The following is a 55789-nucleotide window of genomic DNA, read 5'->3' on the forward strand; positions in this document are numbered from 1 at the left end:
GGGCTCTCCCTTGGGGGCGGCCCGGTATCTCCCGGGGGGGCCGACACCCGCGCCCCCCCCCCCGCCGCCGCCCTCCGTGCTCCGGTCGGCGACGTCGGTCGGACGTCTCGGCATCACGCCGACTGCTGCAGTTGGTGCAGCGACGCGACCAGCTTGTCCACCTCCTCGGGCGTGTTGTAGAGCGCGAGCGAGGCACGGGCCGCGCTCTGCAGCCCGTAGTGGGCAAGTGCCGGTTGTGCGCAGTGGTGTCCGGCGCGGATGGCGATGCCGTCCCGGTCCAGCCAGTCAGCGATCTGTGACGGATCGTGACCGGCGAGAGTGAAGGTCAGCACGCCGATCCTGTCGGGCGCGGAGCCCAGCAGCTCAAGCCCCGGGACCGTGGCCAGCGCCTGCTGCGCATGCGCCATGAGCGAGGTCTCGTAGGCGGCGATGGCGTTCCGGTCGAAGGACATCAGCCAGTTCAGCGCGGCCAGCAGACCGACCACGCCGGAGATGTGCCCGGTACCGGCCTCCAGGAGGTGCGGCACCGGTGCGTAGGAGGTGCGGTTGAAGTCGACCGACTCGATCATGTTCCCGCCGCCCTGCCACGGCGCCATGTCCCGCAGGACCTCCGGCTTCGCGTACAGGGCGCCGATGCCGGTCGGGGCGAACAGCTTGTGCCCGGAGAACACATAGAAGTCCGCGTCCAGATCCTGTACGTCGACGGGGAAGTGCGCCACCGCCTGCGCCCCGTCCACCAGCACCTTCGCCCCGTAGCGGTGCGCCAGTGCGGTCATCTCGCGGACCGGAGGGACGGTCCCGAGCACATTCGACGCATGGCTGATCGCGACGAGCTGGGTGCGCATGGACAGCAGGTCGGCGTACGCGTCGAGGTCGATCTGCCCGTCGGGCAGCAGCGGTACGGGCACCACGCGGGCCCGGGTCTCCTTGGCGACCATCTGCCAGGGAACGATGTTGGAGTGGTGCTCGAGCACCGGCACGAGGATGTCGTCCCCGGGCCCGAGGTTGGCCCGTCCCCAGCTCTGGGCGACGAGGTTGACGGCCTCGGTGGTACCGCGTACGAAGACGATCTCTTCCGGTGACGGTGCGCCCAGGAACTGGGCGACCGCCGCCCGGCCCGCCTCGTATGCCTCGGTGGCCTCCCGGGCCATGGTGTGGGCACCGCGGTGGATGTTGGAGTTGGCGGATCCGTAGAAGCCGGCCAGCGCCTCGATCACCTGGCGTGGCTTCTGCGTGGTGGCTCCGTTGTCCAGCCAGACCAGCGGGTGCCCGTTCACCGTCCGGTGCAGGATCGGGAAGTCCCGTCGCGCCAACTCGGCCGAGAAGGCGACCGGTTGGCCCGGCAGGCCGGATGGCTGCAGGGGTTGCGGGGACAGGGGGAGCGGGGGGACGGACTGCGGCTGAGCGGGCTGGACCGCCTGCGCGGCCTGGGTGGCGGGATCGGTGACCGGCGCTGCGGCGGAGGCCGCGACGGGAGCCGTGACCAGACCTGTCATCGGGTCCGTGACCGCAGGCGCGGCCATGGTCGTACCCGTGACCGGCGTCCCGGCCGCAGCCGTCGCCGGCGGCGCAGCCGCGACCGGAGCCGTCACCGGAACCCCGGCGGCAGGCAGCGCCGTAGCCGGATCCCTCGTCGTTTCCGGGGCCGCGCTCGACCACAGGCCCCGGGTAACGTCAGGAGTAGTCATGGTAGTTGGTGACCTCGACGTTCTGGAGCACGGCCAGCGCGTCCTCCACCAGCACCGCGGCGTTGAAGTACGCCGTCATCAGGTACGACGTGATGCCCTTCTGGTCGACGCCCATGTTCCGCATCGACAGGCCGGGCTCCACCTCGTCCTCGACCTTCGCCGGACGCAGACCCACCACGCCCTGCTCGGCCTCGCCCATGCGCATCAGCAGGATCTCGGTGGTGCCGATGCCCGCCTTGCCGGAGAACCGCACCTTGTCGGAGGGGAGCAGCGGTACCCCACGCCAGGTCAGCAGCGGGCTGCCGAAGCGGTTGTCGATGATCGGGGGCACTCCCCGGCGCGTACACTCCCGGCCGAACGCGGCGATGGCCCTGGGGTGCGCGAGGAAGTAGCCGGGCTGCTTCCAGACCCGCGTCAGCAGCTCGTCCAGGTCGTCGGGGGTCGGCGCGCCGGTACGCGACTGCACCCGCTGGCCAGGGGCCACGTTGTTGAAGAGGCCGAATTCCGGGTGGTTGAGCAGCGAGGCCTCCTGCCGCTCGCGCAGCGCGTGGACCGTGAGGTTGGACTGGGCCCGGGTCTGGTCGATGGGGCCGTTGTAGAGGTCGGAGACCCTGGTGTGAACGCGCAGCACCGTCTGGGCGAGGGTCATGTGGTACTCGCGGGGCGTGTCCTCGTAGTCGACGAACGTCCCGGGGAGGTCGGGCTCGCCGACGTGCCCGGCGCTGAGATCGACCGGTACCTCGGCGCCCGGCAGCACGCCGTCCGCCGCGAGGTAGGCGTCCATCGCTCCGCGCACCGTCCCGTCGCGGTCGCACAGCTCGGCGAGCACGCTGCGCTCGACGCACAGCGCCACGCCCGGGGTGAGCGCCTTGACGCGGTACGGCATGGGCTCGGAGCGGGTCCAGGCCTCCAGGTCGAAGAACTGGCCGTCGCCGATCACTTCGAGCAGCGCGTCCTCGCCGTAGCGGCCGTTCACCCGCTTCTCGGCGCGGCCCTGGGCGATCACCCACAGCCGGTCGTGCGCGTCACCGTCCTGGGCCAGCATCTGCCCGGCCTCGAAGCTGACTTCCGTGAAGGCGCCCGCCAGTTCGGCGAGCAGCGCGTCGTCGGCCTCCCGGAGGTACGGCAGTTCCCGCAGGTCTCCGGGGATGATGCGGGGCGAACCGCCGTCGCTGTGGGTGCTGATGCGGTCGTCGCCGAGGACGTACGTACGGCGGCGGTTGACGCGGAAGACACCCGCTTCGACGTCCACCCAGGGCAGGGCGCGCAGCAGATACCGCGGGGTGATGCCGCGCATCTGCGGAGCGGTCTTGGTCGTGGTCGCGAGTTGCCGTGCCGCATCGGGGCTGAGACTCATCTGGTTGTTGTTCACGGGTCCTCCTCGCAGACAGGCATGCCGAACGGCCGGCACACGGCCGACGACACGTGGGAACGACCCGATCGTGTGGGCGGAGTCCGTTGCCCTGCAACCAACCGTTTGCCGGTGCGCGGCCTGAAACGCTCGCTGGACTGAATGAGCAATTCCGTATGTATGAGCGACTACTCGGCGTTGCGCCGCCGCTACCACGCGTCGGGCCGAGCGGAATCTCCCGTTCCAAGGCCGTCCCGGCACGTCAACCGACATCCCTCCACACCCCGTATACGACCAGATTTACTCTCATAACACGGCTTGGCGTTTCTTAAAGGACGGCTTATGGCACTGGCCTATGACGCTCTGTGAGGGGCGCATGGGATGGAAAGCGGCGACCGGGGTATTCGGCGCGCGAGGGAAGCGGGGGAGTGGCGCGAGGCGAGAAACGCGAGGGTGGTTGCTTCAGACGGGCGGGCGGAGGTGAGTGTCGGGTCCGGCCCGGGTACGTAGTTCCGCGTCGGGCGTGCCCGGCTGAGTTTGTTGGGCACTTGTGTGAAAGGGGTGTCATCGCGGAGGGAGGGTCCGTAGTGTCGGCTGGGGCCGGAGCCTGCTCTGGGGTTTCTTCATGGGAACTTCCCCTTGGCTCCTTGACGATGTGGTAGTGCTTGCGCCGAGGGAGCAGTGGTGACACCCCTGATCGTACCGGTCATGATCACATTCGGGATTTTCCTGCTGGCCATGGTGGCCGTGGGTATCTCGACGTATCAGGACACCTTGACGTTCTCCGACTTCGCTTTGGGCGGACGCCGGTTGAGCGCACCGCTCGCGGCCCTCTCCGCGGGCGCCAGCGATATGTCCGGCTGGCTTTTCCTGGGGTTGCCGGGCGCCGTGTATGCGGCCGGTATCGGAGCGACGTGGATTGCCGTCGGCCTGGCCATCGGTACGTATCTGAACTGGCGCCTGGTTGCGCCGCGTTTGCGCACGTACACCGAGGTGGCCGGAGACGCAAAGACGCTGTCGGCGTATTTGGAGGAGCGGTTCGAGGACGGAAGCAGGGCGCTGCGCCTGGTCTCGGCGACCGTCACCGTCGTGTTCTTCACCGTCTATGTGGCCAGTGGACTGCTCGCCGGGGGCGTGCTGTTCGAGGGGATCTTCGGCGGCGGTTTCGAGTTCGCGCTCACCGTTTTCGCCGTGGTGATCGTCGTCTACACCGTCCTGGGCGGTTTCCGGGCGGTGAGTGTGACGCACTCGGTGCAGGCCACGCTGATGTTCTGCGCGGCCGTGGCTCTCCCGGCGATCGGTATCGTGCTGCTGGGCGGCTTCGGCGCGCTGCATGGTGTGCTCACCCACAAGAGCTCGTCCCTCTTGGACATGGGGGCCAAGGCCGGTTTCGACGGCGTCCGGTGGGCCTCGGGTGAGTCACTCGGCGCGGTGGCGGTGATTTCCCTGCTTGCCTGGGGTCTGGGCTATTTCGGCCAGCCGCACATTCTCGCCCGCTTCATGAGTATCCGCAGTACCCGCGAGATTCCCCTGGCCCGCCGTATCGGCGTGGGCTGGGTGGTGGTGTGCCTGGCGGGCGCTTCGCTGGTGGGGCTGGTGGGGATCGCCGCGCTGGATCAGCCGCTGGAGAATCCGGAGACCGTCTTCATCGCGCTGTGCGCCCAGTTGGTCAATCCGTGGGTCGCGGGCGTATTGCTGGTGGCCGTTCTGGCCGCGATCAAGTCCACCGCGGACAGTCAGCTGTTGGTCTCGGCGATGGCGCTGACCGAGGACTTCTACCGGGCATTCGTGAAGCGGCGGGCTTCGGACGCGTCGATGGTGCTGGCGGCTCGTGTGACGGTGGTCGTGGTCGCGCTGGTGGCCTATCTCATCGCGCTGAGCGGAGGCGCGGTGCTGGATATCGTCGCGTATGCGTGGGCGGGTTTTGGCGCCGCCTTCGGACCGGTGATTCTCCTGTCGCTGTACTGGCCGCGGATGACGCGGGCCGGAGCGATGGCCGGCATGGTGACCGGTGCGGTGACGGTGGTGATGTGGAAACACATCGATCCGCTGCTCGGGCCACTGCAATCCGGTGTGTACGAGATGGTGCCGGGTGTGCTGGCGGCCACGGCGGCGGCGCTGCTGTTCGGCAAGTTCGTCGGCCGCCCTCCGCGACGCATCTGGTCGGGCTCCATGGAGAAGAGGCAGGCCTACTCGGCACCGGTCGGGTGAGGGCGGGGGCCGGCGACCCTGCCCACCCACGCGCGGCGGCGGTTCGCCCCTGCTCGGGGGTGGGGGGCGCTGGTCAGGCGTGCGAAGTCTCCGCCAGTCGGAAGGGGCCTGCGGCACCGGGCCCGTACATCACTGGCAGATTGCGTCCTTGCGGTACGACGACGACCGGTTCGTCGCGATATTCCCTGAGGAAGTTCTCCAGTGGTTTCCAGATGAGGTTGTGGTACCCGGATTCGGACCGTTGCGGTTCAAAGGAGAGGGTAAGCGCGGAATCGGATACGGTGACGCTGACGGCGTCCACGGTGAGCCACTCTCCGCCGATCCAGGCTTCGAGCCTTACGTATGACATGACGTAAGGGTGCCTTACAGCGTACGGGGCTGGCAATCGGCCGCGTTCGATTTACCGGAACACTACTGCCGGGAAACGGCCAACCGTGTGCATCGCTCACCCATCGCTCACCCATCGCGCTGATCGAACGTTGGGCTATTGAAGTCCCGTTTCCGTCTTGCTGAACAGCTCACCTTCGGAGTAGAAGAACACCGCACTGCCGACGCCGTCGGCGCCGTAGCAGGTCCAGGTGACGGGATAGCCGTCGGCGGGTTCGGTTTCGCTTTCCTGCTGGCACGTGCTCGCAAAGCGACTGAGGGTTTTGTCGCTGCTGCCGGCCTTTATTTGCTGGTACTCCGCGAGGGTCAGCGGGTCGTTGGTGGCGGCGCAGCCTTCGTAGGCGCCGACGGCCACAAGCAGGCCGAGGATGCTGACGCCGGCTATCGCGCTCTTCTTCACGGGCGGGTTGTCCTTCTGCGCAGGGGGTTGCTGGTACGGGTCGGGGGCGTGGGTGGGGGCGACAGGTCCCGCGGACCGCGGCAGCGCGGCCGGCTCCCGGCGCCGAAGGCTTGATCGTAACCGGCGTCCGGCACGCCATCGGCAGAAGCCCGGTCGCCCTGACCATGACCACGCGCTCGCTCGGAACCGCCGGCGTCCCCCATGACGAAGGTGCAGGCCTGGGGGAGCGGGCTGGCCTGCCCGTCGCATCACCTCATGACACACCTTGACCAGGCGGGGAGAGCTTGGAGAGCTGGATAACTCCGTTGCCCGACCGAGATCCCGTTCGGAACGATGGTGCGCATGCGACGCCACGAACACGCCGGGCCCAAGGCACTGCGCGCCATGCAGGACCTCGCCACCCGAACCTTTCCCGTCACCGGCTACCGGCACATCGGTGACATCGCCTGGAACTGGTGCCTGTCCCACGACCGTGCCGCCCAGAACCCGACGGCGGTCTGGGCGGAGCAGGAACGGACCCTGGCCTGGGGCCGGCTCGAACTGCCCGACAGCCTGATGCTCCAGGTCGACCCGGACCACGCGGAACTGGCCGACGACGTCCTTGAGTGGGCCGAGCAGACGGCGCGCGGCCCGCTCACCGTTGACGTCGCAGAGACCGAACCCCATCTGACAGCCGCACTTGTCCGGCGCGGCTACACGCGCGCGACCGACGGCCCCTTCATGGCGTGCCTCGACCGCCTGCTCGCCCAACTGCCGGACATTCCGCACCTTCCCGACGGCTACACCATCCGCCCGCAGCGGAGCCCGGCCGACGTGGCCGGCCGGGCCGCAGCGCACCGTGCCGCCTTCGGCTCGACCCGGATCACCACCGAACGCCATACCGGCATGAGGGAGGTGTGGCCCTACCGCCCCGAACTCGACCTCGTCGTGGCCTCTCCCGCAGGCGAGATCGTCGCCTACTGCCAAGGGTGGTACGACGAGGTCAACCGGGTCGGCGCGTTCGAACCGGTCGGCACCCACCCCGGGCACCGGCGCCTGGGCCTGGCCCGCGCGGTCTGCATCGCGGTCCTCCATGCGTTCGCCCGTGCCGGTGGTGAGCGCGCCCTCGTCTACGCGCGCGGTGACGCCGCCTATCCCGTGCCCAAACGGCTCTACGAGTCCATGGGCTTCGCCCCGTACACCCGCACCCACACCTACGTCGCACCGCCCACGGAGTGAGGTTGAGCAGGACAACGCTCAGTCGAGGGTGAGAACGGGCTTGATGACGTGGCCCGCCGCAGCGGCTTTGGCGGCCGCCTCGATGTCGGTGAAGGGGAACTCGGTGATGAGCTTCTCCAACGGGAGTTTTCCCTGGCGGTGGAGGCCGATCAGCTGGGGGAGGGTCTCGGCGGGTACGGCGTCGCCTTCGGTCACGCCCCGGATGGTGATCCCCTTGGTCATCACCGTCATGGTGTCGAACTCGGCCGCGCCGATGCCGATCAGGGCGAGTGTGCCCCGTCTGCGCAGGGCGCTGACGGCCTGGGAAATCACCGCGGACTGGCCGGTCGTGTCGATGGCGTGGTGCGGCCCCCCGCGCGTGAGGTCGCGCACGGCGGCCGCCACGTCGTCCTCGGCGGTGGGGTCGACGACTGCTGCGGCACCGAGCTCCAGGGCCAGCGCGCGGCGGGAGGCGACGGGGTCGACCGCGATGACGGTACAGCCGTCGGCGACCGCGGCCATGACCGAGCTCAGCCCTACGCTGCCGGCACCGAAGACGGCGAGGGCGGCACCCGGTTCGGGACGCAGGACGGTGCGGACCGTACCCACCCCGGTTTGGACGCTGCATCCCAAGGGCGCAACCACGGTGGGAGGCAGGTCTGCGGGAACCTTGACGGTGTTGCTCTCGAAGGTGAGGCAGTGGGTCGCGAAGGCGGACTGGCCGAAGAAGTTGCCGTAGACCGGGGAACCGTCCAGGCGTGAGAGCGGGGTGCTGCCGTCGGGGCGGGAGCCGCTTGCGTTGAGGCTGCCGGCGCGCTCGCAGTAGGCCGGGCCGCCCGTCGAGCACTGTCCACAGGCGCCGCAGCTCCGATAGGTGAGGCACACGGTGTCACCGGGGACGACGGTGGTCACCGCCTCTCCCACTGCCTCTACGACGCCGGCGCCCTCGTGACCGAAGACCATGGGCAGGAGCTCTTGGGGGCGTACCCGCCGCATGGTGAGGTCGGTGTGGCAGATGCCCGAGGCCGTGATCCGGACCAGGATCTCGTCAGCCCGCGGCGCATCGAGCTCAAGATCGTGGAGGGTGAAGGGACCGCCGGGGGACTCCACAAGAGCCGCTTGTATCCGCACGTGCATCTTCCTTGGCTGTCGGCCGCCGCTGGGTCTGCGCGGCGAAATGGTGGGAGGGACACTGCCTGCACCGGCGGCCCGAGGTTCCTCGGCCGCCGGGCAACCGCACCTCTTTTCAGGCGCGTTCGAGGAGGAAGTAGAAGTGGCGTCCCTCGTCGAGGACGTCCTTGCCGTTCATGACTCCCAGCAGCGTGTCACCGTCGATCCGCTTGAAGTGGTCGAGTATGGGCAGGCCGTCATAGACCATCGTGGCGGTCGTCTCCCCTCGGAACTCCACCATCCACAGGCTCGCCTCGCCCTTGGACAGCTCGGTATTCGAATAGCGCGCGCCGTGCTCGTCCTGGCAGATCAGCGGCTCGACCCGGCTCGGCGAATGGAAGGTCTTGCCGTACCAGTTGACCTGGGCCAACATGCTCTCCATCCGGTGACCGGTGGCAACGACGCGGCCCTTCCAGGTCCCGAGGATCGCCTCGGGACGTACGGAATCCAGCACCGCCCACAGCTGGTCCAGCTCGCCCGTATCGAACACGGTGTCATCGGCCGCCCGGATAGCGGCGATACAACTGCGGGCCTGCTCGTCATCCATCAAGTGCTCACTCATTCCCTCGGATTTCCCGTCCTCTTCGCTCTCTTCGATTTCCCGACACTAACGCGCCCGAAATCACCGGTTGTTGGGGGGCTGCCAACCCGCCATTGCCCCTGCCGGGTGTTGTCCGAAATTCACCCCGTGCTTCGACTGCCGACCGCAGGCTGACCCGACCAGCTGCGGGAGCAAGCTCCATTCTCGGCGGACGGACCTCGCCCACAGCACGCGGACACGGCCGCGAAACCCGTCTTCCTCTCCGCGGCCGTGGTGGAGGGCGCCCTAGGGGGCTGGCACGATGAACAGCCATGAACGATCAAGCAGCCCCGGCGGCCCAGGCTCTTCGCCTGATCACGAGCCGCTACCCGAACGCCCTGGGCGCGATACTCGGCGGCTCGGCCGCCCAAGGCCGCGAAACTCCGACCAGCGATCTGGACGTGGCGGTCCTGCTCCCGGACTCCGACATCAGCCGCCGCGAGGTGATACGCCACGACGGCCGCCTGGCAGAGCTGTTCCTGCACACCCTCGCGGACGTCCCGGCGGCCTTCGAATGGGACAGGGCCCGCCGCCGGGGCACCGTCCTGTTCATCTATGACCAGGGCTTGCCCCTGATGGACGCGCACGGAGACCTCTCCCGCGTCCGCGCACAGGCCCGGGAGGTACTCGCGGCTGGCCCGCCACCACTCACCTCGGCGGAGTGGGAACGCGGTCGCTACCTCCTCACCTGCTTCATGGACGACCTGATCGACACTCAGCCGGCGCACCGCCACGAACAGCTGTCCCTCGCCGACGCCACCCTGCGCGAGGCCGCGCACCTGCTCACCGCCCACCACAGCGCCTGGACAGGCATCGGCAAGTGGCTGCCGCGCAGGCTGCTCAGCGCGGACCCCGTACGGGGCAAGGCGCTGCTGGACGGCCACCAGACCGTGGCCGAACACGGCGACCCCGCCCCCTTGGCGGCCGCGGCCGAGAACGTGCTCGACCTGCTCGGCGGCCCGCTGCGCGAGGGGTACACACAACGATGGGGTGGGTGACCCGCGGCGTCCACTGAAGGTCCGCCCTGCCGTGCCTACTGCGTGTCCACCACCGAACGCCGGCCGGCCCGGCGGTCGGACGACCGGAACGAGACGGCCTGTTCGCGGTCGAAGAGATGGGGCAGGCCGGATCGGTACCTGATCTCGTCGAGCTTGTGGAGGAACGTCAGCTCGGGCGGACGGTAGAGCCGCCGGATCCGGCAGCGGGGGGCCGCCGAACCGTCCGCGTCCAGCAGCGCGTTGACCGCACGCCGCGCGGACTCGTTGGCGCCCTCCATCGTCGCCAGATCGATGTCGGTGGCAACGTAGTCCCCGGCCAGAAACAGGTTCGGCACCGCGGTGCGGCTCGACGGCCGGTCGTACCAGGTGCCCACGGGGTGGATGAGCAGCTGCTCCCGGTTGGCCGGCGAAGGGCCGCCGAGGCCGGTCACTGCCGGGTCCATGAACCACGAGTGCAGGTCCGCGTCGTCGAGCACTCGCCGCCCCGGCCCGTTCAGCCCCGCTTGGAGCTGCGCCCAGACCTCCCGCCGAACCTCGTCCGGGGTGCACTTGATCCCCGGCTTTCCGTACAGGATCCCCGGCTTGTCCCACGCCGAGATGTCAACGGAGAGACAGTCGGCCACCTCTCCGTCCCCGTAGGCCGAGGGGATGTCACGGCCCTTCCAGAACTGCGACTGGCTGACCGAGGTGAGTGCCCACGGCGAGTCCACATGGATCACATGCCCGTGCGCGAGGGGCGTGCGGGAACGCAGGTAGAACTGTATGCCGACCATCCAGGCCGTCCGGAGCCGGTCGCAGCGTGCGAGTTGCGGGTCGGCGGCCCGAAGGCCCGTGCCCCAGGTGGCGCGGGCGTCCTGGACGGGCATGGCGCTGATGTAGTGGTCGGCGACCACCGTACGGGTCGCTGCGCTGCTCGTGGCCCGCACCCTGGCGCCGGTGATCCGGCCACCCTCGTAGACGAGCTCCTCGACTTCGGTACCGAACTCGAACTCGACGCCGAGGCCACGGAGATGCTCCTCCCAGGGCGTGATCCATGCCTCGCTGGTGGGCGCGTTGAGCACCCGGTCGATCTCACCGTCGTTGCCCCGGCCGAGCAGGTTGTAGAGGAACGCCTGGATGAGGCGGCCGACGGTGCGTGTGCTCGCCACCTCGGCCTGGATGGCGACCAGGTCCCGGGTGATCCCGACGGCGAGCAGCTGCTGGTACTCCCGTGACATGGCGTCGGCGTTGATGAATTTCCACCACGGCACCCTCTCCCACTGCTCGGTCCGCCGGAGCTCGCAGCTGGTGATGTGGACGAGCAGACGGCCGAGGAAGTGGGCGACCTCGGAAGGCGGCAGGTTCAGCGCGGTGTCCAGAAGTCCGGCCAGACTCTCCACCAGGGCACCGGGCAGCAGCGACTGCGGACCGGGTAACGACAACAGCCTCCGGACCGGAAACCGCAGGTTCGGACGGCCGCCGTCACGGGCCACGAGACACTCGGTGGTGTCCACCAGATTTCCGTGGACGCTGCCCGACTCATTCGGATACGGGATCCGGCGCAGCGTGTCCGGAAGGTTGCGATAGAACCCCGGGAAGAAGCGGAAGCCGTGCTCACCGGGCAGCGGGCGACGCCCACCGGTGCCGGTGCCCGGTACGTCCATGCTGCGCGCCTTGCCGCCGGGTATGTCATTGCGCTCGTACACCGTGACGCGGTAACCGCGTTCGGCGAGCTCATGCGCCGCGGTCAGCCCCGCGACGCCGCCGCCCAGCACCGCCACCGACCCGGGATCAGGGCTCATGGACACAGCGATGCTCCTTGTCGTCATTGTCGCCGTCGCACCCATGGGCTCGGCCACCGGACCGAAACACCGCCGAACCACCCATGAGCCGAACCGACTTGAATCCAGAACGATCTGATCCTGGACCACCTCGGCATCCGCGAAACCGGCCCCGGACCGGATCAGGTCACCGGCTTGTCGCCGCAGGGCACGCGAGCGGAGCGTCGTATCCAACGGCCTCGTCCCGACTGTCAGAGGGGGGTGTTTGAATGCCCGCATGGACCCAGATGCCACCCGCTCCGCCCTTCGTGACTTCTGTGCCGAACGCCTCGGCGCCGATCTCGCCGCCCGCTTCGTCCGCCTCGCCCGACCCGGTTTCGCACTCACCGCAGCCGGTCCCGGCGACGCCGCCGGCCACAGCCGGTTCGGCGGACGGGCGATGCTCGAACCGGGCACGCCCTGGCCGACGTGCGAAGGCCTTCCGCTGAGCCTGATGGCCGTCCTCGACACCGACGCCTTGGCTCCCTGGCTCGATGACGTCCTCCCGGCCGGGACGGGCCTGCTCAACTTCTTCTGTCTCGACACCGACTCCGAGCAGTGCGATCCCGCCTCCTACGAGCTGGCGCTCAAGTACGACTGCTTCCACCCGCAGCTCGGCAAGGTGATCGCGGCCCGTTCCGCACACGCCGTCGAGACGGATCCACCCGCCCGGTCGAGCGTCTTCGAGCCGGTCGGCTGGGCAGCCACGCCCGGGTTCGACTTCCCCGACACCTGGGACCCGGCCTGGAAGGCCCTCGATCTGGGACCCGAGGCCGACGACATGGCCAGGGCCATGCCAGGGCAGTACGTGGAAGGGCTGCTCACGGACTGGTCGAGCCGGCCGGGTGCGCTGGTTTCCGAGGACGTGGCCTTCGGATGGCCGAAGTTCCCCACGGGGAGTTCGCCGATGGTGCCGTGGGGCGAAGACCCGACCACCTACCACCACCTGCTCCAGCTGTCCGGACAGGACGAGTGGTACCTCGGCGGCGACGGCGGCTGGATGCACTGGGCGATACCCACCGAGGCGCTGCGGGCCGTCGACTTCAGCCGGGCGGTCCCGACCCCGGACATCTGGTGACCACCCGGTGGCGATGTTCCTGCAAGGATGCGGGCTTGCAAGGATGCGGGCCTGCCGCTCTCTCCGCGGTGCGGGGGCGGAGCGGTGCGTGATCAGTGTGCGAGCGGTACCCGACCAGGATGGTGGTAGTCCATGGCAGATCATGACCTGACCGGCTTCGACCGGGGCACGTTCACCCATGACGGTGTCGCCCGCGAGGTCCTGCGGCGTGGTACGGGCCCCGCGGTGATCGTGATGGCGGAGATTCCGGGGATCACGCCGAAGGTGCTCGAGTTCGCGGAGCGGGTGGCCGACATCGGCTGCACCGCGGTACTTCCGGTGCTCTTCGGAACGCCGGGGCGCGGTGCCCACCCCGCAGCCGATGGCCGGCTGAGGTCCGGGCTCTATACGGCCTCGTCGGTGTGGCAGGTGTGCGTAAGCCGGGAGTTCACCGTGCTGGCCACCGGGAAGTCCTCACCGGTGGTGACCTGGCTGCGGGCCCTGGCCGCGGACGAGCACCAGCGCTGTGGCGGCCCGGGGGTCGGGGCGATCGGTATGTGTCTGACGGGTGGGTTCGCCCTGGCCATGGCCGCCGATGAGCGGCTGGTGGCCCCTGTCCTGTCCCAGCCGTCGCTGCCGTTGGCGCTCACCAAGCGCCAAGCCGCCGGCATCGACATCGGTGCCGAGGACCTCGCCGCCGTCCGGGCCCGCTGCGAACGCGACGGCCTGCGGGTCATGGGCCTGCGTTTCCGGGGGGACCGGTTGGTGCCGGGCGACCGGTTCGCCTTTCTGCGCCGTGAACTCGGTGAGGCGTTCGTGGCCGTAGAACTCGACGACAGCGCCGCGAACCCCGACGCGGCGATGCCGCCGCACGCCGTAGTGACCGAGCACCTCATCGACGAACCCGGGCAGCCGACCCGTGCGGCGCTGGACGAGGTGCTCGACCTGTTCCGTAGCCGTCTGCTCAAGGAGCACCGCGGCACGGCGGCGGAAGAAAGACCGTGAGCGGGACCGCGCCGGGGAGAGGGGACCCGGGGGCGGGGCCCGCGGCTCGGCCTCAGCGGTCCCGCCCTCAAGGAGCCTTCACCAGGTCTTCGAGTACCTGAATGGCCTTGGGCACCCCGTCCCGGGCGGCGGTGTGGACCCCGAGCTGTTGCGCGCGCTCAGCCATTCCAGGGTTGTTCACCGTGTCGTGGAGCAGTTCGGCCAGACGGCCTGTGGTGAGGTGGTACTGGGGCAGTGGTCGCGGCGCGATGCCGAGGCTGTGCATGCGGTGGGCCCAGAACGGCTGGTCGAAGGTGAAGGGACAGACGACTTGGGGGCGGCCCGAGCGCAGGGCCGCCGCGGTGGTGCCGGCGCCGCCGTGGTGAACGACGGCGGCCATGTGCGGGAAGAGCCTGTCGTGCGGCACTTGGTCCACGAAGAAGAGGTCTTCGGGCTCTCGGCCGTGTTCGTCGTGCGGGGGGACGAGGCCGCCCCAGCCGGTGGCGATCACAGCGCGGACCTTGGCCTGTCGTACGGCTGCCAGGATGGCTGCGCTCTTGGCGGCGGGGTTGCTTCCGGCCATGCTGCCGAACCCGATGTAGACGGGTCTGGGACCCGCGTCGAGGAACGCGCGCAGGCGCGCCGGCATGCGCCATCCGGGGCTGACCGGTGGGTGCCAGAAGCCTGTGGTGTGGGTGGTCGGGGGGTATCGCGGGGTGCCGGGAAGCAGGCAGGGGTCGAATGCCTGCAGCACGGTGGCGGGTGTGCCGTCGGGCCGGGACAAGATGCTGCGTTTGCTGCCGCGGCGCGGCAGGCCCAGGGGTTCGCGTCGCAGGCGGGCTACCGACGAGCCGTACAGGAGACGGACGGGCAGCTCGGCCAGGGCGTAGGAGGCGCGGCTCAGCGAGGCGGGCAGCCGCCCGGTCAGCAGGGGATTGACCAGGTCCGGGGTGGGTACCCAGCCGGGCTGAAAGCACGCGGGTACGGCAGGTACCCGCAGCCACTCGGCAAGGTGATGCGCCGGCACCCAGGGCGGGAAGACCACGACGTCGGGCCGGCACTGCTCGGTGACTTTGGCGGTCAGGTCTTCCAGGACTTTCACGCAGTGCGGCCGGTTGCGTGAGAACCACCTCGCCCCCAGCACGGCGCCGCGAAGTCCGCGGCGGTCCTCGTTGGCCTTGCGCACCACAGGGTCGGTGCGGAGCTCAAGCGGACCGTCCGCGATCGGAAGATAGGGCACTCCTGCCGGGCCGGCCAGATCCGAGAAGGAGCGTGGCCCCATCAGCGTGACGTCGTGTCCGGCTGCCATCAATCCGCAGGCCAGGGTCACAAATGGCTGGATGTCGCCACGTGATCCGTGGGTTGCCAGCAGAACCTTCACCTGAACGTCCTTCCCGTATAAAAACTGGCTGGTCAGTGGGCATTGCTATAGGTATCGGTACCGATACGGAGGAACCGCAGACGCAGCCGGGCGAACTTTTCCGCAGGAGGCGGCGGGCGCCGGTGCCGCGTCCGGTGCGGCGGTCGGGAAAGAGCGGGCTCAGGCGCCGCGTTGCGCGGGAAGGCCGTCACTACACTCAAGGCAGCGGTATGGAAGGCGAGTTGGCCGGAGTCGATCTCCGGAAGGCTGCCGCGGGAATCTCAACTCCTGTGCGGGAAATCGGATATGAGCGGGATATGAGTCGGATATGAGTACGTCGAGCGTGGGCGAGGTCCCGGCGAACCTGGCGTCGTCGTACGCCAGAAGCTTTGGCGAGGAAGGGATTGCCTGGATCGCCGCGCTGCCGGCTCTCGCCGCGGAATTCCTGGAACGCTGGGAACTGAAACGGGACGGTGCAGCAGGGGCAGGGGAAGCCTCGCTGGTGTTGCCGGTATTGCGCAAGGACGGCACGCGGGCGGCCCTCAAACTCCAGATGGCCAGGGAGGAGACCACCGCTGCCCTCATCGGGCTGCGCACATGGCGCGGCGAGGGGATGGTGCGGCTGCTCGACCACGATCCCGAGAGCAGCACCATGCTCCTGGAGCGGCTGGACGGGGCCCGTACGCTGGCCTCGATCGCGGACGACGACATGGCGATGGGGATCCTCGCCGGTCTTCAGTCACGGCTGGTCCGCGTCGCCGCGCCGCAGGGGCTACGGCGCCTGGGCGACATCGCCGGGGAGATGCTGGAGCGGGTTCCGCAGGCGGTCACGGCTCTGGCCGACCCGGCCGACCGGCGGCTCCTGAGCGGTTGGGCGTCGGCGGTGGCCGAGCTGGCCGGCGAACCCGGTGACCGGCTGCTGCATTGGGATCTGCACTACGACAACGTGCTCGCCGGCGAGCGCGAGCCGTGGCTCGCCATCGATCCCGAGCCGCTCGCCGGGGATCCCGGCTTCGACCTGTGGCCCGCCCTGGACAGCCGGTGGGACGACGTCGTGGCCAAGGGCGACCCGCTGCGTGTGGTGCGGCGCCGCTTCGACCTGCTCACGGAGGTCCTCGGCCTGGACCGGGCACGTGCGACCGGCTGGACGCTGGGGCGGCTGCTGCAGAACTCGCTGTGGGACATCGATGACGGCGCGACCGCGCTCTCCCCGCCGTCCGTCGTTGTCGCGGAGTCACTGCTGAACCGGTGACCCGACCCCGCGCCCTAAGGCCTGTCCCTAGCGCAGCGCGTTCCCCAGCAGGTCGGCGCCGAGGCGGCTGACCAGGTCGATGTCGAGTTCGTGGAGGACGTAACGGCCTTCGCGTCGGGTGCGGGTGAGGCCGGCCTTCTTCAGGATGGCGAGATGCCGGGACACCTCAGGCGCGGTGAGGCCGTTGGCGTCGGCCAGTTCCTTCGTCGAGTGGGGGCCGCGGGCGAGCGTCCGGCACAGGCGCAGCCGGAGGGGGTGGGCCACGGCTTCCAGGCGCTGCTGGACGGTGGTCAGTGACAGGGTCGGTGGCAGGTCGGGGGAGGCGACCGGGTACTGGAGGACCGGCCGGTCGCCGTGGGCGTCCCGGACGACGAGATGTGGCCATCCGAAGGCGGTGGGCAGGAAGAGAAATCCGGTGTCGGAGGCCCTCACCCAGCCGTCCTGCAGTTTGTCGACCACGAGGTGGCCGCGCGCGGCGTCGAGAGTGAGGGCAGGGGATACGGCGGTGGCAGCCCGCTCCAGCCCGTGGTGCCGGAGGATGTCGCTCTTGTGGCGGGCATCGGTCGCCAGTTGAGGCCGCACGCGCTGCCAGAGCTCTTCGAAGAAGGCGTCCGCGCAGTCCTCCAGCAGCCGGCGCAGCCAGCTTCGTACCTTCTGCGGCTCCGTCAGCAGCCGGTCGACGAACGCGGCCTGGCGCACTCCCCGCCCGGCGGCGAGCTCCCGGGCCCGCCGGCGGTCCTCCGCACGGTGCAGGGGAGACGGCTCGGGATGTGTGAACGAGGTGGCGCAGGAGACCTCCACCACGGCGACCACGAAGGCGTCGTCGTCCATCCGGTCCCATGCGTCCAGTTCCTCCGTGAGGTCCGTCGTGGCGATGGCGGGCAGGAACAGGTCCGACCGTGTGGAGCGCCAGAGGAGGTCCGCCTCGTACAGCCTGTCGGCCAGGTCCGGCGGGAGGCCGGCCCTGGTCTCCACGGCCCAGTCGAGGAGGCCGGGGTGGTGTGACGGCTCGGCCAGGACATGCAGGGCCGCTCCCAGTTCGGCAAGCGGAGAAACCCCGAAGGAGATGCGTTCCAGGGGAACGTTCGAGACATCGATCACCACGCTCATCTCTTCAGTGTCCAGCCTCCTGGGGGGGTCCGGTGCCGCACAACGGCCGGCCTCGCGGTCGCCAGGGACCCCGCGCCCGCCCCGTGGCAGACCCGGGGCGGGCGGGGGAGGCGGCTCAGCGTCGGCTTGCGGGTATCCGGGGCAGGGCGCGGGCCGTGCCGGTGAGGGTGGCCTGGTCGCCTCCTTCCGTGGCTGCTGCTGGTGAGGGTGGTCGGCGGCCGGCGGCGGCTTCATCGGTGAGCAGGAGGGCCAGGAGCAGCCCGGCGGAGCGTTCGCTCAGGGCGCGGGCGGCGGGCAGGAGCCGGTGGCGTTGTCCGGCGGGCAGGGACAGCGCCACACAGGTGGCCCGCCCGGGGATGCCGAGCGGAAAGGCCGCGCAGACTTCGAGGTGGGAGTACTCCAGCAGATCGAACTGGGCGGCGTGGGGGCCGTGTCCGTCGAGGGCTTCGAAGAGGGCGCGGGGGTTGGTGATGGTGCGGTCGGTGAGCTTGATCGGCCGGTAGCGGGCGAGGTGGTTCATACGGCCGTCGAAGTCGAGTTGGGCCAGCAGGCTCTTGCCGACGGCGCTGGCGTGCGCCGCATCGCGGAAGTCGACCCACTCCTTCACCGCAGGCGCCTGGGGGCCGTAGGCGGACTGCAGGACGTTGACGTCTCCGTGGGTGTAACCGCTGACGTAGACGGCGGCGCCGATGTGGTCGCGCAGGCCGGTGAGGGTCTGCTGGAGGAGCTGGTGACGCTGCTCGGGGTGGTGGGTCATCTTCATGAGCGGGCCGGGGAAGTGGGCGCCGGCGGTGGTCGAGATGAGGTGCTGGCCGCGTAGCCAGTGCAGCAGCCAGGCCACTGGGGCGAGCGGAAGTCCGCTTCTGCGGGTCAGCGCGCGGGTGGTGATCCCGTCCGCCGCGTCGACGAGATAGAGGATGTCCAAAGCCCGGGCGGCGGCCTTCCACTGCTGGGGTGTGTCGGTGTGGACGGGCGTGCTGCGGGCCATGTCGGTCAGCACCGCCGGCCGCAGCGCATTGGCGGACCACCAGGGCTCGTGCCCGCCGGCGTCGTCCACCGGGGCGCTGGGAGCGAACCCCGGGTGCTCGGGCGGGAGCGGCAGCAGCAGACCGTCCCCGGCCGCGGTACTGGCGGAACGGGCGGCGAGCTGGGGCCGGTTGCCCTCCGGGGAGCCGTCTTCCGGGCGGGGCGTCTCCTGCCGCAACCACCCAGGGCCGCGCACCCGGCCCAGCCTGGGGGCCGGTACCCGTACGAGCCGGGGAGGGGCCGCGGCCTCGGGGCCGGACGGATCCGGGGGCGGGGCCGGTTCGCAGGCCTCGGCCTGGTCCGAGCCGGCCGGCTGGTGCGGTACCGCGGGCAGGCCCAGCCCTTGGCGGACCTCGTGGATGAACTGCGGATCCTCGATCACCGGACATGCGGGGTGGCCGGTCGGTTCGCGGTCCGCCGTCGTCTGCAGCAGTGCGCGGGCGTCGCCGTGCCCGTGCCGGGCCGCCTCCGCGACGAGGAACCGTACGCTCTCCTGCCCCGCGCCCCCCGTACGCGCGGTGAGAGCGGCCATCCGGAACAGCGCCCCGGGATGGCCGGACTCGGCTGCCGCGCCCAGCCACTCGGCGGCCGGCAGCAGCTCGTCACGGCACAGGGCCTTCGAACCCAGCCGGTACAGCGAGTTGGCGTGTGCCCGCTGGTCGGAGGTGAGTGCGTAGCTGTCGGTCAGGGGGCCGAAGTCTCCGCTGGGCCGGTCCCAGAAGTCGGGCGGGCCGGCGAGCTGGGCCAGCAGTTCCGCGAGCCCGGCCGGGACCACGGGCTCCGGGCACCCCGCCCTGCCGCGGTGGTCGTCGTACCTGCTCACATCTGTCACCTGTCCTTCTTTCCGTGCTGTGTCTTCTTCCGGTGCCCGTCCCGAATATGCCCCGCGAGATTGCGTCTTAGATGTGCCACGGCCTTGTTCCGCAAATTGTGGAGGCGACGCGCGGGTATGCCGAGTTCCGCCGCGATCTCCCGATCGCTCAGCCCCCGGCTCTGGAGGTCCACCACCTGCCGCCGCCGGCTCTCCGGCATCTCCTCGATCGCCGGGATCACCAGCTCCTGCAGCACCGCCCGGTCCTCGTCCGCCAACGCCCTCGGCGGGTCCGGCACCGCGTCCAGCGCGTCACCGCCCATCAGCACCAGCCGCTTGCCCCGCTGCTGCTCGCGAAAGCGGTCCACGGCGAGATTGCGGGCCGCCCGACGCAGATACGCCATCACGTTCGTCGCAGGCGCCAGATCCCCGGCGGCCGCCTTCAACCCCACCCGCAGATAGGCCTCCTGCGCGCAGTCCTGGCACGAGGGCAGCGACAGCGCCGGAAACGCCCGCCGCAGCGCGTCCGGCTCCTCCGCCATGAAGGCCGGGTAGCAGTCCAGCAGCCGCTGCGCCACGTCCCCGCCCAACGCCACCGCCTCTCCGGACAGGCCGTCGCCTACCACGGGCCCGGCTCCCCACCTGCCGTCGTACTGCTCATGACGGGACCGACGGCGACGGCGATGCGCACCACAACCGGTGCCTCCGTGGCGACCTCCACCCGCACGACCGCAATGCCGGCGACGCACCGGCAACGGCCCTCGCAGTCCAGTGGGTCCTCGGCCGCGCGAGGCCGACGGGTCCGCCCGCCGGAGGTGCTGCGCTCCCGGTACGAGCGCACCAGGACGCCCAGCGCGTGTACCGCGCTCACGGCGGCCGGGAGGAATCCGGTCCACTCAAAGGACGACGTCATGTAAGTGGGTCTCCATTGATCGACGCGGACGCGGTGTGCGTCCTCGCCCCCCTGACGAATCCTGGGGCCCACTTCTCCCCCCGGGCGTCCCCGAGTTCACCCCAGGGGGTGACGCCCGGACTTTTGTGGACCGGGCGCGAGCGACGGCGGCCCGTTCCGGCTGGGCCTCGCGGCCATGGGCGCCGCGGTCGCGTGGACGTACGCCTCCGAGGGGCAGATCCATGGATCCGATGCGCCCGCGTGCGTTCGAGACAGCAGTGAGTGTTGGAAAATGATGACATGCGCAGGTTTGGTCGTCTTTCGGCGCTGGGTCGCCTGCCCTGGCGCGCACCGCGCCGCTCGGGGGCCGACACACGCCGAGACCACCGGCGAGAGCATGCGCACCCCGGCCATGGGCATCGCACCGCAGAAGCCGGTCCCACACCGCGTCGCGCCGGCCGGCGGTCGTGGAAGGCATATCTGACCTCCCTCTTCAGCCTGGGGAGCGTCGCGGGCCAGGCCTTCGTCTGGCAGCTGACGGTCCTCGTCCTGCTCGCCGCCATCGCCATGGTGACCCTGGTGCTCAAGACGACACAGGACGCGCAGACCGATGCCCGTCACCGGTCGCTCGCCGTTGCGGAGGGCTTCGCGCACTCCCCGGGCGTGGCGCAGGCGCTGCGATCGCCGGATCCCACGGCCGTACTCCAGCCGCTCGCAGAAGCGGCCCGGAAAGGCTCCGGCGTCGGTTTCGTCTCCGTACTCAGCAAGAGCGGGATCCGCTACACCGACCCCAGGCCCTCGCTGATCGGCCGGCGTGCCCAGGGCGACGTCGGCCGGGCGGCGGCGGGCCACTCGTTCACCGAGATCTTCGAGGGCGAGCCGCAGAGCGCGGTCCGGGCTCTGGTGCCCGTCACCGACGCACGCGGCGAGGTGATCGGAATCGTCACCGCGGGCGTGCAGACGGTGGACGTCGGAGCCACGGTCAGCCGCCAGTTGCCGGTCCTCCTCGGTGTCGCGGCGGGCTCGCTGGTCCTCGCCGCGGGCGGGGCCGCGCTGGTGAGCAGGCGGCTGCAGCGCCAGACGCACGGCCTGGGACCCGTCGAGATGACCCGGATGTACGAGCACCACGACGCCGTGCTGCACGCGGTCCGCGAAGGCGTGCTGATCCTGGACGCGGACCGGCGGCTGGTGCTCGCCAACGACGATGCCCGGCAGCTGCTCGGCATGCGTGCGAGCGCGGAGGGACTGCCCCTGGATGCCTTGGGCCTGGCTCCGGAAATGGCCGCGCTGCTGGGATCCGGGCGCACCGTCACCGACGAGGTGCATCCGTCGGGCAGCCGTCTGCTGGCCGTCAATCTCCGGCCCACGGCCGTCCACGGCGGGCCCGCCGGGTGGGTCGCGACGCTGCGGGACACCACCGAGCTGCGCGCGCTGGCCGGCCGGGCCGAGGAGGCCAGAGAACGCCTGAAGCTGCTGAGCGAGGGCAGCACACGCATCGGCAGCACCCTCGACCTGGCGCGCACCGCGCAGGAACTGGCCGACGTGGCGGTGCCCCGGCTCGCCGACTTCGTCAGCGTCAACGTGCTGGAGACGCTGCTGAGCGGAGACGAGCCGCCCCCGGGACCGGTCACCGGCGCGGTACTGCGCAGGGTGGCGCACCAGTCCGTTCTGGAGGGCACGCCGGAGGCCCTGGTCGGGCTGGGCGACGTCGCCGTCTACCCCGAGAACTCGCCCCAGGCCCGCTGTCTGGCGACCGGGCGGTCGGAGCTGCACCGGGCGGCGGACCCGGCCGTCAGCGCATGGCTGGCGAAGGACTCCGCGCGTCTCGCCAAGGGCCGCGCCTACGGATTCCACTCGTGGATCGAGGTGCCGCTGATCGCCCGGGGCACCACGCTGGGCGTGGTGGACTTCGTCCGGTCGCGCCACCCCGAGCCGTTCGAGGACGACGATCTGGCCCTGGCCGAGGAGCTGGTCGCCCGGACGGCTGTCTGTCTCGACAACGCCCGGCGCTTCGACCGCGAGCGCACGGCGGCGCTCACGCTCCAGCACAGCCTGCTGCCACGGCGGCTGCCGACGCAGTCGGCGGTGGAGGCGGCCTTCCGGTACCTGCCGGCCGATCCCCGGCTGGGGGTGGGCGGCGACTGGTTCGACGTGATTCCGCTGTCCGGCGCACGGGTGGCCCTCGTCGTCGGCGACGTGGTCGGCCACGGCATTCACGCCTCCGCGACCATGGGCCGGCTGCGCTCCGCCGTACGGACCCTCGCCGACGTCGACCTGCCCCCCGACGAACTGCTCACCCAGCTCGACGACCTCGTCATCCGGCTGGCCGCCGAATCCGAGACCGGCGCGGAGTCCGCCGCCCCGGGAGACGTCGGCGCCACCTGCCTGTACGCGGTCTACGACCCGGTGTCGGGCCGCTGCTGCCTCGCCCGCGCCGGACACCCGGCACCCGCCGTGGCCTATCCGGACGGCACCGTTGCCCTCCTGGACCTGCCCGCCGGTCCTCCCCTCGGGCTGGGCGGGCTTCCGTTCGAGGCGGTGGAGACCGTACTGCCCGAGGGGAGCCTGCTCGCCCTCTACACCGATGGCCTGGTCCGGTCCCGGCAGCGCGAGATCGACGAGGGACTCGACGCGCTGCAGCAGGCGCTGACGGCCCCGGGCCTCTCGCTGGACGCCCTGTGCGACAAGGTCGTCGAAACCCTGCTGCCGGGGCACCCCGCCGACGACGCCGCGCTGCTGCTCGCCCGGGTCCGCTGCCTCGACAGCGGACAGGTGGCGACCTGGGACGTGCCCGCCGATCCCGCGGCGGTCGCCGGGGTGCGTGCGGACGCGGTCCGCCAACTGTCGGCATGGGGCTTGGAGGAGGTCGCGTTCGTCACCGAACTGGTCGTCAGCGAGCTGGTCACCAACGCCATCCGGTACGGCGCCGCTCCGATCCGACTGCGGCTGATCCGCGACCGCGCGCTGATCTGCGAGGTGACCGACGGCATCAGCACCGCACCGCATCTGCGCCGGGCCCGCGTGTTCGACGAGGGCGGCCGGGGCCTGCTGCTCGTCGCACAGCTGACACAGCGCTGGGGCGCGCGGCAGACCATGAGCGGCAAGGTCATCTGGTGTGAGCAGACGCTGCCCGAGCAGCTGCGTGTGGCGCACGGCGAAGAGCGGACCGTGCGGAATTCGGGCCATTCAGAATGACGGCTGATTTCCGGTCGGGCGGGCAGGCCATGCCTTCCCTTCGGCGTCGCAAGCGCACCGCGCTCCGCACCGCCCTCGCGGTCGCGGTGACCGGCGCGGCCGTCGCCCTGCCGGTCGGCACCGCTTCACCGGCTGACGACGGCTGACCGTCCTCGGCAACCAGGCGGCTCCCGGCTCTGTCCCCGGCCGGGAGCCGCCTGCTGCGTGCTGCGGCTCGCGGCGGCCCGGCAGGTACCCGGCAGGCACACATCGCCAACTGGGCGGGAACTCGACATGGGCGTGCCCCGACTACTGGTGCGGGCGGCGGAAGGCCGCCCCCGTACTGAGTGGATCTTGGAGGCTTTCGATGCGTTCTCGTGTGTGGGGCGGGACGGCGGCCGTGGTACTCGGCGGCCTGCTGGTCGCCGGCTGCGGCGGGGAGAAGGATGCGGCGGACGCGAGCACGGGGAAGGCCGGGAACTCCGCGTCCGGGGACTACCCGGTGTCCGTCACCGACTGCATGGGCGCCAAGACCACCTTCTCGAACGCCCCCAAGAGGATCGTCACCAGCAACGCCTCCAGCCTGGAGCTGCTGCTCCGCCTCGGTGCCGGGGACCGGGTGATCGGCACCGGTTTCCCGCCGGCCAAGGGCACCCTGCCCGGTGCGTTGGACGCACAGGCACAGCAGGTCACGGTGCTCGGCCGGAGCGTGATCCCGAAGGAGAAGCTCCTCGGCTCCGGTGCCGACCTGTACATCGACACCTTCGCGTCCATGGCGGGCATGGGCGGGGGAGGGATGGGCGATGCGCCGACCGAGGAGGAGTTCACGGCAGCCGGGATCAAGCGGATCTACCTGAAGTCCACCGCCTGCGCGGCGCAGGGCAAGGGCCCCATGACCGACCTGAAGGCGGTCGAGGCCGACATCACCTCGCTCGGCGCGGTCACCGGTACGAGCGCCAAGGCGAAGGAACTCGTCGCCGGGATGAAGCAGAAGGTCGACGCCGTCCGCAAGGCGGTCGGCGGTACGGCGGAGAGCAAGCGGCCGACGTACTTCTTCTTCGACTACGACGCCGGCACCAAGCAGCCCACCGTCGTCTGCAACCGCCAGGTCGCCCACGCGGTGATCACGCAGGCCGGTGCCCGCAATGTCTTCGCCGACTGCGACGCCGACCGCAAGCAGGTCGGCTGGGAGGACGTGATCGCCAAGAACCCGGACTGGATCCAGCTCGGGATACGCAGCCGGGGCAGCGAGGCGGCGAACGACAAGGCGTTTGGCGAGGCGCAGAAGTGGCTGGAGAACAACCCGGCGACCAAGGGCATGAAGGCGGTCAAGGAAGGCCACTTCCTGCGCATCGGCTCCGAGCAGACCACCATCGCCGGTGTCGAGAACGCCGAGACCGTCGAGGAGATCGCCAAGACCCTCTACCCCGGCAAGGTCGGCCAGCCGTGATCTCCGCACTGTCCGCGTCCCGCCGCGGAAACACCACGGACGCGAGCCGGGACGCGCCCGGTCTGCCGGCCGGACCGCTGGCACTGGTCCTCGGCCTGGCGCTGCTCGCCGCGCTGACGGCCGCGGTGGCCTGGGGATCGACGTCCATCCCGCCCGGCGAGGTATGGAGCGTGGTGGGCCGGCGGCTGTCCGGTGAGGCCCCGCGACCGGGCACGAACGATCTGATCGTGTGGCAGCTGCGGGTCCCGCGCGCCGTGCTGGCCGCGCTCGTGGGCGCCGGGCTCGGCCTCGTCGGCACGGCGGTGCAGGCACTGGTGCGCAACCCGCTGGCCGACCCGTACCTGCTGGGCATTTCCAACGGGGCCTCGCTCGGGGCCGTCGCCTCCCTCGTCCTCGGACTCGGCGCGGGCGGCGCGCTGGGCCTGGGGCTGTCGGGCGCCGCCTTCGTCGGAGCCCTGGCCACCTTCGCCCTCGTGTGGGCCGTCGCCCGGCGGGGCGGCGGATTCGCGCCGCTGCGGCTGGTGCTGGCCGGGGTGGCGATCGGGCAGTTCCTGTCCGGCTTCACCAGCTACCTGGTGCTGCAGGCCGGGGACGAACAGCAGACGCACAGCGTGCTGTTCTGGCTCATGGGCAGTCTGAGCGGTGCCGGCTGGCCGCTGCTGGCCGCGCCCGCGGTCGTGGTTCCGGCCGCCCTGCTGTGGCTGCAGGCACGCGCCCGAGGCCTGAACGCCCTGCTGATGGGCGACGAGACGGCGGCCGGGCTCGGCATCCACGTCACCCGGCTGCGCCGGGAACTGTTCACGGTGACCAGTGTGCTGACCGGCGTCCTGGTGGCGGTGTCCGGCGCGATCGCCTTCGTCGCGCTGATGGTGCCGCACGCCTGCCGCCTGGTCGTCGGCGGCGACCACCGCCGTCTGCTGCCGATCTCGGCACTGTTCGGGGCGCTGCTCATGGTGGTGGTCGACATCGTGTGCCGCACGGCGATGGACTCGCAGGAGCTGCCGGTCGGCGTGGTCACCTCACTCATCGGGGCTCCGGCCCTCCTCTATGTGCTGGACCGGCGTCTGCGGAGCGGCAGTTGAGAATCGACATCAAGGACCTGCACCTCGCCTACGCCGGCCGCACGGTCGTGGCCGGCGCCCATCTGGTGGCGCCCGAGGGCGAGATCACCGGCCTGGTCGGGCCGAACGGCAGCGGCAAGTCCACGCTGCTGCGCACCGTCTACCGGCACCTGAAGCCCACCGCCGGACGGGTCCTGCTGGCCGGCACCGACCTGCGCGAACTGTCCGCGGCCCAGTCGGCGCGGCATGTGGCCGCGCTGCCGCAGGAGAGACAGAGCGACTTCGAGCTGACCGTCCACGAGGTGGTCGCGATGGGGCGCACGCCGTACAAGCGGGCCTTCGCGGGCGATGACGCCACCGACCGGGACGTCATCGCCCGGTCCCTCGCCGACGTCGGCATGGCGGCGGCGGCCGGGCGCCGGTTCACGACGCTGTCCGGCGGCGAACGCCAACGTGTCCTGCTGGCCCGCGCGTTCGCCCAGGACCCGGATGTCCTGGTGCTGGACGAGCCGACCAACCACCTCGACATCCGGCACCAGGTCGAGCTCCTCGCCCTGCTGCGCACCCAGCGCCGTACGACGCTGGTGTCGCTGCACGACCTCAACGCGGCGGCCTCCGTGTGCGACCGGCTGCACGTCCTGCATGCCGGAGCCGTGATCGCCTCCGGACCACCGCGCGACGTCCTCACTCCCGCCCTGCTGGCCGAGGTGTTCGGCGTGCGGGCGGCCGTCGTCGACCACCCGCTCACCGGTGATCCGCTGATCGCCTTCGACCACCGGGCGCCCGCCGGCCCGGAGGCCGACGCGGCGGTGGAGGCGCGCACCGGTGGATGACCCGCGGCCGGGCAGGGCGGCGAGTACGTCCTGCCCGGCCCGGGGTTCCCGATCGGGCGGCCGCGGCGTCACCGGAAAACCAGCCCCCTGGTCACTTTCTCGGGTACGGCCGGGAACTCACCCCGGCTTCCCCTCGACTGATGAGACGGGTTGCCGTCCGGCAGCCCACCCGCGACGGTGAGGGGGAAGGGTGGCACACCACGGTGCCGGTTCGGAACGGCCCGGCCACATGCCCGGCGGCGAGGACCGCTGGGCGCTGGTCGCCGTGGCGGGCGTGCTGGCGTTCATGGCGATGCTCGACATGAACATCGTCAATGTGGCCCTGGCGGACATCGCCGACGGTCTGCACATGCCCGCCGCCCTCGCCCAGTGGGCGGTGCTCGGCTACCAACTGCCCGTCGTGGCCCTGCTGTTGCCCGTCGGCCGATGGCTCGACGGGGTGCGGCTGCGCCCCGCCGTGCTGATCGCGATCTGCGGCTTCGGCCTGTGCAGCGCCCTGTCCGCCGCTGCCCCCTGGGCGGCCTGGCTGATCTGCGCCCGCCTCGCGCAAGGCGCCTTCGCTGCGGTGCTGTTCGTGCTGATGCCGGTGCTCGCGATCCGGTCGGTGCGGCCGGCGATGCGCGGGCGGGCGATGAGCGTGCCCGCGACGCTGGGCCCGCTGGGCGCGGTGACCGGACCGGCCGTCGGCGGCCTGCTGCTGGACCACCTGGGCTGGCGGTGGGTCTTCCTGGTCAAGATCCCCTTCTGTGTGGTCGCCCTGGTCGTCGCGTGGAAAGCCATGCCGCGGGACGGCGGACGGCGCACGCCCGACCGCCGGTCCGTTGCCGACGCCCTGCTCGCGGCCACCGGCGTCGCGGCCCTGCTGCTGGCGATGACACTGGCCCCGGACGGCCCGGCCGCGCTGCTGCTGGCCCTGGCCGCCGTACCGCCGCTGTGGTGGTGGCTGCGCGGTCCCGGCGGGCGCCCGGTGGTCGGCGTGCTGCGGACGGCGGGCCTGTTCCGTCCCCACGGCGCGGTGCTGACCCTCGCGGCCGGCTTCGCCGCCATGCACTACATCGTCGCCCTGCACCTCCAGCGCGACGCCGGAGTCAGTGCCACCGCCACTGGGCTGACCGTGCTCGCCTTTCCCCTCGGCATGGGCCTGGCCGGGCCGCTCGGCGGGCGCCTCGCCGACAAGTGGGGCGCCCGGCCGGTCGCGGTCACCGGTGCCGCCGTCACCGCCGCCGGCCTGCTCCTGCTGGTCCCGCTGGGCGACGGCTGGTCACCGCCGGACGTGGCCTGGCGGATGGCGCTGGCCGGCATCGGCATGGGCCTGAACGGCGGCCCCGCCCAGGCCCTCGTCATGAGCGCCGCCCCACCGGACCGGACCGCGACCGTCGGCTCCACGATGCAGCTCGCCCGCAGTCTCGGCTTCACCCTCGGCCCCGCCCTCGCCACCGCCGTCCACGGACTGACCGGCCCCGAAGAGGGCGTACGGGCCGGGCTGGCGCTGGCCGCCACCGCCGCATGTCTGGCCGTACCCCTGCTCGCCCTGCACCGCACGCGGCCCGCCCCCGTGCCCGACAAGACCACCGACGCGGCGCCCGCCGCCCACAACTGACCAGGAGCCACTCCCATGTGCGGAATCACCGGCTGGGCCTCCTTCCACGGCGACGCCCGGACCCGGACCCCGGTCATCGAAGCCATGACCGCCACCCTCACCCCGCGCGGCCCGGACGCGGGCGGCGTCTGGCTCGGCGCACACGCCGCGATCGGCCACCGCCGCCTGGCCGTCATCGACCCGGCCGGCGGCGCGCAGCCGATGACCGACCGGCCCGACCGGCCGGCCCTCGTGCTCAGCTACAGCGGCGAGGTCTACAACCACCACGAGCTGCGGGCCGAACTCCGCGGCCGGGGACACACCTTCCGCACCCGCAGCGACACCGAGGTGGTCCTGCGCGCCTACGCCGAGTGGGGCGAGGAAGTAGCCGACCACCTCCAGGGCATGTTCGCCTTCGCCGTCTGGGACGAGCGCGCACAGCGGCTGCTCCTGATACGCGACCGCCTCGGCGTCAAACCGCTGTTCTGGGCCGCCGTGGACGGCGGCCTGGCCTTCGCCTCCGAGCCCAAGGCCCTGTTCGCCCACCCGGAGATACGGCCCCGGGTGGACGCCGACGGGCTGCGGGAGGCGTACAGCCTGCTGTTCAACACGGGGCCCACGGTGTGGTCCGGCGTCCGCGAGGTCGCGCCGGGCGGCCTCCTCGTCCTGGACCGGGACGGCATCCGGGAACGCCGCTACTGGCAACTGGAGGCCGTGGCCCACCAAGACGACCGGGACACCACCGTCGAACGGATCCGGGACCTCGTGGACACCGCGGCCCGCAGCCAGCTGGAAGCCGACGTCCCGCTGTGCAGCCTGCTCTCCGGCGGCCTCGACTCCACCGTCCTGACCGCCCTGCTCGCCGACGAACTCCGCCTGCGCGAGGGCCCCGACGCCCGCATCCGCTCCTACGCCGTCGACTACAGCGACCAGGCGGCGCGCTTCAAGGGCGACGTCCTGCGCACCGGGCACGACACGCCCTACGCCATCGAAGCCGGCGCGTACATCGGCACCGACCACAGCACGGTCGTCCTCGATCCGCGCTCCCTGCTCGACCCCGAGCACCGCAAGGCCGTCGTCGTGGCCCGCGACTCGCCGATCGGCGTCGGCGACATGGACACCTCGCTGTACCTGCTGTTCGGCGAGGTCCGCCGGCACTCCACCGTGGCCCTCTCCGGCGAGGCGGCGGACGAGGTGTTCGGCGGCTACCCCTGGTTCCACAACCCGAAGGCGCTGGCCGCGTCGACGTTCCCGTGGCTGCTGGTGACGGGCGACGAGGCAGCGATGCCCCTGAACCCCGAACTCGACCTGCGCATCGGCGAGTTCCGCGACGACACCTACGCCGACGCGCTGGCCGCCGTACCGCACCTCGACGGCGAAACCCCCGCCGAACACCGGCAACGCGAGATGCAGCACCTGTCCCTGACCCGCTGGCTGCGCCAACTCCTGCACCGCAAGGACCGGTTGAGCATGGCCCAGGGCCTGGAGGTCCGCGTCCCCTACTGCGACCACCGCCTCGTCGAGTACGCCTTCGCCGCACCCTGGGCCCTGAAGAGCTTCGACGGCCGGGAGAAGAGCCTGCTGCGCGCCGCCGGCACCGGACTCGCGCCCGAATCCGTGCTGCACCGGCCCAAGAACCACTACCCGGCCACCCACCACCCCGACTACAACCGCGGCCTGCAGGACCTGGCCCGCGACGCCCTGTCCACCGATCAGGTCCGTGCCCTGGCCGACGAGACCCGCATCAAGCCCTGCCTCGACACCCCGCCCGAGCGACTGGAGTGGGGCCACCGGCTACGGCTGGAACGCGTCGTCGACCTCGCCCTGTGGCTGGACCACCACCAGCCCGAACTCGCCCTCTGAGGAGCCCCGTTCATGACCCTCCAGGAACCCGAGACGGCCACCGGGGCGCTGCCCGAGCCCGTGCCGCTCATGGGCTGCCCGTACAAGGCCGACCCCTACCCCCTCTACGAGCGGATGCGCGAGGCCGGACCGGTCCACCGCGTGCTCTTCCCCAGCGGCGTACGGGCCTGGCTCGTCACCGGATACGAAGCCGCCCACGCGGCCCTCAACGACGACCGACTCGGCAAGAACCACGAGCGCGGCAACGACAGCTGGCGCGCCCGCGCCTCGATCATGCCCGAGCCGCAGCACTCCCAGCTCCAGGTCCACCTCCTCCACCAGGACCCGCCCCGGCACACCCGTATGCGGCGCCTGGTCACCGACGCGTTCACCCCCCGCCGCATCGAGGACCTGCGCCCCCGCTTCCAGGAACTGGCCGACAGCCTCATCGACGCACTGCCCGAATCCGGCCCCGCAGACCTCGTCACCGGCTTCGCCGCCCACTTCCCCTTCCAGGTCCTCGCCGAGGTCATCGGCCTCCCGCAGCAGCTGGCCGCCCGCTTCGACCGCGACTGGGGCAAGGTCGTCCAGCCCGTCGGCCCCACCGACCCCGGCCGACCGGCCTACGAGGCCCGGCTGCACGGCCTGCAGAGCTATATCGCCGACGTCGTCGCCCACAAGCGCGAACACGGGGACGACGACCTGCTCAGCCGCCTCGTCCAGGCCCGGGACCACGGCGAACTCACCCAGGAGGAGCTGGACTCCATGATCTTCCAGCTCCTCGTCGCCGGCCAGGAACCGGTCACCAACCAGATCACCACCGCGCTGATCGCGCTCTTCCGCCACCCCGACCAGCTCGCCCGTCTGCGCGACGAACCCGCCCTGCTGCCCCGCGCGGTCGAGGAACTCCTCCGCTACGACAGCGCCTTCGAGCTGACCACCTGGCGCTTCTTCGACCGGGACAGTGATCTGCACGGCACCGAGGTCCCGGCCGGCGACTCCGTGATCGTCTCCCTGTGCGCCGCCAACCGCGACCCGCGCCGCTTCCCCGACCCCGACACCCTCGACCTCGACCGCAGCCCCAACCCCCATCTCGCCTTCGGCCACGGCATCCACTTCTGCCCCGGTGCCGCCCTCGCCCGCAGCGAGCTCCAGATCGCCCTCGGCTCCCTGCTCACCCGGCTCCCCGGCCTCCACCTCGCCATCAGGGACCAGGACATCGAGTGGATCCCGGCCGTCCTCGGCCGCGGCACCGCCCACCTGCCCGTCGGCTACGACCGGCGCCTCTGACAGGCCGGCGCACCGGCGCCGACTCCCGGCCAGGCGCAGAGGCCCCGTAGGAAGAGGCGGGCGCCGGGGCCGGGGGTCAGCCCGCTACGGCGCCTTCCGCGCGGGACAGGGCGACGTCGAGGACGAGCAGCAGGGCGTCCCGGACCGAGCCCGTCCTGCGCGCGTCGAAGACGATCAGCGGTACGTGGTCGGAGACGTCCAGCGCCCACCGCACCTCGTCGAGGCTGTGCTGGACCTCGCCGTCGAAGGCGTTGACGGCGACGGCGAACGGAATGTCCTTGTGCTCGAAGTAGTCCACGGCGGCGTAGCAGTCGTCCAGGCGGCGGGTGTCCACGATCACCAGACCGCCGAGAGCGCCCTCGACCACGTCGTCCCACATGAACCCGAACCGGTCCTGGCCCGGCGTGCCGAACAGGTAGAGCTTCAGCGTCGGGTCGATGGTGATGCAGCCGAAGTCCATGGCGACCGTGGTGGTGGTCTTGCCGGGGGTGTGGGAGAGATCGTCCACGCCCGCCGCGACCTCGGTGATGGCGGCCTCCGTGGTCAGCGGCCGGATCTCGGAGATCGCGCCCACGGCCGTGGTCTTGCCGACGCCGAAGCCGCCGGCGATGACCAGCTTGACCGGCAGCGGAGGCTGTTCAACCGCTGGCGCGGAGTGTGTCCCGTGAGTCGGGGACGGCACGGAGACCATCAATAACCCTTCGCAGTACGGAGATGTCCTGGGTTGTCCTGGCGTTCGGGACGTGGACCGCCAGATGTCCGGCGGCGCGCAGGTCCTCCGCCAGCACCCGGACCACGTTGAGGTGGAGGCGCAGCCGGGCGGCCAGTTCCGCCACCGACTGCGGTCTGCGGCAGGCGGCGACGATGTCGTGTTGTTCGAAGGCGAGCGAGTCCAGTACGGAGAGCCCGGACGACGTCGCCACGACCTGGGTCTCCACCGGGAGCGGCGGGCCGGCCCCGCCCCCCGCCACCCTGCCGGCGGTCAGGAGGAAGGGCCGGATCGCGGGAGCGCGGCCGGCCGGCTCCGACGGACCCGGGCCGCTGCCCTCCCCCGAGCTCTCGGCTCCTCGCGAAAAGGGGGGACCCCCACCCTCGTTCGGCCCTGGTTCACCGGCGGCCATCATGATCCTCTTCTCGGCGGCTGCACCCCTGCCTCCGCGGTGTGGGACGGGTCAGCGGGCCGGTGCGGCGCCGGCGCTGTTCTTGAGCTCCAGCACCAGCTGGGGGGTGAGCGCGCTCCCGGCACGGTTGGCGAAGAGGGTCATCTCGTAGGCGATGTTGCCGAGCTTCGCCTCCTTCGAGGCCACCACGCCGAGGACGGCACCGCAGCCGATGGCCGAAACCAGCACATGGCCGCCCTCCAGGTCGATGATGACCTTGTTGAGGCCGCCGAGGCCGTAGTTGCCGGACGCACCGGCGGCCAGACTCGTGACGCCCGACACGATCGCTGCGAGCCGCTCGGAGTCGGCCTGTTCGCGCAGTCGGGAGACGGCGATCAGCAGGCCGTCGGAGGACACCGCGATGGCGTCGACGACACCGGCCGTCTGGGTGGCGAACCGGTCGAGCAGCCAGGTGAAGTCGGCGGCCGCGGCTGTCAGATCGGTGGGTTCCGCTTGCTCGGAACTGCTCTTACCTGTCGGCGTCGTCACTGCCCGACTCCTTCCGGGGTTGCTGGTGTGGCGAGGGCGCCGCATCCCGCGGGGCGGACGCACTCTCTTGCTCCGCCCTGCGGACGGCGGCCTCGAATTCGTCGAGTTCCGAGCGGACGGCGTCGGCGTCGACGGGCCGGCGCACGGCCTGGGTCTCCCGGTCGGCCGTCGGGGCAGTCATATCGAGCGTCGCACCCCGTACCCGCCGTCGCAGTGGCCGGCCGGGCTGTGCGGGGCGCGGCTCGGCCGCGGGGGCGGGCTGCTCCGCGTCCGCGCGCTGCGGAAGGCGGCGCGGGAGCTCGCCCTGCGGCGCGGGGGCGGCCGGCTGCCGTTCGGGGGCGGCGGCGGGGTGCCGCACCGGCAGGGGAGTGGCGGCAGCCGGCGGGTACTCGGGCGTGGTGGTCTCCCGCTCGGGCGTCGCCGGACGCTCCGGCGCGGCCTCGTCCACGGGCAGTACGTCCACGGGCCGTACGTCCAGGGGCACGTCCGCGGCCGGGGACGGTGCGGCGGCGGGGTGCACGGCCAGCAGCAGCGCGGAGGGGAGCCAGACGCTGCCGGTGACCCCGCCGCCCGGCGTACGGCTGAGGCTGACGCGGATGCCCGAGCGCCGGGCGAGGCTGCCGACCACGAACAGGCCGAGGACCTTGGTCGGTACGAGGTCGAGCCGTTCCCGCCGGACCAGCCGGGAGTTCTCCTCGTCGAGGCGCTCTGCGCTCATACCGAGTCCGTGGTCGATGACCTCGATCAGGGCACCGCCGTCCGAGGTGACGTCGGTGCCGGGCCGGACGACCACCTCGACGGGCGTGTCGGACGGGGAGAACGAGACCGCGTTCTCCAGCAGTTCGGCGAGCATCAGGGTCAGATCGTCGACGACGTCGGGCGCGACGGTGACCTCCGTCTCGGAGCGCAGGGACACCCGCTGGTATCCCTCGATCTGCCCGAGCCCCGCGCGGATGACGTTGACCAGGGAGGTCGGCCGGGCCTCCACCTCGGGGTCCCGGATGCCGGCGAGCAGCATCAGGCTGTCGGCGTTGCGCTGCAGGCGTACGGCGATGTGGTCGATGCGGTACATCCGCTCCAGGACGTCGGGGTCGGTCTCCTCGCGCTCCACGGCATCGATCAGCATCAGCTGGCGTGAGGTGAGGTTGCTGACGCGGCGGCCGACGTTGCCGAACATCTCGGCGACGTTGCGGCGGCTGAGGACCTGCCGCTCCAGCAGCGCCGCGGCGGTGATCTGCACCTGGTTGAACGCCTCGGCCAGGTGGCCGATCTCGTCGCGGACCGGGACGGGGATCGGCCGCGGCCGCAGCGGGGTGCGCTCCGCCGACTCGTCGTCCTCGACCCTGGCGAGTTCCTCGCCGGCCACGTCGACCACCTGCTGGGCGGCGCCGGTCAGGGCCGACAGGGGACGTGCGACCGAGCGCCGGACCAGCACCGAGAAGGTCAGCCAGGAGGCGAAGCCGAGCAGGGCGAGACCGAGCATCCCCAGCGCGTTGTGCAGTGCGCTCCGGGAGAGACCGTCGCCCCGGGCGGCGATCTGATCGATCAGCGACCGGGTGATGTCGAGGCGGGCCTCGGCCTGCCGGGTGCCGGCGGCGATCGCCTTGCGCAGCTGGTCCGGGGTCTGGCCCTGCAGCGAGTCCGGATCGATCTGGAGCTCCGCGAACTGGGCCTGGACGCCGTTCTGCTCGGCCGCTCGCTCGATCCCGTCCAGGCGCAGGACCTGGTCCGGGTCGGCGATCCTGCCGAAACGGTCCGTCTGCTCCTCGAAGACCTTGTGGGCGCCGACCGCACGGGTGTACTCGGTCAGTGCGTTGGCATCCAGGGTCTGGGCGGAGAACACCCCGCTCTCGAAGGCCGCGTGGGCGGCGTCGGCGCGCAGCACCGTGTCGAGAAGGTTGGTCACCGAGGACGACGAGGTGCCGACGAAGCGGTCGAGGCCGATGCCGTCGATCAGGTAGCCGACCGCGGCGGCGTACGCCGGATCGATGCTGGCGGCCGGAACCGAGCCCCGTTCGACCTTGTCGCGCAGCACGGCGAGGCCCCGGATGTACTGCAGGGCCCGCGCCTCCTGCTTCGGCAGGCCCGCCCCGAACGCGGACCGCACCGCGGCGACCTGCTCATCGGTGTCCTGCTGCGTCCGGCGGTAGTCGGCGGTCGACGGCAGGGTGGCGCCCGGCCGGGCCGCCTCCTGCTCCACGGACAGCAGGAGCGCCTGCCGGTGTTCCGCCTGTACGTCGTTGATCAGCCGCGTGACCTGCTCGCTGTCGCGCACCAGCTCCGCGGTCCGGCTGGCGTCCCGCGCCTTCTCCACCTGGGCGTTGACGCCGACGCCCAGCAGCACACCGACGACCGCGACGGGCGCGATCACCAGCACGTTGAGCTTCCGCCGGAACGGCCATCGGTCCAGGAGAGCGGCCGTCTGCCGACGGAATCGCCGCCTCGACGACGCACGCCGCGACGGGTCCGGTATGTGTGGTGGCGGGTCCTCTGTGTCCACAGACACCGGGCCTCCTTGCGACGTGCTCCTGAGCGGTGACCGAGCTGTTGTTGCCGACCGCCGACGACCGGGGATCGTGACGCATGCGAAGTTCGCACCGAAATGCGAGCGAAAAGATCGCGCCACAGGTCCAACCGGCGGTGAACACTACCGCGTGTGCACACGCAGGCAACACATGACCACCAACGGTCAAGCGGTATTCAATTCTTTGTCACGTTTGGCCTGTTAGCCCCTTGCGGTGCGCCATGTCGGCCGATGGGACGGTGTCCGCGGGGGAGCGGGGTGCGAACCGGCACTTCCTCGCCGGATCCGCCGCCGGCGCCGGCCGTACCTCCCGAGGGCGGATGCCCCGCGCGGCATCGCCACCCGTAACCTGTCTCCCCCCACCCCACCCGTATCCTCATCCTGCGCTGCGAGGAGACCCGTGCACCCCACCCGCAAGGCGGCCGTGACAGCCGCCGCACTCCTGGTCATGGCCACCGCCGGCTGCGAATCCGGCACCGGCACCACCGCATCCCCCAAGAGCTCCGCCAAGCCCGGATGCCCCACCGTCCTTGCCAGAGCCAAGCAAGCCGTCAAGAAGGCCGAGGAGGCCAACGCGCCCTGGAAGGGCCCCACCACCGGACCCAAGGCCATCCACGGCAAGACCGTCGTCTACATCGCCGAGACCCTGACCAACCCCGGCGTCGCCGGCGTCGCCAAGGGCGTCCAGGAAGCCGCCAAGATCGTCGGATGGCGCGCCCGCACCATCAACGGCCAGGGCACGCCCGACGGCATCCGAGCCGCCTTCAAGCAGGCCATCGGCCTCAAACCGGACGGCATCGTCATCGGCGGCTTCGACCCCAAAACCGCCGCAGAGAGCGTCAAAAAGGCCAATACGGCGGGAATTCCGCTGATCGGCTGGCACGCCACCGCCGCTCCCGGCCCCAGTGACGAGCCGAAACTCTTCAGCAACATCACCTCCCGGGTCGAGGACGTCGCGAAGATCAGCGCCGACTGGATCATCGCCCGGTCCAACGGCCGCGCGGGCGTCGTCCTGTTCACCGACGCCTCGATACCCTTCGCCAAGCACAAGTCCGACCTGATCAAGAAGCAGCTCGCCACCTGCTCCGACACCAAGCTGCTGAGCTACACCGACATCCCCATTCCCCAGGCCAGCAGCCGCTCCATCGGCGAAGTCCGCTCGCTGCTGTCCCGCTTCGGCCGCAAGTGGACCTACTCCGCCGCCATCAACGACCTGTACTTCCAGCACGCCGCCCCCGCCCTGCGCGCCGCGGGCAAGGACGGCGCCGGCGCCCCCTTCAACATCGGTGCCGGTGACGGCGACCCGTCGGCCTTCCAGCGCGTCAACGGCAAGCAGTTCCAGGCCGCCACCGTCCCCGAGCCCCTCTCCGAACAGGGCTGGCAGATCATCGACGAGTTCAACCGCGCCTTCACCGGCGCCCCGGACAGCGGGTACGTCGCCCCCGTCCACATCGCCACCGCCGCCAACAGCGGCGGCGCACTGTCCTGGGACTCCGAGGGCTACCGCCAGGCATACCGCAAGATCTGGGGCAACTGACGCGCCCGCCCGGGTGGGAGGGACGGTGAGGGCGTCGGCTGCCCTCACCCAACAGGTCGCCGGCTGACGGCGGCGGCCGGCCCCGCTGCCCGAGCCCGGGCAGCGTCCGCGCCCCGGTGCCGCCACGCCCGGGAGCCACCTCGCCTCGTGCTTCTCGCCGTTGATCGACGTCCGCCGCGTTCCGGCACACGGAGTCGCTCTGTCAGTGGTCGCTGTCATGATGCGCGGGAACAACGACGGCACAGGAGCAGAGCATGGTGGAGCAGGCGGTACGACCCGTAGTCGAGGCGATCGTCGCAAAGGCACCGAGCGGCTGGACGCAGGCAGTGATGCACGCCCGCGCAGGCCGCGGCGGCACCTCGGTGACCGGCGGCTACACCCCGCGCCGGGACGGTGGGAACACCAGCGTGCCCAACCCCTACAGCGAACTCATGGCACTGGCGGAGACCCTGCGCACCGCCCACGGCTGGGAACCCGTCAGCCTGGAGCTCCGGTGCCGCCCGTCGGGCGAGTACCGGCTCGTCGCCTTCCACGACGCCCTGACCTGGGTGATCGGCACGGGCAGCGGCTTCCAAGTGGTCCTGGACCCCGACTACCGCCTGCCGCAGCCCGGCCTGCACCAAGAGCCCGGGACGGCCGCACCGGCGGGCGACCCCGAGCTGGCCGTGGCCCGCTTCCGCGCCTACCTCGAACGGCGCGCCGCGATCCTGGGACATCCCGAAGAACTGCCCCCGCCCGCCACCGCCGCCGCGCTCGACGAAGCCGAACACCGCCTGGGCCGCCGCCTCCCCGCCGACCTGCGAGCCCTCTACGAGATCGCCGACGGCGACGGTATCGGCTACGACCACCCCTACCTGTTCCAAGGCAACGCCTGGCTGCCGCTGGAGCGCCTCGTCGCCCAGCACACCGATCGGCACGCGGGCGAACGGCCCTGGTACGGCTGGGACCTGGAATGGGACGCCGTCGTCTTCGACACCACCCCCACCGACACCGTCCGCCGCTGCGGAAGCCACCCCGGCTGGCTGCGCTTCGCCACCGGCGAGGACGGCAACTTCCTCGCCGTCGACACGGCCCCGGCCCGGCACGGCCGCCCCGGCCAGGTCATCCACACCGGTCGCGACTACAACGAAGGACCCGTCTACGTCGCCGACTCGATCACCTCACTCCTCGGCCACTACCTGGAACTGCTGGACCAAGGCGCCTACGAGAAGCACGGCGACCACCTCTCGCTGCTCGAACCCGACTGCGACCCCGCCCCTCAGCAGATCATCGGCGACATCCCCGACGAGGTCCCGCCCACCCTCCAGGCCCTCCACATCAACGACGCCACCGGCCTCGTCGACCTCGCTCCGCTCACCGCCGCCCCCCGCCTCCGCCGACTGCACCTCAACCGCTCCACCACCGCCGACCTGACGCCGGTGCGCCAACTGCCCGTCGAATCCCTGCGTCTCACCCTCGACACCGGCGATCTGACCCCGCTCGCCGACCACCCCCACCTCACCTCCCTCGACCTGACCACCACCGTCCCGGCCGACCTCACCCCGCTGCGCACCATCCCCCACCTGCGCGGCCTCGACCTCTCCCAAGCCGCCATCCCCGACCCGACGGCCCTGTCCGACCTGACGGACCTCCGCTACCTCGCCCTCACCGGACGCCAGTGGACCACCCTGCTGAACGACGGCAAGGTGCCCTCCACCCTGATCGCGGCACGCCTGGCCGACACGGACGCCACCCTCGACGACGCCCTCGCCTGGGCAGCCCGCCTCGGCCTCACCACCGACACCGCCCTCCGCGTCACCGGCACCCTCAAGACCGCCAGCGGATGAAACGCGCCGCACGCTGGGCCCGGACGGTGCGTCAGGGCTTGTTCAGGTAGGCGAGGACGGCGAGGACGCGGCGGTTGTTGTTGTCGTCATCCGTGATGCCGAGTTTGCCGAACATGGAGGTGGTGTACTTGCTGATGGCGCTGTCGCTCAGAAAGAGCCGCTGGCCGATGGCCTGATTGGACAACCCTTCGGCCATGAGGCCGAGTACGGAGTGTTCGCGTTCGGTGAGCCGTTCAAGTCGTCGGTTCGAGGGCCCGGTGGAGAGCAATGTGGTGATGACGGCGGGGTCCATGGCGGTCCCGCCGCCGGCGACGCGTTCCAGGGCATCGATGAACTGATCGGCGTTGAAGACGCTTTCCTTGAGGAAGTAGCCGATGCCGCCGGCGCCGTCGGCCAACAGCTCGCGCGCATAGAGCTGTTCGACGTGCTGGGAGAGGACCAGGACCGGCAGTCCCGGAAGTTCGCGGCGGGCGGCAAGAGCCGCCCGCAGACCCTCGTCCGACTGGGGCGCGTGCGCATCCTCTCGATCGTCATGCCGCTCGCGATCATCACCGTCGACATGATCCCCGGCCTCTGCCCGGCGTGGTTCACCATGTTGTAGGCCATAAGCGCCCTCCCCCTCGCCGCAGCCGCCCTCCTCAGCAACGGCGCCAGACTGCGCGCCGCCTTCCCCAAGAGCTCCTAGGGGACGAACGCGAGCAGCAAACACCGCAATTCCTGCCCGCTTTCGGGCAGAAAAGTGGATGCGCTGCGACTCCCGACGTATCGTGATCGCCCATGATCGACATAGCCGGATTGTGGACTTTCTTCCTGATGGTGGGACTTCTCACCCTCACTCCCGGGCTGGACACCGCGCTCGTCCTGCGCACTGCCGCACTCGGGCACCGCCGTCGCGCCTGGGGCGTGGTCCTCGGCATCCAGAGCGGCACACTCGTCTGGGGCGTGCTCACCTCGCTCGGTGTCACCGCACTGCTGACCGCGTCTCACCTCGCATACGAGACACTCCGCTGGGCCGGGGCCGCGTACCTGGTGTGGATGGGTGGCAGGCTGCTGTGGGCCACCTGGCGCCGCTCGGCGGACGAGAGCCCGCAAGCCACCGCGAGCGAGGCCCGCACCAGGCCCGCGTCCAAGCCCGAGTCCAGGGCCGCGTCCAAGCCCGAGTCCAAGGCCGGGGCCAAGACCGAGCCCAAGACCGGGACAGCCGCCGGCGACACCCTGCTCGGCGGCTGGCGACAAGGATTGGCGACCAACCTCCTCAACCCGAAGATGGGCGCCTTCTACGTCGCGGTGCTCCCGCAGTTCATCCCCGCCCACGCCTCGCACCTCGCCGCGGGCGTGCTCCTGGCCGGAGTGCACATCCTGCTGGCCGTCATCTGGGCCTGCGCACTGATCACCCTCGCGCATGTGCTCCGAGACCGCCTGCAACGGCCCTCGGTACGCCGCCATCTCGACCGCATCACCGGTACGGTCATCGCCGCCTTCGGCCTCCGGCTCGCGCTCGGGGAGTGAAACGCGCAGTGCGAAGTGGACCAACTCACCCCATGTGAAAGGACACGACACACCCATGAGCCCGCTCCCCACCGGCACGGACGCCGTGGTCTTCGACTGCGACGGCCTGCTGGTCAACACCGAAGTCTGCTGGACCGTCGCGGAAACGGCCATCTTCGCCGCGCACGGCCACTCCTTCGGCCCCGAACAGAAAGCGCTGGTCATCGGCCGTACCGTGGAAGCCGCGGGAGAGGCCATGGCGGACTACTTCGGGCGGCCCGGCGCCGGTGCCGAAATCGCCGCCGAACTCCTCGACAGAGTCCGCACGGAGCTGGCCCGGGGCGCCGCCGCCCTCCCCGGGGCGGCGGAGCTGATACGCGCCTGCCGGGCCGCCGTACCCATAGCCGTCGCCAGCAACAGCCCCCGGGAACTACTGGACACGGCACTGGGATCGGCCGGTCTCGCCGCGTACTTCACCCACTCGTTCGCCGCTGACGAGGTACGTTCCCCGAAGCCCGCGCCGGACCTCTACCTCACGGCATGCGAGGCACTCGGCGTGTCCCCGAAGCGCTCCGTGGCCTTCGAGGACTCGGCCACGGGCATCTCCTCGGCGCGTTCAGCCGGGCTGTACGTCGCGGTCGTACCGTCCCTTCCGGGCGCCGGCCTCGACCACGACTGGCTGGGCACCAGCCTGGGCGACCCCGAACTGCTGGACTGGGCGGCAGGGCTGGCTACGCAGCAACCCCCTGCCCCCTGACCCGCCCCGGTCTCTCCGTCTCCACCCCAAGCTCAGCGGAACGCATCGGCGTGGTCGGCCACCCAGGTGCGGAACGGGCGGGGCGGGCGCCCCGTGATGCGTGCGAAGTCCGGGGAGGGGAGCTCGGGTTCGGTGACCTGCAGGGCCATGTTGGCGAGTACGGCGTCGACATGCGCGGGCGGCCAGGTGCGGAGCATCATCTGCCGGGTCTCTTCCGGCGGGGTCTCCTCGTAGCGCACCGGGCGGCCGATCACCGCGCCGATGGTCTCCGCCCGCTGCTGGTGCGTCAGCGCCTCGGTGCCCGTCAGGAAGTACGAGGCCCCGTCGTGGCCGTCGTCCAGGAGCGTACGGGTCACGGCCTCGGCCAGGTCGCGGTCGTCGATCAGGGGCCGGGCGGCCTGGGCGTACGGGCCGCGTACGACGCCTTCGGTGCGGATGGCCTCGGCCCAGCGCAGTGTCATATGGGCTGGCATACAAGGGCGCAGGGTCGTCCAGGGCACGCCTGCGCCGCGTACCCGCTCCTCCAGTGCGCGGTGGAACGCGGAGTGGGGAGCGTCGTGGGTGGTGGCGGGGGCGCCTTCGCGTAGGGCGTGCGTGGAGCTGAGCACGATGCGTCCGGCGTGCGCGGCCAGGGCCTGGACGACGGCGGGGACGTGGTGGGGAGCGGTGAAGTGGGCGGCCGCGCGGTCGTACGGCCACTGCAGGAAGGCGGCCCGCACCCCGCCGAGTTCCGCCAGGCGGGCGGCCAGCCCGTCGGGGTCGGTCACCTCGGCGGTCACCGGTTCGACGGAGGTGGGAAGGGCGTTGAGGATGCGCCGTGACAGCCCGCCTTCGAGGGCGTCCGGGAACAGCAGTATGTGGCGTTGAGTCATGATCAGAAACGCTAGGATCTGAACCTTGGTTGAGGCCAATCTCAGGATGTCGAACAAACGCTTCCTGGCCGGATCCGGGGGACGCGCTTGCCTCTCCACGGCTCCGCCCGGGATCGTTCCGCCATGAACGACGAACTCCCCGAGACCGAAGAGCTGCGGCAAGCGGTCCGCGTACTGGCCGACGCGTTAGAGACGATGCTGAACCTCCTCAAAGCCGACGCGGTTCCCCGGACTCCCGAAGCGATGAGCCTGATCAGACAGGCCATCACCAGCCTCGACGCATCGGGCGACCGGTTTGCGCATCCGGTGCCGGCCGCTGAACTGCTGCCACTGGCCGCCTCGATCAGCGCGATGACCGCCGCGGTGCGAGAGCAGATCCTTGACGACGCGGTAGCCGCCTCGCCCGTACCGGACCACCCACCGCTGTAACTGAGGCGCCCGCTGGGGTATGCCGCTGCCGCTGCCGCTGGTCAGGGCCTGCCGTGGACTGACGCGCAAGGGTCGCCGAAGCCGCCTCTGCCGATCTGCCGACTGGTTCGGATCAGTCGGCAGGGGCCGGGCGGTCGGAGGCGTCCCGGTACTGGTCCCGGACCTCGGGGCGTTGCCGGAAGCCGGCTGACTTGTAGGTGGCGACGGCGCCGACATGGGAGCTCGGGGTGCAGACGAGCGCGCTCGACGAACCCAGCTCCTGGAGTGCGGCCGCCGCGGCGACGGTGATCGCCTCGCCGTAGCCGTGACGGCGGTGTTCGCGGTGCACGCCCATCGGTTCCAGCACCCCGGGCCTACCTGGACCGGCCGACCACACCGTCACCGCCGCCACCGCCTCGCCCTGGTCGTCGTACGCGACCAGACACCGGGCGTCGGCGTACGGCAATCCGGCCGCCATCGCGTGCCAGCGCTCGCCTGTGAACCTCGACCCGTCGAACGCGGCCCGATGTACGGCGGCGAACACGTGCGCCTGCGCCGGCCCGACCACCTCGATCCGCATGCCTGGATCCTTCACCGGCTCGGTGAGGTCGCGGCGCAGCGGCGTCCACGGCTCGTCGGCGTGCCAGCCGTCCTCGAACAGCAGATCTTGGACCAGTGCACCCGTCGGCGCCTCGATGTTCACCCTCCCCTCGGGCAGTACGCCGCGCTCCGGCTCGGTCACGTCCTCAGCCAACTGCCACGCCAGCTCCTCGTCCCGCTGGGCGTCTGGCGCGATCGTCAGCCGCAACAGCCCGGGACCGTCCAGCAGCCCGACGGCGAGAATCCGTCCGTCCCGGCTCCACGTCCTGACCGCCGCGGCGGTCGCTTCCGCACCCCACCGCCAGAACCAGCCCAGATCCCCCGGATGCAGTTGCATCGGCGCACCGTCGTACTGCCACTCCCGCAGCACGCCCACAGCCTCGCCCAGCCCGTCGACTCCCGGCTTGCCCAACACAATCGCCATAGCCGCGATCACACACCACCGCACCACAGTCCGCACGCGGTTTCCGGCCGGCCGGCGCGGGCTGGCCGCCACGGGCGGCAACGCTCTACTCAGGCCGGTCCGGACGCAGTACCAGTTCGAGCAGCCCTGGGAAGCGGGCGTCGAATTCCGCCCGGCGGAGCCGGTTGACGCGCTTGGGGCCCTGGTCGCGCTGCTCGACGAGGCCCGCCCCGCGCAGTACGGCGAAGTGGTGGCTGAGAGCCGCCTTCCCGACGGGAACATCGAAGCTGCCGCAGGCCCGTGACCACTCGGGTGAGCCCGCAAGCTCCCGGACGAGGATGAGCCGTACGGGGTCGGCCAGGGCGGCGAGCGCGGTGAGGACGGGGACGTCATCGGGGTGGGTGTGCTCGGGTGCGGCCCGATGGCTGGTGGCGGTCACGTTGTCCTCCCGCGCGTAATCCGGCTTGCCGAGTGTTCGATGCACATCATACACTCGCGAGTGTTCGCTTTTCGTCGAACACACGGGAACAGTCGAGCCGAGTAGGCGGTGTGGCATGCGCGCGATCGAGTTTGTGGAGTACGGCGGTCCCGAGGTCCTGAAGGTGGTGGAGGCGGACGTCCCCGAACCCGCCCCCGGGCAGGTGAGCATCGATGTCGCGTACGCGGGGGTGAACTTCGCGGACCTGAAGGCGCGTGCAGAGGGCTACCGGGTGCCGGCCCTGCCCTACCGGCCCGGTCTGGAGGTCTCCGGGCGGGTACGGGCCGTCGGCGCGGGCGTGGCCGGCCTGTCCGTCGGCCAGGAGGTGACCGCCCTGACAGACGGCGGCGCCTACGCGGAGGTGGCCGTAGCGGAGGCGGCGACCGTCTTCCCGCTGCCACAGGGCGTCGATCTGCGCACCGCGGCGACCCTCCCGACGGTGCTGCCGACGGCGTACGCACTGGTGCACACGGTGGGCCGACTGCAGCCGGGCCAGACCGTCCTGGTCCAGGGCGCGGCTGGCGGAATCGGCACCGTCGTGGGCCAGTTGGCGAAGGCCGCGGGCGCGGGCGCGGTGTACGGCGTGGTGTCGTCGGCCGCCAAGGCCGAGTACGCCCGCGCGTACGGCTACGACGAGGTGTTCGTCGGCGACTTCGAGCAGGCCGTCCGGACGGCGACCGGGGAGCGCGGGGTCGACCTGGCCCTGGACCCGGTCGGCGGCGAGACGCTGAAGGCCTCACTGTCCTCCCTCGCGGCCTTCGGACGCCTCGTCTCCTTCGGCAACGCGAGCTCGGCCGAGCCGTGGAGCGTGGGGCAGCCGGAGCTGTACCCCACGGGTCTCTCCGTCGGCGGCTTCTCCATCCTGATGCTGGCCCGGACCGCTCCCGCCGCCCTGCGGGCGCTGGCCGAGCAGGCGTTCCTGAAGGTCGCCGACGGAACGGTCTCCCTGCCGGTCACCGCCGAGTTCGCCCTGTCGCAGGCGGCGGAGGCGCACCGGCTGATGGGTTCGCGGACGAGCACGGGGAAGCTGCTGCTGACGATGGCCGGCTAGGGCCGGCTGTTGCCGGTCGGGCGGCTCGCTAAATGCGTGGTGAGGAAGGGAACTTCGCCGGTAAGGTCCAGCCCGGTCCGGCCCGGCACGCGAGCTTCGTCAGGCTTGGCCAGGCGATTCGGCCCATCATGAGGCCCATCATGAGAGGAGCGTTCCGTGGAGGGATTCGATCCCAGGACGAGCTTCGGTTATGAGGTGTCCCAGCGGTACGACGACGAGCCACGCGGTGACGAGGCCGAGACCGTCGCGTTCCTGGCCAAGCTCGCAGGGCAGCAGAACGCCCTGGAACTCGCAGTGGGCACCGGCCGTATCGCCCTGCCTCTCATGCGGGCGGGGGTACGGGTGGACGGGATCGAGCTGTCGCAAGACATGGTCGATCGGATGCGCGAGAAGCCGGGTGGCGACCAAGTCGACGTGACCATGGGCGACATGTCCCGCGTCACCACCGGCCGTACCTATGGACTGGCCTACCTGGTCTTCAACACGATCGGCAACCTGCTCACCCAGGAAGACCAGGTCCGATGCTTCCAGAACGCCGCCAACCACCTCGCCGACGACGGCGTGTTCGTCGTCGAATGCCGCATCCCCACTGCGCCCTCACGCCCCGGCCATCAGTACCTCGACACCGAGCACGTCGGCATGGAGTACGTCGACCTCGATGCCGGCAAGTACGACCCGCTGACCCAGGTCCTCGACCTGAACCACATCCGCATCAGCAGCGGGGGCATCAGGCTCTCACCCATCAGGCTACGCCTGGCCCACCCGCCCGAGTTCGACCTCATGGCCCGCATCGCCGGACTCCGGCTACGCGAACGGTGGGGTGGGTGGAACGGCGAGCCGTACACCGCCGCCAGTTGGCGCCACATCAGCGTCTACGAACGCGCAGACCGCACCGCGTAGCCCACACAGACACCCAGCCGAACCGCCCCGCACCTGCCGGGGCCGGCCGCCGCTCCTATCGGGTGGGTTTCTTCCACGTCAGCGAATAGCGACGGAGCACGTGTCGGCGATAGCGCACACCGGGCAGCAGCCGTTGCGCCGTGGCTCGCACCTGCCCATAGCTCATCTGGGGATCGGCTTCCGGCATCCCCACCGGGCCTTGTGCGCGGCGAATCACCTTCGTGATCCGTACGGCCGGGGTAGCCGCGACGGCCACCGCCCGTTCCGCCAGCGTCGTCGAGCGGGCCAGGCCGATCACCACCAGCGCTCCGCCGGGACGCAGCGTCTCGCGCATGCGGGTGAGAGCCGCCTCGAAGTCCATGTGATGGACGGTGGCCACGGAGCAGATGAAGTCGTAGCCCCCGGCGGGGAGGGCGTCGGTGAGGAAGTCGCCCTCAGCGAAGGTGAGAGACGGGTAGCCGACGGCGAGTTCGCGGGCGCGGGCGATCATCTGCGGCGAGCTGTCGATGCCGGTGACGCGCTTCGCCGGCCCGGTCAGCTTCCGTGCCAGCAGCCCGTCCCCGCAGCCGACATCCAGTGCGTCGCCGCAACCTTCGGGGACGACGCGGAGGATGTCCGGGTGCCGGGCGACATTGGTGTTCCAGTAGGGCTTCAGGTCGGGCGGGCGCATCGGATCATCGTAGGCGGGGCGTGGCGTGGCGGGGCGGGGCTGACGACCGGGCGATGGGCCCGTTGCCCACCGCCGACGGCCCGTCGCCGGTCCCCCTGAGGTGCCGGGTGCCTCACCGGGCCCCGGCATGAGTATGCGCGCATTGAGGGGATGAGTATGTCCGCCGGTGTCCTGGGGCGTCCGGACCTGATGGGGTGGAACGCATGAATGAGGGCGACCTGCCGCGGCTCCCCGCTCCCCACGAGACTTGGTGGAGGGCGCCGCTCGTGACCTCCCTGCCCGGTCTGCCGCTCCTGGTCTGGGAGTACAGCCTTTTCCAGGCGGACGGCTACACGAGCGGTATCGAGGTGGTGATCTATTGGGCCATGGCCCTGTTCGTGATTGCTTGGATCCTTCCCCACCGCCGGTCCGTACGGGGCCTGCGCATGGCGGCCGCCGGCACCGCGCTCGGGTGCGCGGTACTTCCCTTGGTGTTTGCGGTGCTGCTGGGCGCGGCGATGGCCTCGGGCTGACGGGCTGACGGGCTGACGGCTGGCGGGCTGGCGGACGTGCGGGTGTCTCACGTAGTTCGGCTGCCTGCGGGAGGCCGACTACTTACATCGAATGAGTCATTGCCCCCAGGCGGCGTCGGCCATATGCCCTCTACTCTCCGGGGCATGAACTCCGGTGAGCAGACAGCAGGACGACCTCGGCGTGCGGGTACGGCTTCATTGGTGCTCGGCGCTGTCGCCGTAGCGCTGATCGGTTGGCCGTTCCTGCCGCTCCCGCCGTGGGTCCGCTATCCCCCCGTCTACGCCATCGTGCCCGTGGGGATCTGCGCGGTCGTCTCCGGGATAGGCGCCCTGCGAGACCTGCGAGGTGAGGAGAGAGCCGACCGCGGCCGGGCACGGGCTGGTACAGCGCTCGGCGCGGTGGCCATCGGGGTGCCGGTGGCTGTGCTGGTCTGGGTATCCGCGGCACTTTCTTCGACCTGAGGGTCGTCCCGTAACGGCTGATCTTGCGAATTCGCCGCTGCGGCAGCTCGCCCCGCTGTTCGACGTGTCGAAGTCGGCCGCTAACCCCGCATCACCGGCCGCCTCGGAGAATGCTCAATCGATACAGAACTCATTGCCCTCGATGTCCAGCATCGGGATGCACGAATCATTGCCGTCATACAGCGTTTGCACGTGTACCGCGCCGAGCGGGACCAGCCGCGCGCATTCGGCCTCAAGTGCGGCGAGGCGCTCTTTCCCTACGAGTCCGGTACCGACCCGCACATCAAGATGCACCCGGTTCTTGGCGGCCTTCCCTTCGGGGACGCGCTGGAAGTACAGTCGCGGGCCCACACCTGAGGGATCACTGCAGGCGAACCATGAATCCCGCTGCTCAGGTGGCTGCGAGCACTTGAAATCGTCCCAAGTGGCAAACCCATCCGGTGGCGGCGGTACGACGTACCCCAACACCTCGCACCAGAAACGAGCGAGGCGCTCAGGTTCCGCGCAGTCAAAGGTGACTTGGAACTTCTTGATCGCTGACATCGGCGCAACATACCAGGGGACTTCGCCTCCCACTGGTGGACCCAGAACCCAGGACCCAGAACACAGGACTCAGGACCCAGCCCTGACCAACCACCCTCATGCCAAAGATCAGTTACGGGCCTCGGCACCTCGTGTCATGTTCGGTCGGTCGCCCCACGCGGACCGGGCGATGATGTCGTACCAGTCCGGCAGCGCACTGGGCGGGAGATGGCGGCGCAGCAGCTGGCCGGGGAAGCTGAGCGGTGTGGCCTTGGCGGGGTTCGCCAGAGCCTGTTCCACGATCAGATCGGTCATGGCGTAGGCCAGATCGGCTCGAGGGAGCGTGGCGTGGACGCGCTCGGCGAACCCTGCCGGCAGACGCTCCTTGTCACGACCGAAGACGTCCGCGGAGATGCCCGCCTGAGTGAGGGCGACTTCCGGGCCCTTGCGGGAGGCGATGCCGTCCGACGTGTGCAGGGCGATCGCATCCCAGACCACCGTGACGCGCTCCTCGCCGGCCCCCTGGTCGCGTAGGAAGCGGGCGGCCAGGTCGGCGCCGTCGACCTCGAACCGCTGCCCGCCGTTTCCCTCCTCGCCCAACCCCAGGTCGTGCAGCACACAGCCGAGAAACACCAGCTCGTCGTCGTAGTCGGCGCCCGGCGTCAGGCCGCGCTCGTCGGCCAGCGCCCGGCCGAAGAGATAACTGCGCACGCTGTGCCGGTAGATGAAGTCCGGCACACGCTCCTCGGTGAAGCGCAGCGCACTGACCGCGAGCGCGGTGCGGGGCATCGTGAAATCGCTGAACGGGACGGGCAGGTCGAACGGGAGCGGCAGGTCGAACGGGTGCGGCAGATTGGACGGGAGCGGCAGATTGGACGGGAGGGACACAGGGACTCCTCACAGGAGCAGAAGGATGGGGGATGCCCCGATCCTGTCGGCCGCCCTGATCCCCGGCCAGGGGCCAGAGTGCCGCCATCCGCTAAGTTCTGGCCATGACGGTAGTGGCAGTCCTCGCGCTCGACGGAGTCGTCCCCTTCGAGCTGTCCGTACCGGGCCAGATCTTCGGCACCGCCAACGAAGCCGCCGGCACCGCGCACTACGACGTCCGTGTGTGCTCCCCGTCCCCGGACGGGGCCGTCACCACATCCCCCGGCCACGGGGCCTTCCGGATCCACACCCCTTGGGGGCTGGACGCCCTCGCGCACGCCGACACCGTCGTCATCCCCGCCCACTCCGGTTTCCTGGGGCAGGTGCCCTTCCCCGTACTGGAGGCACTGCGCGCGGCCGCCGTACGAGGGGCCCGCCTGGCCTCGATATGCGTCGGTGCCTTCACCCTTGCCGCCACCGGCCTCCTCGACGGACACCGGGCCACCACCCACTGGCAGTACGCCGGAGAACTCGCTCGGCGCCATCCGGGCGTCGAGGTCGACGCCACCGTTCTTTTCATCGACCACGGCCATCTGATCACCTCGGCCGGTGTCGCGGCCGCGCTCGACCTCTGCCTGCACCTCGTCCGCACCGATCTCGGGGCCGCGCACGCCGCCGCCACCGCCCGCCGTACCGTGATGCCGCTGCAACGGGAAGGGGGCCAGGCCCAGTTCATCGAGCACCCGCAGCCCTCCGGGGGTGGTGCCACCCTCCAGACCACCCTGCACTGGATGCAGGCCAACCTCCACCAGGCCCTCACCCTGCAGGACATGGCCCGTCACGCCGCCATGAGTGTCCGCAGCCTCAATCGCCACTTCCGCGCCCAGACGGGCACCACGCCCTTGCAGTGGCTGCTGCGGACTCGTATCCACCGCGCCCAGCAGCTCCTGGAGACCACTGACCTGACGGTCGATCAGATCGCCGAGCAGAGCGGCTTTGGCTCCGCTACGACGCTGCGTCACCACTTCGCCCTGCGGACGGGGACGTCCCCGCAGTCCTACCGCGCCGCGTTCCGACAGCGGCGGTAGCGGCGGCAGTGGCGGTGGTGGCGACAGCGGTGGTGGCGGCAGTGGCGGTGGCGGCGGGAGCGGCGGAGGTGGCGACAGCGATCGTTGCGGCAGCAGTGGCAGAGGAGATGATGAGCGCGGTTGATGCCCGGGGTGTGAATTCCCCTGGTGCGCATGTGGTGCGCATGTGGTGCGCAAGGAACTTCACACCCCGAGGACGTGACGGCTCAGCCGATCTGCTCCGGTGTCACCGTCAGCCACCGCTTGTCCGCCGTGACCTTCTGCCCCAGTTCCTTCTGGCGCTTGGCGTTGGAGCGCTTCATCTCGTCGATCTCCTTCATGTAGCTCTCCTTGCGGTTCACCCAGACCCGGACGCCGCCGTTGCGCACGTCCGCGGAGTGGAAGAGCATCGGGCCGTCGCTCTTGGGAGTGTCGCCCGCCGCGAGGATGGGCTTCTTCCACTCGTCGATGTAGGTGTTGATGGCCGCCGGCTTGCCCTCGTACCAGGTCAGCGGGGCCCACAGGGTCGGGGTCAGCTCACGGTCGGCGAGCTTGTCGGGGTCGAAGCTGCCGGACGCGATCTCCTTGCGGGAGCTGGTGACGTCACCCGTCTTGCGGTCCTTGAGGAGCATGGAGACGCCGAGGACGTTCTGCGGCTTCACGCCGTAGCCGTACTTGGGGTCGGCCAGCACCATGCGCACCAGGTCCTCGGAGGCCGCGCTCACCACGTACACCTCGATGCCGTGCTTGCGCAGCGCCTTGTAGAGCTCCTGCATGCCCGGGGAGAGGCGGGGGGCCTCGACCTCCGTCTTGGTCAGCTTCCCGTCCTCGTAGTACTCGGCCGGGATCGGCTTGCCGTACGCCAGGAGCTCGTCCACGTACCCCTTGAGCTGCTTCAGAGTGAAGCCCGAGAAGATCTGCGCCGCCCAGGGGTAGCAGACCTGGTCGTCCACCTCGCACAGGCGGTTGTAGTAGCTGTAGAGGCTCTCCTTGTGGGTCGCCGTGTCCTTGAAGGGGATGACCTTCAGGGACGGGGCCATGTTCTTGCGGGTCAGGACGCCCTTCATCTCCAGGAAGGGCAGCAGGGCCTCTTCCAGGTCGTTGCGGTACGTGGTGTTGTCCGCGTCGAAGACCGCGTACGCGCCCTTGTGGTCGTGGTCCGCGATGACCTTGCCGAGCTGCTTGGCCACGGGCTTGGGCCAGTGCTTCAGCTCCGCCGAGGCGACCTGCGACGACGGCCCGGCGGCCTCCGCCTCGCCGCTGCCCGGCCACAGGGCGCTGCCCGCGAAGACCGCGGCGGCCAGCGCTCCCACGGTGCCGAAGATCGCCAGCTTGCCATTTGCCCGTACTGCCATGGTGTCCGTTCCTCTGAGAGCTGTGCGCCGCCCCGTCCGGAGCGGCGGGCAATGGTATGAGGCCTGGCGTTGATTGCCCATGATCGACGTCACCGTGAACGGGGGGTGTGGGTTGGCTGAAGAGGGGTATCAACTCTCGTCGCTGCACGGAGAACTGCAAGGCAGAACTGCACGGCGGAACTGCAGAACTGCACGGCGGAACTGCATGGCAGACACTGCAGGGCAACCGATTCCTGACGCTGCGTAGCGGGATACGCGGGGGAGGGGCGGGAGTCCCGCCGCGGAGTCCGGAGCCTCGCCGCGGAGTCTGGAGCCCCGCGTCCGGAGACCAGGCCGCGGTCCGGCGGGGAACAGGCCGCGGTCCGGCGGGGAACAGGGCGGCGCCCAGCGCCGCATCCCCGGCACGCGCATACTGACCCCATGGCTACCCCGTCCCGCGAATTCGTGCGGGCCGCGCTCGCCCCTGGCGGCCCGGTGGTGTCCGCCGTGGGCTATCGCACCAGGGGGCAGACCCCCGCGCTCCATCGGGGGCTGCCGTCCCCGTATCTCACGCTGATCTTCTCCCTCGACGGGCCCATCGCCAGCGGGCTCACACCCGAGCAGGCCAGGGGCGGCGATGCCCTGCGCACGGAGATCGTCGTGGGCGGCCTTCACCAGCGCCCGGCGTATGTGGTGCAGCCCGAGCACGAGGCGGGCATCCAGCTCGCGGTGCACCCGCTTGCGGCCCGCTCTCTGTTCGGCCTCCCGGCCGCCGAGCTGACCGGGCAGGTGATCGGCTCGGGGACGGACGTACTCGGCCGACCCGGGGCCGAAGTCCACGAAATCCTCAGCGAGTTGACGGACTGGGGTGAGCGCTTCGCCCGCCTGTCCGCGTACCTCAAAGGGCGCCTCGCGCGGTACGAGGACCAAAGCGGCGTACGTCCGGAGGTCGCCGAGGCGTGGACCTGGCTGGCCCGGCACCGGGGTGCGGGCACCCTCAAGGGTCTCGCCGCGCATGTCGCGCTCAGCGAGCGCCGCCTGAGCACGCTCTTCCGCGTAGAGACCGGCCTCACCCCCAAGCAGGCCGCCCGCCTGATGCGCTTCCAGCACGCCAAGGCCGCCGCCGTCCGCGCCGTCGTCGCGGGCGCCCCGACCGATCTGGCCCGGATCGCCGCCGAGTGCGGGTACTACGACCACTCCCACCTGGTGCGGGACTTCCACCAGTACACGGACGCGAGCCCCAGTGCCTGGCTCGCCGAAGAGTGCCGGAATATCCAAGCCGGGGCCCACGGCAGCGACGGAGACTGAGACGCATGAACACCACAGAGCACACCGACGCACCGGCACAGACCACCGAGCAGCGGGCCCCGAGCGTCTGGCCCACCCTCCAGGCCCACGACGCCCCCGCCCTGATCGACTTCCTCGTCGACACCGTCGGCTTCGAGCGCACGGCCGTGTATCAGGACGGCGACCGGGTCGCCCACGCCGAGCTCGACTGGCCCGAGGGCGGAGCCGTGATGCTCGGCTCCTACGACCCGGATACCGGAGGCTGGTGCCTGACGCCCGGCACCTTCGGCGCGTACGTTGTCACCGACCATGTCGACGCGCTGTACGAGCGGCTGCGGGGCGCGGGCGTCAAGGTCCTGCGAGAGATTGCCGACCAGCCGTACGGCAGCCGGGAGTTCAGCATCGCCGACCCCGAGGGCAACAAGTGGTCCTTCGGGACCTACCGGGGCACGCCCCGCACCTCGTGAGCCACCCCGCAGATCCAGCGGCGATTCCTCAGGTCCAGCCGCGATTCCTCGGATCCGGCGGCGATTCCCCTGGGTGCGGGATTCAGTCGTCGGCGGTTCCCTTGGCGCGCAGTTGCTCAGCTGCTTCCTGGTACGCCTGGGCGGCGCGGGCGAAGTAGTCGAAAAGTGTGTCGAGCTGCTCGGGCGCGTACCCCTCGAGGATCTCGCCGATCTTCTGCCGGGCGGGGGACATGACGTCGTCCAGGTCGGCGGGGCGGCCGACCGGCTCGACGATCACCTTGCGCCGGTCGCTGGGGTCGGGCGCGCGGCGGACGTAGCCCGCCCGCTCCAGCCGGTCGATCAGGCGGGTGGTCGGCCCGGTCGTCAGGCCGGTGCGCGCGCCTAGTTCCCCGGGGGTCATCGCCCCCGTCAGCTGCAGGATGTTGAGCGCGTAGAGGTCGGTGGCGCCGAGGTCACAGGCTCTGGCGCTCGCGTGGCCGTGCAGCATCACCGCGCTCAGGTACTGACGGTAGATCTGGCTCGCGTCGGGTCGCATCTCTGGGTCCGGCGTTGACACGGATTCCTCCACTCCCTAATCTCTTCCTCAAAGAAGAGGAATCTTCTAAGAAGTAACTTCTTTGGAGAAGTTACCATGAGGGGTGACGTGAATCATGACTGCCATCAGCACCATGCCCGCCGATCCGACCGCCAGCCCGCCTCCGCCCCGTACGCCCCGCCGACGCATCAAGATCGCCCTCGGAACCACCGCACTGACACTCGCCGTGGCAGCCGGCGCCGGATACCTGTGGCTCGATGCCACGGCCGACGCGCAGAACCTCGGGGTGAGGGACTGCGCCACCCTCAGACCCGCCGTCACAGCCTCGGCGGCGGGGGTGCAGACCACCGAGGACCACCGAGCCGTCTGCCGCACGCTGCGCTCACTGACCGACTCATGGGCCCGCGGCGACGCCACGGCGTACGGCGCGCACTTCACCCCGGACGCCACCTACACCAGCTATGTGGGCACCCACTACCAGGGGCGGCGCGACATCGTGGAAGGGCACCGGGCCCTGTTCAGCGGATTACTCAAGGACACCAAGCTCGCCGACTCGTTCCTCGGCATCCGCTTCTACGGCCCCGACACCGCCGTGGTCACCAGTCGCGGCGACACCTACACCGGCGCACGCAAGCAGCCGGCCGACCTGTCCAAGACCCAGACCTACACACTCATCCGTCAAGCCGGCCGGCAGTGGCGCATCGCCGCCTTCCACAACACCCAGCGCCAGCGCGTCATGGAGCGGATCTCGTTCCTGTTCGCCCCTGAGGCCAAGCCGGAGGCCGAGAAGTGACCACGCACACCCCCGCGGACCACGGGAGCGGCCCGGACCACAGCAGCGGCCTGGACCATGGCACCAGCCCGGACCATGGCGCGATCCGTGCGCTCCTGGAGCGGAGCTGCGCCGCCTGGAACCACGGCGACGGAGCCGCCTACGGCGAACACTTCACCGCGGACGCCACCGACGTGACCTTCGCGGGCACGGTGTACCACGGCGGCCAGGACATCGGCCGCGCCCACCAGGCCCTGTTCGACAGCTTCCTGAAAGGAACCCGGCTGACCATCGAGATCCTCGACACCCGCTTCTACGGCCCCGAAACCGCCGTTGTCGTCACCCGCGGCGAGGTGCACAAGGGTCGGCCGAAGCGGCTCGGCAAACTCGCGACCTACACGGTCGTCCGTGGGACGGACAGCCGCTGGCGGATCGCCGCCGTCCACAAGACCCAGCGCAGACGCCTGATGGAGGCCCTCTCGTTCAGACTCCAACCCGCGACCAGGCCTGCGGCACACTGGCGGCGGCCGTCCGGGGAACTCCACGATTGCGACCGGTAGCCGAATCCGTTGCCCATGCTGCCCACACCCGGTCGCCGGGCTTGGCGGGGCACAGGTCGCCGCCGTATCGCTGCCCCGCACCTCAGCCAGCGCCGCCGGAGCTCCTGCGGCGGTCAGCTTGCCCAGGGCTGTCTGAAGGTGCTCGGCGTCCAGTGACGGTCCGGCGAGGATCGCGCGCGGGGGCGGAAGCGGCGGCCGCGGCCGAACCGGGAGGAGTTGCGTAGGCGGTCCCGGGCACGGTGGTCAACCCCACCGCCAGGGTCGCGAGTACACAGACGCCGCGCAGCCTTGAACGCACGCACGCACGCCCGCCCGTCCGGAGCGGCCCGGGATCCTGTAGGTAGGGTCCTTTCGTGTACTCGAAGGGGGGACCTGCGATGACAGACGCTGACGCGGTACTGGCGGTGGTGCGCCAACTGCCGGAGATCTCAGGCGGGTTGGTGGCGCTGGAGGCAGGTATCGAGGACGCCCGGATGGACTCCTGGCCGGTACCGGTGCCCGAGGAGATCCGGACGGTGTTCCGGTCCGTCGGAGGCATTCGGATCACCGTGTCCCGCTCCGTCGTGAACGGCGTCACCTCGGCCGAGCACATCGACTTCACCGAGTCATTCAACAACGGTGACTACCACGGTCACGACGTCACCTGGTATCTGGACCACGCCGGTGGCGCGGGCAGTCACTGGTTCGTCCACCTTGACCACGGCGACGGACACACGTACGTGGACGTCGACCGGGAGTC

52 protein-coding genes (1 of these 52 cut by a window edge) are annotated in these 55789 nt (G+C 70.7%); 27 read left to right on the plus strand and 25 right to left on the minus strand.

The window, feature by feature from the left end; all coding sequences use genetic code 11:
- Nucleotides 1-113: 113 nt before the first annotated feature.
- Together ACWD6P_RS21650 and ACWD6P_RS21655 are read right to left on the minus strand one after the other, a co-directional pair.
- A complete protein-coding gene (locus ACWD6P_RS21650; RefSeq protein WP_451445767.1) occupies nt 114-1688 on the minus strand; it encodes a SufS family cysteine desulfurase in 1575 nt (524 codons plus the stop codon).
- Nucleotides 1675-3045, minus strand: a complete 1371-nt coding sequence (locus ACWD6P_RS21655; RefSeq protein ID WP_451445835.1) for a family 2B encapsulin nanocompartment shell protein — start codon at nt 3043-3045, stop codon at nt 1675-1677. Before ACWD6P_RS21655 ends, ACWD6P_RS21650 begins: the two co-directional genes overlap by 14 nt.
- Before the next feature lie 702 nt (nt 3046-3747).
- Between ACWD6P_RS21655 and putP the strand changes: the two genes are divergently transcribed.
- Nucleotides 3748-5250: a sodium/proline symporter PutP gene (putP, locus tag ACWD6P_RS21660; RefSeq protein WP_451445768.1), complete on the plus strand. Its 1503-nt coding sequence runs from the start codon at nt 3748-3750 to the stop codon at nt 5248-5250.
- Between the two features lie 73 nt (nt 5251-5323).
- Here the strand turns inward: putP and ACWD6P_RS21665 are convergent, their stop codons facing one another.
- Nucleotides 5324-5599 (minus strand): hypothetical protein, encoded by a 276-nt coding sequence (locus ACWD6P_RS21665; RefSeq protein ID WP_451445769.1) that lies wholly within the window; start codon nt 5597-5599, stop codon nt 5324-5326.
- A gap of 135 nt (nt 5600-5734) precedes the next feature.
- Nucleotides 5735-6037, minus strand: coding sequence for a hypothetical protein (locus tag ACWD6P_RS21670; protein ID WP_451445770.1), 303 nt, complete (start codon nt 6035-6037; stop codon nt 5735-5737).
- Between the two features lie 342 nt (nt 6038-6379).
- Here ACWD6P_RS21670 and ACWD6P_RS21675 point away from each other — a divergent pair, with 342 nt between their 5' ends.
- Nucleotides 6380-7255 (plus strand): GNAT family N-acetyltransferase, encoded by an 876-nt coding sequence (locus ACWD6P_RS21675; RefSeq protein ID WP_451445771.1) that lies wholly within the window; start codon nt 6380-6382, stop codon nt 7253-7255.
- Nucleotides 7256-7273: 18 nt separating this feature from the next.
- On the opposite strand, the gene ACWD6P_RS21680 is transcribed toward ACWD6P_RS21675, so the two are convergent.
- Nucleotides 7274-8365 (minus strand): NAD(P)-dependent alcohol dehydrogenase, encoded by a 1092-nt coding sequence (locus ACWD6P_RS21680; RefSeq protein WP_451445772.1) that lies wholly within the window; start codon nt 8363-8365, stop codon nt 7274-7276.
- Between the two features lie 115 nt (nt 8366-8480).
- Nucleotides 8481-8966 carry a DUF4334 domain-containing protein gene (locus tag ACWD6P_RS21685; RefSeq protein ID WP_451445773.1) on the minus strand — a complete coding sequence of 162 codons (486 nt, stop codon included), beginning with the start codon at nt 8964-8966 and terminating at the stop codon, nt 8481-8483.
- Nucleotides 8967-9256: 290 nt separating this feature from the next.
- Between ACWD6P_RS21685 and ACWD6P_RS21690 the strand changes: the two genes are divergently transcribed.
- The gene (locus ACWD6P_RS21690) at nt 9257-9982 is read left to right on the plus strand and encodes a nucleotidyltransferase domain-containing protein (RefSeq protein WP_451445774.1); all 726 of its coding nucleotides are present in this window, start codon (nt 9257-9259) and stop codon (nt 9980-9982) included.
- A gap of 35 nt (nt 9983-10017) precedes the next feature.
- Here ACWD6P_RS21690 and ACWD6P_RS21695 read toward each other — a convergent pair whose 3' ends face one another.
- On the minus strand, nt 10018-11763 hold the full coding sequence (locus ACWD6P_RS21695) for a hydroxysqualene dehydroxylase (RefSeq protein WP_451445775.1): 1746 nt from the start codon (nt 11761-11763) through the stop codon (nt 10018-10020).
- 256 nt (nt 11764-12019) lie between these two features.
- Between ACWD6P_RS21695 and ACWD6P_RS21700 the strand changes: the two genes are divergently transcribed.
- Together ACWD6P_RS21700 and ACWD6P_RS21705 are read left to right on the plus strand one after the other, a co-directional pair.
- The gene (locus ACWD6P_RS21700; protein ID WP_451445776.1) at nt 12020-12859 is read left to right on the plus strand and encodes a DUF1963 domain-containing protein; all 840 of its coding nucleotides are present in this window, start codon (nt 12020-12022) and stop codon (nt 12857-12859) included.
- Between the two features lie 132 nt (nt 12860-12991).
- Entirely contained in the window at nt 12992-13843 is an 852-nt protein-coding gene (locus ACWD6P_RS21705) for a dienelactone hydrolase family protein (protein ID WP_451445777.1), read from the plus strand.
- Between the two features lie 67 nt (nt 13844-13910).
- Here ACWD6P_RS21705 and ACWD6P_RS21710 read toward each other — a convergent pair whose 3' ends face one another.
- The gene (locus ACWD6P_RS21710; protein WP_451445778.1) at nt 13911-15203 is read right to left on the minus strand and encodes a glycosyltransferase; all 1293 of its coding nucleotides are present in this window, start codon (nt 15201-15203) and stop codon (nt 13911-13913) included.
- A gap of 307 nt (nt 15204-15510) precedes the next feature.
- Between ACWD6P_RS21710 and ACWD6P_RS21715 the strand changes: the two genes are divergently transcribed.
- Nucleotides 15511-16434, plus strand: a complete 924-nt coding sequence (locus ACWD6P_RS21715) for an aminoglycoside phosphotransferase family protein (protein ID WP_451445779.1) — start codon at nt 15511-15513, stop codon at nt 16432-16434.
- A 27-nt stretch (nt 16435-16461) separates the two neighbouring features.
- Here ACWD6P_RS21715 and ACWD6P_RS21720 read toward each other — a convergent pair whose 3' ends face one another.
- The 4 genes from ACWD6P_RS21720 to ACWD6P_RS21735 all read right to left on the minus strand — a co-directional run bounded on the left by ACWD6P_RS21720 (nt 16462) and on the right by ACWD6P_RS21735 (nt 20294).
- On the minus strand, nt 16462-17544 hold the full coding sequence (locus ACWD6P_RS21720) for a DUF5937 family protein (RefSeq protein WP_451445780.1): 1083 nt from the start codon (nt 17542-17544) through the stop codon (nt 16462-16464).
- A gap of 115 nt (nt 17545-17659) precedes the next feature.
- The gene (locus tag ACWD6P_RS21725) at nt 17660-19393 is read right to left on the minus strand and encodes an IclR family transcriptional regulator domain-containing protein (protein WP_451445781.1); all 1734 of its coding nucleotides are present in this window, start codon (nt 19391-19393) and stop codon (nt 17660-17662) included.
- A gap of 5 nt (nt 19394-19398) precedes the next feature.
- Entirely contained in the window at nt 19399-20007 is a 609-nt protein-coding gene (locus ACWD6P_RS21730; RefSeq protein ID WP_451445782.1) for an RNA polymerase sigma factor, read from the minus strand.
- The gene (locus ACWD6P_RS21735; protein ID WP_451445783.1) at nt 20001-20294 is read right to left on the minus strand and encodes a hypothetical protein; all 294 of its coding nucleotides are present in this window, start codon (nt 20292-20294) and stop codon (nt 20001-20003) included. The genes ACWD6P_RS21730 and ACWD6P_RS21735 overlap by 7 nt, the downstream gene beginning before the upstream one ends.
- Nucleotides 20295-20573: 279 nt before the next feature.
- Between ACWD6P_RS21735 and ACWD6P_RS21740 the strand changes: the two genes are divergently transcribed.
- The 7 genes from ACWD6P_RS21740 (at nt 20574) to ACWD6P_RS21770 (ending at nt 31502) form a co-directional block, all read left to right on the plus strand.
- Complete coding sequence (locus tag ACWD6P_RS21740) at nt 20574-23468, plus strand: SpoIIE family protein phosphatase (RefSeq protein ID WP_451445784.1); 2895 nt, start codon at nt 20574-20576, stop codon at nt 23466-23468.
- 346 nt (nt 23469-23814) lie between these two features.
- Nucleotides 23815-24897, plus strand: coding sequence for an ABC transporter substrate-binding protein (locus tag ACWD6P_RS21745; protein ID WP_451445785.1), 1083 nt, complete (start codon nt 23815-23817; stop codon nt 24895-24897).
- Nucleotides 24898-24905: 8 nt separating this feature from the next.
- On the plus strand, nt 24906-25979 hold the full coding sequence (locus tag ACWD6P_RS21750) for a FecCD family ABC transporter permease (RefSeq protein WP_451445836.1): 1074 nt from the start codon (nt 24906-24908) through the stop codon (nt 25977-25979).
- A complete protein-coding gene (locus tag ACWD6P_RS21755) occupies nt 25976-26791 on the plus strand; it encodes an ABC transporter ATP-binding protein (protein WP_451445786.1) in 816 nt (271 codons plus the stop codon). Before ACWD6P_RS21750 ends, ACWD6P_RS21755 begins: the two co-directional genes overlap by 4 nt.
- 190 nt (nt 26792-26981) lie before the next feature.
- Nucleotides 26982-28391, plus strand: coding sequence for an MFS transporter (locus tag ACWD6P_RS21760; protein WP_451445787.1), 1410 nt, complete (start codon nt 26982-26984; stop codon nt 28389-28391).
- Between the two features lie 15 nt (nt 28392-28406).
- Nucleotides 28407-30233 carry an asparagine synthase (glutamine-hydrolyzing) gene (gene asnB, locus ACWD6P_RS21765; RefSeq protein WP_451445788.1) on the plus strand — a complete coding sequence of 609 codons (1827 nt, stop codon included), beginning with the start codon at nt 28407-28409 and terminating at the stop codon, nt 30231-30233.
- Between the two features lie 12 nt (nt 30234-30245).
- Entirely contained in the window at nt 30246-31502 is a 1257-nt protein-coding gene (locus tag ACWD6P_RS21770; protein ID WP_451445789.1) for a cytochrome P450 family protein, read from the plus strand.
- Nucleotides 31503-31578: 76 nt separating this feature from the next.
- Here the strand turns inward: ACWD6P_RS21770 and ACWD6P_RS21775 are convergent, their stop codons facing one another.
- From ACWD6P_RS21775 to ACWD6P_RS21790, 4 genes are read right to left on the minus strand one after another with little or no spacing between them, the layout of a single operon-like run.
- A complete protein-coding gene (locus tag ACWD6P_RS21775; RefSeq protein ID WP_451445790.1) occupies nt 31579-32193 on the minus strand; it encodes a GTP-binding protein in 615 nt (204 codons plus the stop codon).
- Nucleotides 32141-32626: a DUF742 domain-containing protein gene (locus ACWD6P_RS21780; protein WP_451445791.1), complete on the minus strand. Its 486-nt coding sequence runs from the start codon at nt 32624-32626 to the stop codon at nt 32141-32143. The genes ACWD6P_RS21775 and ACWD6P_RS21780 overlap by 53 nt, the downstream gene beginning before the upstream one ends.
- A gap of 48 nt (nt 32627-32674) precedes the next feature.
- On the minus strand, nt 32675-33151 hold the full coding sequence (locus ACWD6P_RS21785; protein WP_451445792.1) for a roadblock/LC7 domain-containing protein: 477 nt from the start codon (nt 33149-33151) through the stop codon (nt 32675-32677).
- The gene (locus ACWD6P_RS21790; protein ID WP_451445837.1) at nt 33132-35522 is read right to left on the minus strand and encodes an ATP-binding protein; all 2391 of its coding nucleotides are present in this window, start codon (nt 35520-35522) and stop codon (nt 33132-33134) included. The genes ACWD6P_RS21785 and ACWD6P_RS21790 overlap by 20 nt, the downstream gene beginning before the upstream one ends.
- 553 nt (nt 35523-36075) lie before the next feature.
- Between ACWD6P_RS21790 and ACWD6P_RS21795 the strand changes: the two genes are divergently transcribed.
- Both ACWD6P_RS21795 and ACWD6P_RS21800 read left to right on the plus strand, forming a co-directional pair.
- Nucleotides 36076-37212: a substrate-binding domain-containing protein gene (locus ACWD6P_RS21795; RefSeq protein WP_451445793.1), complete on the plus strand. Its 1137-nt coding sequence runs from the start codon at nt 36076-36078 to the stop codon at nt 37210-37212.
- Between the two features lie 254 nt (nt 37213-37466).
- Nucleotides 37467-39038 (plus strand): SMI1/KNR4 family protein, encoded by a 1572-nt coding sequence (locus ACWD6P_RS21800; RefSeq protein ID WP_451445794.1) that lies wholly within the window; start codon nt 37467-37469, stop codon nt 39036-39038.
- Nucleotides 39039-39069: 31 nt separating this feature from the next.
- Here ACWD6P_RS21800 and ACWD6P_RS21805 read toward each other — a convergent pair whose 3' ends face one another.
- Complete coding sequence (locus tag ACWD6P_RS21805; RefSeq protein ID WP_451445795.1) at nt 39070-39747, minus strand: LuxR C-terminal-related transcriptional regulator; 678 nt, start codon at nt 39745-39747, stop codon at nt 39070-39072.
- Nucleotides 39748-39815: 68 nt separating this feature from the next.
- On the opposite strand from ACWD6P_RS21805, the gene ACWD6P_RS21810 reads away from it, so the two are divergent.
- Complete coding sequence (locus ACWD6P_RS21810) at nt 39816-40547, plus strand: LysE family translocator (protein ID WP_451445796.1); 732 nt, start codon at nt 39816-39818, stop codon at nt 40545-40547.
- A 55-nt stretch (nt 40548-40602) separates the two neighbouring features.
- Entirely contained in the window at nt 40603-41283 is a 681-nt protein-coding gene (locus tag ACWD6P_RS21815) for an HAD family hydrolase (protein WP_451445797.1), read from the plus strand.
- A gap of 32 nt (nt 41284-41315) precedes the next feature.
- Here the strand turns inward: ACWD6P_RS21815 and ACWD6P_RS21820 are convergent, their stop codons facing one another.
- On the minus strand, nt 41316-42155 hold the full coding sequence (locus ACWD6P_RS21820) for an NAD(P)H-binding protein (RefSeq protein ID WP_451445798.1): 840 nt from the start codon (nt 42153-42155) through the stop codon (nt 41316-41318).
- 123 nt (nt 42156-42278) lie between these two features.
- On the opposite strand from ACWD6P_RS21820, the gene ACWD6P_RS21825 reads away from it, so the two are divergent.
- Nucleotides 42279-42584, plus strand: a complete 306-nt coding sequence (locus tag ACWD6P_RS21825; RefSeq protein WP_451445799.1) for a hypothetical protein — start codon at nt 42279-42281, stop codon at nt 42582-42584.
- Between the two features lie 112 nt (nt 42585-42696).
- Here ACWD6P_RS21825 and ACWD6P_RS21830 read toward each other — a convergent pair whose 3' ends face one another.
- Together ACWD6P_RS21830 and ACWD6P_RS21835 are read right to left on the minus strand one after the other, a co-directional pair.
- Complete coding sequence (locus ACWD6P_RS21830) at nt 42697-43587, minus strand: GNAT family N-acetyltransferase (protein WP_451445800.1); 891 nt, start codon at nt 43585-43587, stop codon at nt 42697-42699.
- A gap of 85 nt (nt 43588-43672) precedes the next feature.
- Nucleotides 43673-44005: an ArsR/SmtB family transcription factor gene (locus ACWD6P_RS21835; RefSeq protein WP_451445801.1), complete on the minus strand. Its 333-nt coding sequence runs from the start codon at nt 44003-44005 to the stop codon at nt 43673-43675.
- Nucleotides 44006-44120: 115 nt separating this feature from the next.
- Here ACWD6P_RS21835 and ACWD6P_RS21840 point away from each other — a divergent pair, with 115 nt between their 5' ends.
- Nucleotides 44121-45095, plus strand: a complete 975-nt coding sequence (locus ACWD6P_RS21840; protein ID WP_451445802.1) for a quinone oxidoreductase family protein — start codon at nt 44121-44123, stop codon at nt 45093-45095.
- Nucleotides 45096-45251: 156 nt separating this feature from the next.
- The gene (locus tag ACWD6P_RS21845; RefSeq protein ID WP_451445803.1) at nt 45252-45995 is read left to right on the plus strand and encodes a class I SAM-dependent DNA methyltransferase; all 744 of its coding nucleotides are present in this window, start codon (nt 45252-45254) and stop codon (nt 45993-45995) included.
- Between the two features lie 55 nt (nt 45996-46050).
- Here the strand turns inward: ACWD6P_RS21845 and ACWD6P_RS21850 are convergent, their stop codons facing one another.
- Complete coding sequence (locus ACWD6P_RS21850) at nt 46051-46665, minus strand: class I SAM-dependent methyltransferase (protein WP_451445804.1); 615 nt, start codon at nt 46663-46665, stop codon at nt 46051-46053.
- Nucleotides 46666-46931: 266 nt separating this feature from the next.
- Between ACWD6P_RS21850 and ACWD6P_RS21855 the strand changes: the two genes are divergently transcribed.
- Entirely contained in the window at nt 46932-47177 is a 246-nt protein-coding gene (locus ACWD6P_RS21855) for a hypothetical protein (RefSeq protein ID WP_451445805.1), read from the plus strand.
- Nucleotides 47178-47753: 576 nt separating this feature from the next.
- On the opposite strand, the gene ACWD6P_RS21860 is transcribed toward ACWD6P_RS21855, so the two are convergent.
- Together ACWD6P_RS21860 and ACWD6P_RS21865 are read right to left on the minus strand one after the other, a co-directional pair.
- The gene (locus ACWD6P_RS21860) at nt 47754-48182 is read right to left on the minus strand and encodes a VOC family protein (RefSeq protein WP_451445806.1); all 429 of its coding nucleotides are present in this window, start codon (nt 48180-48182) and stop codon (nt 47754-47756) included.
- 108 nt (nt 48183-48290) lie between these two features.
- The gene (locus tag ACWD6P_RS21865) at nt 48291-49049 is read right to left on the minus strand and encodes an HD domain-containing protein (RefSeq protein ID WP_451445807.1); all 759 of its coding nucleotides are present in this window, start codon (nt 49047-49049) and stop codon (nt 48291-48293) included.
- A gap of 104 nt (nt 49050-49153) precedes the next feature.
- Here ACWD6P_RS21865 and ACWD6P_RS21870 point away from each other — a divergent pair, with 104 nt between their 5' ends.
- A complete protein-coding gene (locus tag ACWD6P_RS21870) occupies nt 49154-50116 on the plus strand; it encodes a GlxA family transcriptional regulator (protein ID WP_451445808.1) in 963 nt (320 codons plus the stop codon).
- A gap of 206 nt (nt 50117-50322) precedes the next feature.
- On the opposite strand, the gene ACWD6P_RS21875 is transcribed toward ACWD6P_RS21870, so the two are convergent.
- Nucleotides 50323-51450, minus strand: a complete 1128-nt coding sequence (locus tag ACWD6P_RS21875; protein WP_451445809.1) for a haloacid dehalogenase-like hydrolase — start codon at nt 51448-51450, stop codon at nt 50323-50325.
- Nucleotides 51451-51870: 420 nt separating this feature from the next.
- Here ACWD6P_RS21875 and ACWD6P_RS21880 point away from each other — a divergent pair, with 420 nt between their 5' ends.
- The gene (locus ACWD6P_RS21880; RefSeq protein WP_451445810.1) at nt 51871-52737 is read left to right on the plus strand and encodes a helix-turn-helix domain-containing protein; all 867 of its coding nucleotides are present in this window, start codon (nt 51871-51873) and stop codon (nt 52735-52737) included.
- A gap of 5 nt (nt 52738-52742) precedes the next feature.
- Nucleotides 52743-53183: a VOC family protein gene (locus ACWD6P_RS21885; RefSeq protein ID WP_451445811.1), complete on the plus strand. Its 441-nt coding sequence runs from the start codon at nt 52743-52745 to the stop codon at nt 53181-53183.
- 82 nt (nt 53184-53265) lie between these two features.
- Here ACWD6P_RS21885 and ACWD6P_RS21890 read toward each other — a convergent pair whose 3' ends face one another.
- Nucleotides 53266-53718 carry a MarR family winged helix-turn-helix transcriptional regulator gene (locus ACWD6P_RS21890; protein ID WP_451445812.1) on the minus strand — a complete coding sequence of 151 codons (453 nt, stop codon included), beginning with the start codon at nt 53716-53718 and terminating at the stop codon, nt 53266-53268.
- A 115-nt stretch (nt 53719-53833) separates the two neighbouring features.
- Here ACWD6P_RS21890 and ACWD6P_RS21895 point away from each other — a divergent pair, with 115 nt between their 5' ends.
- From ACWD6P_RS21895 to ACWD6P_RS21905, 3 genes are all read left to right on the plus strand, one after another.
- Nucleotides 53834-54511 carry an SgcJ/EcaC family oxidoreductase gene (locus ACWD6P_RS21895; RefSeq protein ID WP_451445813.1) on the plus strand — a complete coding sequence of 226 codons (678 nt, stop codon included), beginning with the start codon at nt 53834-53836 and terminating at the stop codon, nt 54509-54511.
- Nucleotides 54508-55050 (plus strand): SgcJ/EcaC family oxidoreductase, encoded by a 543-nt coding sequence (locus ACWD6P_RS21900; RefSeq protein ID WP_451445814.1) that lies wholly within the window; start codon nt 54508-54510, stop codon nt 55048-55050. The genes ACWD6P_RS21895 and ACWD6P_RS21900 overlap by 4 nt, the downstream gene beginning before the upstream one ends.
- 377 nt (nt 55051-55427) lie before the next feature.
- Nucleotides 55428-55789, plus strand: the 5' end (the start) of a protein-coding gene (locus ACWD6P_RS21905; RefSeq protein WP_451445815.1) for a hypothetical protein. Its footprint extends 406 nt past the window's final position; only the first 362 of its 768 coding nucleotides appear in the window; it begins with the start codon at nt 55428-55430; the stop codon falls past the right edge of the window.

It is taken from the genome of Streptomyces sp. NPDC002446, assembly GCF_053595675.1.

Bases quoted from the DNA above. Each gene is read 5' to 3' on its own strand.
- ACWD6P_RS21780 (WP_451445791.1), bottom strand. From the start codon at position 32,626: ATGATGGCCGCCGGTGAACCAGGGCCGAACGAGGGTGGGGGTCCCCCC.
- ACWD6P_RS21655 (WP_451445835.1), bottom strand. From the start codon at position 3,045: ATGAGTCTCAGCCCCGATGCGGCACGGCAACTCGCGACCACGACCAAG.
- ACWD6P_RS21705 (WP_451445777.1), top strand. From the start codon at position 12,992: ATGGCAGATCATGACCTGACCGGCTTCGACCGGGGCACGTTCACCCAT.
- ACWD6P_RS21720 (WP_451445780.1), bottom strand. From the start codon at position 17,544: ATGAGCGTGGTGATCGATGTCTCGAACGTTCCCCTGGAACGCATCTCC.
- ACWD6P_RS21860 (WP_451445806.1), bottom strand. From the start codon at position 48,182: ATGTCAGCGATCAAGAAGTTCCAAGTCACCTTTGACTGCGCGGAACCT.
- ACWD6P_RS21870 (WP_451445808.1), top strand. From the start codon at position 49,154: ATGACGGTAGTGGCAGTCCTCGCGCTCGACGGAGTCGTCCCCTTCGAG.
- ACWD6P_RS21775 (WP_451445790.1), bottom strand. From the start codon at position 32,193: ATGGTCTCCGTGCCGTCCCCGACTCACGGGACACACTCCGCGCCAGCG.
- ACWD6P_RS21745 (WP_451445785.1), top strand. From the start codon at position 23,815: ATGCGTTCTCGTGTGTGGGGCGGGACGGCGGCCGTGGTACTCGGCGGC.
- ACWD6P_RS21735 (WP_451445783.1), bottom strand. From the start codon at position 20,294: ATGACGTCGTCCTTTGAGTGGACCGGATTCCTCCCGGCCGCCGTGAGC.
- asnB (WP_451445788.1), top strand. From the start codon at position 28,407: ATGTGCGGAATCACCGGCTGGGCCTCCTTCCACGGCGACGCCCGGACC.
- ACWD6P_RS21800 (WP_451445794.1), top strand. From the start codon at position 37,467: ATGGTGGAGCAGGCGGTACGACCCGTAGTCGAGGCGATCGTCGCAAAG.
- ACWD6P_RS21810 (WP_451445796.1), top strand. From the start codon at position 39,816: ATGATCGACATAGCCGGATTGTGGACTTTCTTCCTGATGGTGGGACTT.
- ACWD6P_RS21700 (WP_451445776.1), top strand. From the start codon at position 12,020: ATGGACCCAGATGCCACCCGCTCCGCCCTTCGTGACTTCTGTGCCGAA.
- ACWD6P_RS21770 (WP_451445789.1), top strand. From the start codon at position 30,246: ATGACCCTCCAGGAACCCGAGACGGCCACCGGGGCGCTGCCCGAGCCC.
- ACWD6P_RS21715 (WP_451445779.1), top strand. From the start codon at position 15,511: ATGAGTACGTCGAGCGTGGGCGAGGTCCCGGCGAACCTGGCGTCGTCG.
- ACWD6P_RS21815 (WP_451445797.1), top strand. From the start codon at position 40,603: ATGAGCCCGCTCCCCACCGGCACGGACGCCGTGGTCTTCGACTGCGAC.
- ACWD6P_RS21820 (WP_451445798.1), bottom strand. From the start codon at position 42,155: ATGACTCAACGCCACATACTGCTGTTCCCGGACGCCCTCGAAGGCGGG.
- ACWD6P_RS21885 (WP_451445811.1), top strand. From the start codon at position 52,743: ATGAACACCACAGAGCACACCGACGCACCGGCACAGACCACCGAGCAG.
- ACWD6P_RS21850 (WP_451445804.1), bottom strand. From the start codon at position 46,665: ATGCGCCCGCCCGACCTGAAGCCCTACTGGAACACCAATGTCGCCCGG.
- ACWD6P_RS21840 (WP_451445802.1), top strand. From the start codon at position 44,121: ATGCGCGCGATCGAGTTTGTGGAGTACGGCGGTCCCGAGGTCCTGAAG.
- ACWD6P_RS21895 (WP_451445813.1), top strand. From the start codon at position 53,834: ATGACTGCCATCAGCACCATGCCCGCCGATCCGACCGCCAGCCCGCCT.
- ACWD6P_RS21650 (WP_451445767.1), bottom strand. From the start codon at position 1,688: ATGACTACTCCTGACGTTACCCGGGGCCTGTGGTCGAGCGCGGCCCCG.
- ACWD6P_RS21665 (WP_451445769.1), bottom strand. From the start codon at position 5,599: ATGTCATACGTAAGGCTCGAAGCCTGGATCGGCGGAGAGTGGCTCACC.
- ACWD6P_RS21690 (WP_451445774.1), top strand. From the start codon at position 9,257: ATGAACGATCAAGCAGCCCCGGCGGCCCAGGCTCTTCGCCTGATCACG.
- ACWD6P_RS21740 (WP_451445784.1), top strand. From the start codon at position 20,574: ATGCGCAGGTTTGGTCGTCTTTCGGCGCTGGGTCGCCTGCCCTGGCGC.
- ACWD6P_RS21825 (WP_451445799.1), top strand. From the start codon at position 42,279: ATGAACGACGAACTCCCCGAGACCGAAGAGCTGCGGCAAGCGGTCCGC.
- ACWD6P_RS21890 (WP_451445812.1), bottom strand. From the start codon at position 53,718: ATGCGACCCGACGCGAGCCAGATCTACCGTCAGTACCTGAGCGCGGTG.
- ACWD6P_RS21695 (WP_451445775.1), bottom strand. From the start codon at position 11,763: ATGAGCCCTGATCCCGGGTCGGTGGCGGTGCTGGGCGGCGGCGTCGCG.
- ACWD6P_RS21830 (WP_451445800.1), bottom strand. From the start codon at position 43,587: ATGGCGATTGTGTTGGGCAAGCCGGGAGTCGACGGGCTGGGCGAGGCT.
- ACWD6P_RS21685 (WP_451445773.1), bottom strand. From the start codon at position 8,966: ATGAGTGAGCACTTGATGGATGACGAGCAGGCCCGCAGTTGTATCGCC.
- ACWD6P_RS21875 (WP_451445809.1), bottom strand. From the start codon at position 51,450: ATGGCAGTACGGGCAAATGGCAAGCTGGCGATCTTCGGCACCGTGGGA.
- ACWD6P_RS21675 (WP_451445771.1), top strand. From the start codon at position 6,380: ATGCGACGCCACGAACACGCCGGGCCCAAGGCACTGCGCGCCATGCAG.
- putP (WP_451445768.1), top strand. From the start codon at position 3,748: ATGATCACATTCGGGATTTTCCTGCTGGCCATGGTGGCCGTGGGTATC.
- ACWD6P_RS21880 (WP_451445810.1), top strand. From the start codon at position 51,871: ATGGCTACCCCGTCCCGCGAATTCGTGCGGGCCGCGCTCGCCCCTGGC.